This is a genomic window from Pseudoleptotrichia sp., assembly GCF_057270515.1.
Map to the genome: position 1 here is coordinate 57,672 of NZ_DBHIXS010000003.1, position 57,671 is coordinate 115,342.

The 57,671-nt window shown below is 32.4% G+C and carries 46 protein-coding genes and 2 riboswitches (2 of these 48 cut by a window edge); of the genes, 10 read left to right on the forward strand and 36 right to left on the reverse strand.

The genetic code is table 11. The features are described from left to right. The 5 genes from ACO5J6_RS03410 to ACO5J6_RS03430 all read right to left on the reverse strand — a co-directional run. Window positions 1-523, reverse strand: the 5' end (the start) of a protein-coding gene (locus ACO5J6_RS03410) for an amidohydrolase (protein WP_485642089.1). Its footprint begins 644 nt before the window's first position; only the first 523 of its 1,167 coding nucleotides appear in the window; the start codon lies at window positions 521-523; the stop codon falls past the left edge of the window. A gap of 15 nt (window positions 524-538) precedes the next feature. After that, a complete protein-coding gene (locus ACO5J6_RS03415; RefSeq protein ID WP_485642090.1) occupies window positions 539-1,834 on the reverse strand; it encodes an MFS transporter in 1,296 nt (431 codons plus the stop codon). A 25-nt stretch (window positions 1,835-1,859) separates the two neighbouring features. Then, window positions 1,860-2,804: a thioredoxin-disulfide reductase gene (trxB, locus tag ACO5J6_RS03420; protein ID WP_485642091.1), complete on the reverse strand. Its 945-nt coding sequence runs from the start codon at window positions 2,802-2,804 to the stop codon at window positions 1,860-1,862. A gap of 30 nt (window positions 2,805-2,834) precedes the next feature. Then, on the reverse strand, window positions 2,835-3,206 hold the full coding sequence (locus tag ACO5J6_RS03425; RefSeq protein WP_485642092.1) for a GrdX family protein: 372 nt from the start codon (window positions 3,204-3,206) through the stop codon (window positions 2,835-2,837). Between the two features lie 214 nt (window positions 3,207-3,420). Next, window positions 3,421-3,528: riboswitch (glycine riboswitch) on the reverse strand. Between the two features lie 311 nt (window positions 3,529-3,839). Continuing rightward, the gene (locus tag ACO5J6_RS03430; protein ID WP_485642093.1) at window positions 3,840-4,973 is read right to left on the reverse strand and encodes an acyl-CoA dehydrogenase family protein; all 1,134 of its coding nucleotides are present in this window, start codon (window positions 4,971-4,973) and stop codon (window positions 3,840-3,842) included. Between the two features lie 653 nt (window positions 4,974-5,626). Here ACO5J6_RS03430 and ACO5J6_RS03435 point away from each other — a divergent pair. From ACO5J6_RS03435 to ACO5J6_RS03470, 8 genes are all read left to right on the forward strand, one after another. Further along, complete coding sequence (locus ACO5J6_RS03435) at window positions 5,627-6,298, forward strand: YeeE/YedE thiosulfate transporter family protein (protein WP_485642094.1); 672 nt, start codon at window positions 5,627-5,629, stop codon at window positions 6,296-6,298. 54 nt (window positions 6,299-6,352) lie between these two features. Further along, window positions 6,353-6,580, forward strand: coding sequence for a sulfurtransferase TusA family protein (locus ACO5J6_RS03440; protein WP_485642095.1), 228 nt, complete (start codon window positions 6,353-6,355; stop codon window positions 6,578-6,580). A gap of 116 nt (window positions 6,581-6,696) precedes the next feature. Next, window positions 6,697-7,248 (forward strand): YeeE/YedE thiosulfate transporter family protein, encoded by a 552-nt coding sequence (locus tag ACO5J6_RS03445; RefSeq protein WP_485642096.1) that lies wholly within the window; start codon window positions 6,697-6,699, stop codon window positions 7,246-7,248. Window positions 7,249-7,269: 21 nt separating this feature from the next. Next, entirely contained in the window at window positions 7,270-8,661 is a 1,392-nt protein-coding gene (locus tag ACO5J6_RS03450) for a rhodanese-like domain-containing protein (protein ID WP_485642097.1), read from the forward strand. Between the two features lie 98 nt (window positions 8,662-8,759). Next, entirely contained in the window at window positions 8,760-9,029 is a 270-nt protein-coding gene (locus ACO5J6_RS03455; RefSeq protein ID WP_485642098.1) for a hypothetical protein, read from the forward strand. A gap of 4 nt (window positions 9,030-9,033) precedes the next feature. Continuing rightward, window positions 9,034-9,771: an NAD(P)/FAD-dependent oxidoreductase gene (locus ACO5J6_RS03460; RefSeq protein ID WP_485642099.1), complete on the forward strand. Its 738-nt coding sequence runs from the start codon at window positions 9,034-9,036 to the stop codon at window positions 9,769-9,771. A 165-nt stretch (window positions 9,772-9,936) separates the two neighbouring features. Beyond that, window positions 9,937-10,584 (forward strand): hypothetical protein, encoded by a 648-nt coding sequence (locus ACO5J6_RS03465; protein ID WP_485642100.1) that lies wholly within the window; start codon window positions 9,937-9,939, stop codon window positions 10,582-10,584. Window positions 10,585-11,026: 442 nt separating this feature from the next. After that, on the forward strand, window positions 11,027-11,242 hold the full coding sequence (locus ACO5J6_RS03470) for a sulfurtransferase TusA family protein (protein WP_485642101.1): 216 nt from the start codon (window positions 11,027-11,029) through the stop codon (window positions 11,240-11,242). Window positions 11,243-11,260: 18 nt separating this feature from the next. On the opposite strand, the gene ACO5J6_RS03475 is transcribed toward ACO5J6_RS03470, so the two are convergent. The 15 genes from ACO5J6_RS03475 to polA all read right to left on the reverse strand — a co-directional run bounded on the left by ACO5J6_RS03475 (window position 11,261) and on the right by polA (window position 30,782). Further along, window positions 11,261-12,148 (reverse strand): LysR family transcriptional regulator, encoded by an 888-nt coding sequence (locus ACO5J6_RS03475; RefSeq protein WP_485642102.1) that lies wholly within the window; start codon window positions 12,146-12,148, stop codon window positions 11,261-11,263. A gap of 120 nt (window positions 12,149-12,268) precedes the next feature. After that, a complete protein-coding gene (gene glmM, locus ACO5J6_RS03480; protein ID WP_485642103.1) occupies window positions 12,269-13,630 on the reverse strand; it encodes a phosphoglucosamine mutase in 1,362 nt (453 codons plus the stop codon). Between the two features lie 22 nt (window positions 13,631-13,652). After that, a complete protein-coding gene (locus tag ACO5J6_RS03485; protein ID WP_485642104.1) occupies window positions 13,653-15,248 on the reverse strand; it encodes a sensor histidine kinase in 1,596 nt (531 codons plus the stop codon). A gap of 11 nt (window positions 15,249-15,259) precedes the next feature. Beyond that, entirely contained in the window at window positions 15,260-15,934 is a 675-nt protein-coding gene (locus ACO5J6_RS03490) for a response regulator transcription factor (protein ID WP_021766961.1), read from the reverse strand. A 186-nt stretch (window positions 15,935-16,120) separates the two neighbouring features. Further along, window positions 16,121-17,395 (reverse strand): peptidase U32 family protein, encoded by a 1,275-nt coding sequence (locus ACO5J6_RS03495; RefSeq protein WP_485642105.1) that lies wholly within the window; start codon window positions 17,393-17,395, stop codon window positions 16,121-16,123. 70 nt (window positions 17,396-17,465) lie between these two features. Beyond that, on the reverse strand, window positions 17,466-18,920 hold the full coding sequence (gene dnaB / locus ACO5J6_RS03500) for a replicative DNA helicase (RefSeq protein ID WP_485642106.1): 1,455 nt from the start codon (window positions 18,918-18,920) through the stop codon (window positions 17,466-17,468). Window positions 18,921-18,925: 5 nt separating this feature from the next. Next, complete coding sequence (gene rplI, locus ACO5J6_RS03505; RefSeq protein ID WP_485642107.1) at window positions 18,926-19,381, reverse strand: 50S ribosomal protein L9; 456 nt, start codon at window positions 19,379-19,381, stop codon at window positions 18,926-18,928. 235 nt (window positions 19,382-19,616) lie between these two features. Beyond that, window positions 19,617-21,329: a DNA polymerase III subunit gamma/tau gene (gene dnaX / locus ACO5J6_RS03510; protein ID WP_485642256.1), complete on the reverse strand. Its 1,713-nt coding sequence runs from the start codon at window positions 21,327-21,329 to the stop codon at window positions 19,617-19,619. A 274-nt stretch (window positions 21,330-21,603) separates the two neighbouring features. Continuing rightward, a complete protein-coding gene (gene rph, locus ACO5J6_RS03515; protein WP_485642108.1) occupies window positions 21,604-22,296 on the reverse strand; it encodes a ribonuclease PH in 693 nt (230 codons plus the stop codon). A gap of 5 nt (window positions 22,297-22,301) precedes the next feature. Beyond that, window positions 22,302-23,564, reverse strand: coding sequence for a serine hydroxymethyltransferase (gene glyA / locus ACO5J6_RS03520; protein WP_485642109.1), 1,263 nt, complete (start codon window positions 23,562-23,564; stop codon window positions 22,302-22,304). 375 nt (window positions 23,565-23,939) lie between these two features. After that, entirely contained in the window at window positions 23,940-24,701 is a 762-nt protein-coding gene (locus tag ACO5J6_RS03525; RefSeq protein ID WP_485642257.1) for a molybdopterin-binding protein, read from the reverse strand. Window positions 24,702-24,820: 119 nt separating this feature from the next. Continuing rightward, a complete protein-coding gene (gene treC, locus ACO5J6_RS03530; protein ID WP_485642110.1) occupies window positions 24,821-26,515 on the reverse strand; it encodes an alpha,alpha-phosphotrehalase in 1,695 nt (564 codons plus the stop codon). 168 nt (window positions 26,516-26,683) lie between these two features. Continuing rightward, a complete protein-coding gene (locus ACO5J6_RS03535; RefSeq protein ID WP_485642111.1) occupies window positions 26,684-27,016 on the reverse strand; it encodes an AzlD domain-containing protein in 333 nt (110 codons plus the stop codon). Beyond that, window positions 27,009-27,755: an AzlC family ABC transporter permease gene (locus ACO5J6_RS03540; protein WP_485642112.1), complete on the reverse strand. Its 747-nt coding sequence runs from the start codon at window positions 27,753-27,755 to the stop codon at window positions 27,009-27,011. The genes ACO5J6_RS03535 and ACO5J6_RS03540 overlap by 8 nt, the downstream gene beginning before the upstream one ends. Before the next feature lie 318 nt (window positions 27,756-28,073). Continuing rightward, window positions 28,074-30,782 carry a DNA polymerase I gene (gene polA, locus ACO5J6_RS03545; RefSeq protein ID WP_485642113.1) on the reverse strand — a complete coding sequence of 903 codons (2,709 nt, stop codon included), beginning with the start codon at window positions 30,780-30,782 and terminating at the stop codon, window positions 28,074-28,076. Between the two features lie 308 nt (window positions 30,783-31,090). Between polA and ACO5J6_RS03550 the strand changes: the two genes are divergently transcribed. Both ACO5J6_RS03550 and ACO5J6_RS03555 read left to right on the forward strand, forming a co-directional pair. Beyond that, window positions 31,091-32,182, forward strand: coding sequence for a PfkB family carbohydrate kinase (locus ACO5J6_RS03550; protein ID WP_485642114.1), 1,092 nt, complete (start codon window positions 31,091-31,093; stop codon window positions 32,180-32,182). After that, entirely contained in the window at window positions 32,183-33,103 is a 921-nt protein-coding gene (locus ACO5J6_RS03555; protein WP_485642115.1) for a pseudouridine-5'-phosphate glycosidase, read from the forward strand. Window positions 33,104-33,244: 141 nt separating this feature from the next. Here ACO5J6_RS03555 and ACO5J6_RS03560 read toward each other — a convergent pair whose 3' ends face one another. From ACO5J6_RS03560 to secF, 16 genes are all read right to left on the reverse strand, one after another. Beyond that, window positions 33,245-40,393 (reverse strand): autotransporter-associated N-terminal domain-containing protein, encoded by a 7,149-nt coding sequence (locus ACO5J6_RS03560; RefSeq protein WP_485642116.1) that lies wholly within the window; start codon window positions 40,391-40,393, stop codon window positions 33,245-33,247. A gap of 311 nt (window positions 40,394-40,704) precedes the next feature. Further along, window positions 40,705-42,315: a peptide ABC transporter substrate-binding protein gene (locus ACO5J6_RS03565; RefSeq protein WP_485642117.1), complete on the reverse strand. Its 1,611-nt coding sequence runs from the start codon at window positions 42,313-42,315 to the stop codon at window positions 40,705-40,707. 22 nt (window positions 42,316-42,337) lie between these two features. Continuing rightward, entirely contained in the window at window positions 42,338-43,489 is a 1,152-nt protein-coding gene (metK, locus tag ACO5J6_RS03570) for a methionine adenosyltransferase (protein ID WP_485642118.1), read from the reverse strand. An 82-nt stretch (window positions 43,490-43,571) separates the two neighbouring features. Next, window positions 43,572-43,678: riboswitch (SAM riboswitch) on the reverse strand. A gap of 231 nt (window positions 43,679-43,909) precedes the next feature. Continuing rightward, window positions 43,910-44,497, reverse strand: a complete 588-nt coding sequence (recR, locus tag ACO5J6_RS03575) for a recombination mediator RecR (protein ID WP_485642119.1) — start codon at window positions 44,495-44,497, stop codon at window positions 43,910-43,912. A gap of 121 nt (window positions 44,498-44,618) precedes the next feature. Further along, window positions 44,619-46,043 (reverse strand): pyruvate kinase PykF, encoded by a 1,425-nt coding sequence (gene pykF / locus ACO5J6_RS03580; protein ID WP_485642120.1) that lies wholly within the window; start codon window positions 46,041-46,043, stop codon window positions 44,619-44,621. A 41-nt stretch (window positions 46,044-46,084) separates the two neighbouring features. Beyond that, window positions 46,085-47,047 (reverse strand): 6-phosphofructokinase, encoded by a 963-nt coding sequence (pfkA, locus tag ACO5J6_RS03585; protein WP_485642121.1) that lies wholly within the window; start codon window positions 47,045-47,047, stop codon window positions 46,085-46,087. Window positions 47,048-47,200: 153 nt separating this feature from the next. Continuing rightward, complete coding sequence (locus ACO5J6_RS03590; RefSeq protein ID WP_485642122.1) at window positions 47,201-48,172, reverse strand: acetyl-CoA carboxylase carboxyltransferase subunit alpha; 972 nt, start codon at window positions 48,170-48,172, stop codon at window positions 47,201-47,203. Between the two features lie 33 nt (window positions 48,173-48,205). Then, entirely contained in the window at window positions 48,206-49,057 is an 852-nt protein-coding gene (gene accD / locus ACO5J6_RS03595) for an acetyl-CoA carboxylase, carboxyltransferase subunit beta (RefSeq protein WP_485642123.1), read from the reverse strand. A 639-nt stretch (window positions 49,058-49,696) separates the two neighbouring features. Continuing rightward, a complete protein-coding gene (locus tag ACO5J6_RS03600; protein ID WP_485642124.1) occupies window positions 49,697-50,794 on the reverse strand; it encodes an RluA family pseudouridine synthase in 1,098 nt (365 codons plus the stop codon). A 22-nt stretch (window positions 50,795-50,816) separates the two neighbouring features. Then, window positions 50,817-51,923 (reverse strand): rod shape-determining protein RodA, encoded by a 1,107-nt coding sequence (gene rodA, locus ACO5J6_RS03605; protein WP_485642125.1) that lies wholly within the window; start codon window positions 51,921-51,923, stop codon window positions 50,817-50,819. A gap of 2 nt (window positions 51,924-51,925) precedes the next feature. Further along, a complete protein-coding gene (locus ACO5J6_RS03610; RefSeq protein ID WP_485642126.1) occupies window positions 51,926-53,167 on the reverse strand; it encodes a M16 family metallopeptidase in 1,242 nt (413 codons plus the stop codon). A 116-nt stretch (window positions 53,168-53,283) separates the two neighbouring features. After that, window positions 53,284-54,360: an LptF/LptG family permease gene (locus ACO5J6_RS03615; RefSeq protein ID WP_485642127.1), complete on the reverse strand. Its 1,077-nt coding sequence runs from the start codon at window positions 54,358-54,360 to the stop codon at window positions 53,284-53,286. Between the two features lie 4 nt (window positions 54,361-54,364). Further along, complete coding sequence (locus ACO5J6_RS03620; protein ID WP_485642128.1) at window positions 54,365-55,462, reverse strand: LptF/LptG family permease; 1,098 nt, start codon at window positions 55,460-55,462, stop codon at window positions 54,365-54,367. Next, window positions 55,446-56,042, reverse strand: coding sequence for a CvpA family protein (locus ACO5J6_RS03625; RefSeq protein ID WP_485642129.1), 597 nt, complete (start codon window positions 56,040-56,042; stop codon window positions 55,446-55,448). Before ACO5J6_RS03625 ends, ACO5J6_RS03620 begins: the two co-directional genes overlap by 17 nt. 18 nt (window positions 56,043-56,060) lie before the next feature. Then, window positions 56,061-57,152 (reverse strand): alanine racemase, encoded by a 1,092-nt coding sequence (gene alr, locus ACO5J6_RS03630; protein ID WP_485642130.1) that lies wholly within the window; start codon window positions 57,150-57,152, stop codon window positions 56,061-56,063. A gap of 50 nt (window positions 57,153-57,202) precedes the next feature. Next, window positions 57,203-57,671 carry the final stretch of a protein translocase subunit SecF gene (secF, locus tag ACO5J6_RS03635; protein ID WP_485642131.1) on the reverse strand. Its footprint extends 488 nt past the window's final position, so the window shows 469 of its 957 coding nt (coding positions 489-957); its start codon lies beyond the right edge, outside the window; the stop codon is at window positions 57,203-57,205.

Here is a 57,671-nt window from a genome sequence, read left to right on the forward strand (position 1 = left end):
TGTATCCACTTTCAATATTTACAGTTCCTGTGGGAATAGGCATTCCATGCATTCCAAAACACGCATCTACACCTTCCATTCCTCCGGCTGCGATTATCTTTTTGGCACCTGCAAAAATCTCTTCACCTTCCTGAAAGAAAAATCTTATTTCTCCTTTTATTTCATCTCTCATTTCTGCGAGGACATTAGCTGCTCCCAGCAACATTGATGTATGAGCGTCATGTCCGCAGGCATGCATAACTCCATGATTTTTTGAGATAAATTCAACATCGGACTGTTCAATAATAGGCAACGCGTCAAAATCTGCCCTTAAAGCTATTGTCTTACCGGGTTTCCCACCTTTTAAAGTGGCGATAATGCTTGTCCCATCCTCTATTTCTTTAATTTCAAAATTAAGTTTTTTCAGCTCTTCAAGAATTAATTTTTTTGTATTAAATTCTTGACAGCTAAGTTCAGGATTTTCATGCAGCTTACGTCTTGTCCTGATTATATAATCTTCATATTTTTTTACTTTGTCCAGCATTCAGATATACCTCCATTATTTCCTGTCTTCATATACATTAGTAGCATGTGTCTCGGTTACAAAGAAAGAGAAAACTGTACTCACTGCTACCAAAAGTATAAGTACCAGATAAGCTTTCTTATATCCTATTTCAGGCATATTCTTATTTGCATCAAGTATATTTCCCATAATTACAGGAATTATAGCCGCTCCTAAAAAACCTACACAGTTTACTACTCCTGTAGCCATTCCTGAAAGTCTTCTGTCATTTACTTCATTTCCTACAGTCCAGCACAGAGTAAACGCCGTCATCATAAATCCGAATACAAAAAGATAGACAGAAAGCAAGGTTAAAGGTAATCTTACATATATAAATATTACCCACATTATGAGAGTTACAACAGATGAAATTATTAATATGGATTTTCTTGCCTTAAACTTATCGGACAGATAACCTATTACAAGTCCGCTCACCGCTGAACCTACTACAGCTGATATAATATAATTTGCAGCTTCCACTTTTTTAATGGAATAAACCGTCATAAGAAAAGGAGTACCGAATGTTCCTAAAATCACTGTATATCCCGTATATAAACCTATATATACTATTGATATAATCCATGTTCTCGGATTTGAAAGTATGGAACCGAGAGCCTGAAATATATTTAGATTTACAGTTACACGAGGTCTGTTTTCAATTTCGTCCATTCCAGGAAGTCCCATATCAGTAGGGTCATCCTTTACGAAAATAAAAGTCAGAACTGCAAACATCACCATTATTATTCCCATATATACGAAAGTATTACGCCAACCAAAATTATTCACTGCTATTACTAAAGGTGTCTGTGCAATTATTGCTCCAAGATTGGCAGCAAGTCCCGAAAATCCTATCATAAGTGCAAAATTTCTCGAATAAAACCAACGCGACTGTATCTTTACCAGACAGACAAATACTACTGATACACCTATTCCTACAAAAAATCTTGAGATATAGGCTATATTCAGAGAAGGTGCAAGTCCAAAAAATATGGAACCGACCGCAGCAATTAAAGAAAATATAAATACTGTTTTTTTAGGTCCTATTTTATCGGCAAGTATTCCTGAAGGTATTTGCATAATGAAATATGCATAAAAATACATTGAACCAATAACGGCGAATTGTACTGCACCTATTCCAAAGGCTTTTTGCAAATCATCTTTGACAACTGCCGCACTCATTCTATGAAAAGTAACAAATACATAGGTTGCAGCAAGTATAAGCCATATCAGCCATCTGTATCTTTCCACCTTTTTTATCTGACTGTTTTTCATTTCTTCATTTTCTGTGTTCATCAAATCTCCTATTATAAAGTTAGTTTTATTCAAATTCTTTGCTTATATATTTTTCAGCGGCTATTGCTGATACAGCACCGTCTGCCGCAGCAGTAATTACTTGACGTACTTCTTTATTTCTGCAATCTCCCGCTACGAATACTCCCGGTACATTTGTTTCAGTATTTTCTCCTGCTACTATATAGCCGTATTTATCTATCTCAACTTTTCCTTTGAACAGTTCAGTTTGCGGCTGATAACCTATAAATACGAATAATCCCATTGTTCCGTCTTCTTCATCAGCTTCAACTTCATATACTTCATCAGTGTCAAGGTTTTTGAATACTATGGACTCAAGTATTCCGTCTCCTTTTACTTCCTGAACTACAGTTCTTGTTCTGATATCTAGATTAGGAACATTTTTAGCTTTTTCTAACGTGATATTTTCACATTGGAAATTATCCAACATATGAACTATGTGGACTTGTCTTGCAAATTTTGAAAGGAAAATCGCTTCTTCTACAGCACTGTTTCCTCCACCTACTACGTAAACTTCAAGTCCTTTAAAGAAATCTGCATCACATGTCGCACAATAGGATATTCCTTTTCCTGAAAGTTCTTTAATCCCTGGAGCATCTAATTTTCTTGGAGTTGCTCCTGTTGCTATAACTACAGCTTTTGCTGTATATTCAGCATCTTTACATTTTATAACTTTTTCTTTACCTGAAAAATCTACTTCCAGTACTTCCTCTTTTCTCACTTCCGTACCGAAACTTTTTGCCTGTTCCAACATTCTTTGTGTAAGATTTGGACCTGTAGGATTTTCAATAGAACCCGGATAATTTTCTATTAAATGGGTAATCGCTGCCTGCCCTCCATTCTGGCCTTTTTCAAGAACCAATGTTTTAAGCTTGCCTCTTGATGCATATAGTGCCGAAGACAGTCCTGCCGGTCCTGACCCTATAATTACCAAATCAAAATGCTCTGCCATAATATTATCCTCCTTATTTGTTTGATATACTTATTTAATAATTCTTTCTATAGCATTCGTAATCAAATCGTAATCAATCACTCCGAAATCTTCCCTGACTCTTTCTGTCCATAAGGGCGTTTCCTTATTTTTCCTGAATTTTTCAAAAGTTTCTATCGCCTCGGATATCATTGTAACCGAATTGACATCAAGATTATCCTTAAAATCTACAACTATTGACCTGTATATAGTTTCATTGGGTTTCACGCTCCCGTAAAGGGGATGTGTCAACATCTCATAATTCATATGTATAAGATCCCTTGCAGTTTCAAGAATTTTCAGATAATCAACATCTCTATAATCAACTTCTATTCCCTTTTTTTCATAATTTAGGAATTTCGGATTGTTTGTTATTAGTTTCACTTTCTGCTCCCCCTTATAATTTTTATTTATAATTTTTTCATATTTTTAGCATCTTTCAATGTTAATGTATGGATTTTTGATATTATTTGATACTATTTGATATTAATTTTTAAATATCAATAGTGAAATTAATAATGAAAATTACTATCTAAAGTTAAAAATAAAACAGGAAATATGCTAAGCATCTTCCCTGTCATAAATAATTTCAGAGTTTTGTCTAAATAAGCTCCTTTTACCTGAGAATTTCACCAGTAATTGCAAATTACTGATTTGTACCTTCGGTGCTCTGACATTGATTAAGAGGCTCTCACTTATTCTTCATCCAAACGTTTTATTTAATTATTTAACATTCATTACTATTGATTACCTAATATTTCTCTTAAAATAATTATACCCTATTTTTTGAAAAAAGCAAATAAAGAAAATAATTTTTTTCAGATATAAAAACACTCCGAATGACTATAGCTTAAAGTAAAACAAGAGAAATAAGGGTTTCTATAATTTTAAAGAGTGCTTTTATATTTTAAATTTATCATATTTATATATTAAGTTAATACTTTTAAATTAGTACATTCTATCAAACTTTTTGTTTTATTAATTTTCTACTTAACTTTTTCTATTTTACTTAATATATTACATTAAGCTCTGTCCTGTAATTATTTTAGCAATCCAGTTACGTAAAACATCTACGCTCGGGAACATAACAGGGGCTGCATAAGCATCACGTAAAAGTCTTGCAAGAGGTCCTTTATTGTTATAAGCCTGACCTCCGCCTATTCTCATCGCGAGAGTTGCAGAATCCACACAGTTTAATGATGAAACTACTCTTGCGGACATAATTTTTTCAAAGCCGTCCTTTTCTTCATTTTCTATAGCTTTTGTAGCAGCATCTACCATACTTTCAGCAGCAAAAGAATTGCTGTAGAGTTGACCTATATGCAACTGCACAGTTTCTATATTTGCCAGTGATTTATTTCCCGGATATTTTCTGTTCAGAGCATGTTCTTTAGCAGCTTCGTAAATAGTTTTACCTAATCCTGCATAAACTGCTGCAAGTCCTGCCATAAAGAATATAACATCTATATTTACAGGATAAACTTGTTTTGTTTTTTCCCTGTCGATATAAATAGCGTATTTATTTTCAAGTTTCATTTTATCCATAAACATAGGGCATGAATTGTTTCCTCTCATCCCAAGACCGTTCCAATCGCTTTCTTTGAAAGAAAGCCCTTCAGCACCATAAGGTATCAGCCAGTTTACAGGTCCTCTTTTTTCATCCGCAGGAACCGAAATCAGATAATATGAAGCGTACGTAGCTGAAGTAATCATACTTTTTGCCCCTGATATGACACTGTAATCATCGTGATTTTCAACTTCCAGTTCTGAATTAAATACATGTACACCTGTACCGAATTCACTTCTTGCCAATGTCATAAATTTATTGTTTTCAATTATATCTTTTACAATTTGTTGCTTTATTTCTTCACGTCCAAAAGTTAATGTGAATTTTAATGCTACATTGTGCATTGTATAACATAATCCTGCTGTTGCGCATGCTTCAGCAAACGCTTGAGTTACTTTGGCATGAGCATATATACCCTGACCTTCTCCTCCTAATTCCTCAGGTATAACAATTTTAAAAAATCCTTCTTTAGAGATTTTTTTAAAAATTTCCTCAGGAAATTTTCCTGTCTTGTCAATTTCTTCTGCAAAAGGTGCTATATGTTTATCAGCAAATTCTTTCGCCCATTTGTAATAATCTCTCACATTTTCCTCCTTGTATTAAAATAAATTTAATTAAACAATATATATTACTATTACTTAATTATCAACAAATTATCAAATTAATAAATGCTATTTTTTATTTAAATATACATTACTATTACTTAATTATCAACCTTAAAATCTTAAAATATAAAGAATTAGTTATATTAATCAGTTATATTACTATTTATAATAATATATTATATTGCTATAATATTATTATTCCTTAAATTATTGATTATTATTGATTTTATTAATTTTATTGGTTTTATTGATTTTATTGATTTTATTGGTTTTATTGATTTTCATAAAATTATTAAATATATTTTACAGACATTAGTTATTTAAATAACACTAAATAACACTCATATATAAATATCATTTATTATTATAAATTTATACCAATATTTATTGCTTTATACTATTTTTTCTATAAAAAGTCAAATCTGTCATAAACTTATTTTTACCTTATATAATTCACTCCTGACTTGATTTATTATATATTATTTCTATATACAACTTTTTTTGTTATTCAAATTTTGAATATTATATTCTTTTTTACTGTCTTCCATATTCTATATTTAGAGTTATACTTTTATTAAATGAAAATATATACTATAATTTTTGAATTTTTTGAAAGGAGATTTTACCTGATTATGAGTAAAATAAATATCAGACATACTGAAAAAAGAATTGTAAAATCACAGATTCCTGCTGCACTGATTTTAACAGTTTTATCAATAGCTTTCGGCTTTTATCTTAATAATCCTAAATTAGTTACTTTTTGGATTTTTGGAATAGTTTTCGGAATGATTTTACAACGTTCAAGATTTTGTTTTACTGCTGCTTTCCGTGATCCTATCCTTACAGGAAGTACCTCTCTTACAAGAGCAGTATTTTTGGCTATTTCTATAGGCACAATAGGATTTACCGCTTTGAGTTTCGGATCAGTACTTTCAGGAGGAAAACCTGTTGGAATGGATTCTGTTGAACCGCTGTCCATACTGACTATTCTTGGCGGTATTCTTTTCGGAGTAGGCATGGTCATAGCAGGAGGTTGTGCTTCAGGAACTTTGATGAGATTTGGAGAAGGTTATCAGTTACAATGGGTTTCTTTTATATTCTTTATATTAGGCTCTGTTGCAGGAGCATGGATAATGGGATTTCTGGAACCCATATTCAATGATAAGAAATATGCAATATATCTACCTGATTATTTAGGCTGGACAGGAGCTTTAATATTTCACTTTACTATAATCCTTATTATTTATATTGTTGCAATTAAATGGCAAAAGAAAAAATTCGGTTCAGGCAAATTAAGAAAGTAATTTTGAAAAAATAATTTTATAAAAAATTTTAGATTAAATTATTGGAGGTAAAAAATGAAAGAATATAAATTAGACTGTTTAGGAGAGGCTTGCCCTGTCCCTTTAATAAAAGCTCAAAAAAAATTTGAAGATTTGGAAAAAGGTGATGTCCTTATAATAAATGTAGACCATTCGTGTACTATAAAAAATATTCCTGAATGGGCTCAGGAAATCGGCTGGAACTGTGAAGTTGAAGAAATCAATGAAGGAGAATGGAATATCATAATAGAAAAAGGCAACTAAAGTTATAGTTAAATTTCTAAAAATTATAATTAAAATTCTAAAAACACTATAATAAATTCAATTAAAGATAATGTAGTAAAATATTATAAACTAAAAACTATAAAAAAGGATGAAAAATGGAATTTTTTAATAGATTAAGTCAAAATGAAACATACAAAAAAATAATGAAAACACCTCTTTCATATGAAACGGGTGCTATACTTCTCGGCATTACGGCAACTGTTTATTTAGCAATTTTTAAAAGTGCATGGAGTGTTTCAGGTCCTTTTACAGTCTGGGGAGCTAAAATACTTTGGCTAATTGGAATTGACACTACTAAATGGAGTTATTTTATCGCTCACCCGGGATTAAAAAGGGCTATAGTCCTGCCTATTTTTAAAAGTGGAGGATCTGTATGTAACACAGGTATTATTATAGGAGCAGCATTAGCAACTTTATTTGCTTCAGAATTTAAAATAAAAAAAATAAAAGGAAAAAGACAGCTTTTAGGAGCAGTTATCGGAGGATTTTTAATGGGACTGGGAGCGAGATTTGCTTCCGGTTGCAATATTTCGGCTTTATTTTCCGCACTGTCAGCTTTATCTCTTACAGGCTGGTTTTTTGGACTATCTGTATTCATAGGTTCTTTTATAGGAGGAAAAATACTTTTAAAATATATTATAAAATAAAGACAAGGAGATTACCAAACAATGAAAGTTAAAACAATCTTATTTTCAACAATAATCATTACTATTTTAGGATTAATTGTATCCTGTGGCAAAAATTCAATCAGCGAGATAAAAATTGAAGAATTAACAAAAAACCTTGATAATCCTGACTATGTTATTATAGACGGGCGTGAGGACAGTCTGTACAACGGATTTAAAGATGTCCATGCAGAACGTGGAGGGCATATTAAAGGAGCAATTCAATTTAGCTGTAACTGGTTAGATCACATTGAAGATAATAAATTTGAAAGCTTTGCGGCAGGAAAAGGGATTACTAAAAATAAAACTCTTGTATTTTATGATACAGACGCTGACAATTTGAACTGTGTAAGTGCCGAATTTGCTTCAAGAGGGTATAAAGTTAAAATATTTAACAATTTTATAAATTATGCCAATAATAAAGATAATCCTATGGAATCTTTTCCAAACTATCAGTACAGTATTTCTCCTAAATGGCTAAATTCTGTTCTGAAAGGAGAAAAACCTGAAACTTATAATAATGATAAATTTATATTATTCGAGGTTTCATGGGGACCTTTGGAAAAAAGTAAATCTTATGTTCAGCATATTACAGGTGCCCATCATTTTGATACAGACTGGATAGAAAATGGACCTGTATGGAACCTAAGCGACCCTAAAATCATAGAACAGAACTTATTAAAAAACGGTATTACAAAAGATAAAACTGTAATTCTCTACTCCGATAATCAGCTTGCAGCTTATCGTGTCTTTTGGGCATTGAAATGGGCAGGAGTAGAAGATGTAAGAGTTCTTAATGGTAATCTTACGACATGGGTAGATGCCGGATTTCCTACAGAAACTAAAGTTAATACTCCAAAACCTGAAACAGATTTTGGGACAGTAATTCCTACAAATCCTAAAATCAATATTTCAACTCCCGAACAGGCAATTACTATGGAAAAAGAAGGATTAAAACTTATAAGTAACCGTTCGTGGGACGAATATACAGGAAAAATAAGTGGCTATGATTACATTCCGGGGAAAGGGGAGCCGCAGGGAGCTGTCTGGGGATTTGCGGGTACAGATTCTTCCAATATGGCAGATTATTATGACCCTGACAATACTTTGCGTAATCCTATAGAAATATTTGAACTATGGAAAGGACAGAATATCAAAAAAGGCGATAAATTGGCATTTTACTGCGGTACAGGCTGGCGTGCGGGTGTACCATGGTTTATGACACAACTTGCAGGCTGGGAAAACACTTACATTTATGACGGAGGCTGGAATGCTTGGCAAATGGATTCAAAATATCCTGTTCAGAAAGGTGCTCCTAATAATATGCAAAAACCTGACGCAAAAAACGACTTTGGTAAAGCTGAGAAAAAAACCGGAGGATCATGTAAAGCATAATTGAATAATTCAAAAAACACTTGAAAAAATTTAAGAAAATAAAAATATAGCCAGAAAATATTTTTACAAAGCATTGTTAAGCAAAAGGAGATCATAGAATGAATTTTTTTAATAAACTTAGTCAAAATGAAATTTATAAAAAAATAATGAAAACTCCTCTTTCATACAGTGCAGGTGCTATGTTAATGAGAGTTGCAACAACTGCACATTTAGCAGTTTTTGGAAAAGTTTGGGGAATTACCGGAACATTTTCCGTATGGGGAGCCAAATTATTCCGTATAATCGGCATAGATACTACAAAATGGGCATATTTTATTACTCACAAACCATTGGGAGAATCCATTGTTACACCTATTCTAAAAGAGTAGAACTATGGATAAACAGAGAGAATATTATGATGTTGTTATTATTGGAGGAGGCAGTGCAGGATTGACTGCAGGAATATATTGTGCCCGTGCCGAATTGAAAACACTGATTATAGAAAAAGGACTGATAGGAGGACTTGCAACTTCTACCAGTGAAATAGAAAATTATCCCGGATTTCCTGACAGTATTTCAGGACCCGACTTAATGAATTTATTTCATAAACAGGCAAAAAAATTTGGAGTTCATTTTAAAAATACTGATGTAAAATCAGTAAATCTTACAGATGATATAAAAACCGTGAAAACTTTCAGAAATATCTATGAAGCTGAAGCCGTAATAATCGCAACAGGTGGAAAACCAAGATTGACAGGTGCTGTTAACGAAGAAAAATTTTTATACGGTAAAGGTATTTCTTTCTGTGCGACTTGCGATGCCGCAGCTAATAAGGATAAAACCGTTATGATTGTAGGAAATGGAGATTCAGCTATTGAAGAAGGTATTTTTCTCACAAAATTCGCAAAAAAAATAATTGTTTCAGTTACTCGGGATACAGGAAATATGAGATGTCATCCTGTTGCAAGAAAAGCAGCTCTCAAAAATGAAAAAATGGAAACCAATATAAAAGGCGTCTATTGTGCAGGAGACGTCAGGGATAAACCTTTGAGGCAAGTATCAACTGCCGTAGGAGACGATGCAGTTGCAGGATATTGTGCTGAAAAATATATCAGTGAAAACAAAAATTAAAAAATGTTTCGGATAAAAATATAAAGTCAAAAGTTTCCGAATATAGAGAGCTTTTGGCTTTTTTGTTATTAATCGAAATTATTAAATTTTTGATTTTTTTTTATAAATATTGTATAATGCAACATTACAACAACAAAATGTTCGATAATCCGGAGGAATAATTGAATGAAAAAAAATATAAAAAAAATCATTTTAATAACCCTTGCCGTTATTCCGGGAATTATTCTTAGTTTCTGTCTGGCAGTAATAATACTTCTCTATCTTATGTTAGAGTCTTCCTCACAATATACTATGAATGTATTTGAGATAAATAACGACAAATATACCTTAAAAATAATAGAGGAAAACTATCTAAGAGGAATAGGAGTAGGGTCAGACCTTTTTTCCTATGAAAATGAAGATGTAAAAGAAAAAAAATATATAGGTTGCGGAACACTCATTTTAGTGGGATATGATGATAAAAAAGAATACCTTTACGGAAAAACTGAATTTGATGAAAAAAAACTTATCGGCATATATCGAGATAATGATAAGTTGGTAGAAGGAGATGCTTTGTATGAAAATTATAAAACCAAAGAAGAAAGTGATTACGGCTTTAATCTTCTGAAAAAACAATGTACAGGCTATTTTGTTCTAAATCTGAAAACAGGAGAATATCAAGGTAATTTATATGAAGAGCAGCAAAAGAAAATTCTTTTGGATAAAGAAATTAAAAATCCGATGTTATCACCACAGAAGTTTTTAAAAATAAATGGTAAAGAAATTAAAAATTATGAAATGCATGATACTTGGATGAGAGGAAAACTGTTATAAATTAATATATTTTCTTAATAAATTCGAAATTAAAAATATTTTCCAATTCAAAAATTTAACAAAATGGAAAAATTAGAAGTATTTATAACTGAAAGGATTAATAAAATGAAAAAAAAGCTGGATTTTAAAAAAATTCTCTTAATAATATTTTTTTATATTTTGGGTATCATCTCTTTGACCATATTTTTTATGATAATGATTATATTATATATCCTTGCATATATTTTAATAAAACCAGTAATTTCATAATCTTAGTAATTAACTAAATAAAATCAGATAAAAAATACATTTCAAAATAAAAATTAGACTATTTGAAATTATTATTGTATAATAAATTATGTATGAAATTATACAATAAATAATATAATAATCAAATAGTCTTTTTATATATTATTATTCTTTTATATAATCAAATTAGATAAAAAAGGAGTGTTCATAATTTATGATTAAAGTAGACTGCCTCGGATATAACTGTCCGATTCCCGTGATAATGTTAAAGGAAAAGCATTCATACATTATGGAAGGAAAAAAAATTCTTCTCGTAACTGACCACAGTTTAGCATTACAAAATATCGAATATTACTGTAATATAAATAATTTCAAATATAAAACCGAAGAAGTCCTGAAAGGAATATGGGAAATCTCAATCAGCAAATAATCCAATAAATAAAAGCAATTAATAAATAAATTTTGATATATGTTTTTCTATATATGAAATTATTCTGTTCAATCCGTCAACCTGAGAAGCCCTTTTCACTAGACTAATATTTTGAACAATAGATAGATTATCAATATTTACAATTTTGATTTCCTTATTATAAAGTTCTTTTTTTATTGTACAGTAAGGTAAAAATGCAAGTCCATACCCATTGACTACACATGATTTTATTGCATCAATACTTTCAAGATTATATGTAAATTTATAATTTTCATAACCGCTTATATATTTTGCAACTGTTCTTGTAATTTCATTTTCTGTAGATACATTTATCAAATCATATCTGTTTAAATCTTTCACAGTTATAAAATCAGGATATTTTTTAGCTATATTGGACGCTACCAATAAAATTTCCTCTTTAAATATTTTTTTACTTACAAGCCCGCTATCTTCTTTTACAGCTTCTGAAAGAAATCCTATATCACATCTTTCTTTTCTAAGTTCCTCCTCTATTGTAAAACTGTCGCTTCTGCTATATAATTCAACGGATATATTGGGATAATGCTGTTTTAAATGATGTATCACACAAGGTAGTGAATAATTGCACATAGTTGGTACCGCAGATATTTTAATTTTTTTTACATTATTCTTTTTATCTTCTATTTCTTTTTTCATTTCCTGTAAAAGTTTTTCAGTCATCGAGAAATATTTATAAACTATTTTTCCTTCTTCGGTGAGGTCTATTCCCTTATTACTCCTGATAAACAAATCCACTTCCAACTCTTTTTCCATTTTTTTCAACTGCTGAGATAAAGCAGGCTGGGAAATATAAAGTTTATCAGCTGCTTTTGAGATACTTCCTGTTTCCGACACTGTCAAAAATATTTCGTAAATTTCATTTAACATTTATTTCCTCCCGCTTTATCTTTTTTAGACTTTCTTAATTTTATATTTTTTTATTTTTCTTTTTTTTCAGTTACATCTATTTAGCCTCTCATCTTTCTTATTTTATCTTATTATTAATTCTTATAATAATTCTTCTTTGACTTTATTTACAAGTTCTTTCACATATTTATCCACTATTTCCTGACTTTCAGCCTCTACCATTACTCTTATAAGAGGTTCTGTTCCTGACGCTCTCACAAGTATTCTCCCTTTTCCGTTAATTTCCTGTTCTTTTTCTTTTATAAAATCCGTCAGTGCTTTATTATTTTCCCAACCTGCTTTTTTTTCTTTGGATACTGTTACATTCTGCATATCCTGAGGCCACAGTTTTATATTTTTTGCCAGCTCATTTAAAGTTTTTCCACTTTCAAGCATAGCCGAAACAAGCTGAATCGAAGACAGAACTCCGTCCCCTGTAGTATTATAGTCAAGCATTATAATATGCCCTGACTGCTCTCCTCCTAAATTCAATCCAAATTCCCTCATTTTTTCGAGAACATATCTATCTCCTACATTCGCTCTTATAAGTCCTATTCCTTTTTCTTCGAGATGTTTTTCAAATCCCATATTGCTTAAAACCGTAGTAACTAATTTATTGTCGTTGAGTAATCCCTTATTTTTAAAGTTTCGGGCAATTATTCCTATTATGAGATCTCCGTCTATTATCTGTCCCGTGTGGTCTACAGCTATCAGTCTGTCAGCATCTCCGTCATAAGCCAGTCCCAAATCGGCATTATATACTTTCACAACTTCCTGAAGTAATTCAGGGTGTGTAGAACCGCAGTTCACATTTGTATTCTTACCGTTAGGTATATTATTTATAACTATTATGTCTGCACCCAATCTCTGGAAAATCTTTGACGCAACCCTGTAAGCTGCACCATTCGCAGTATCAATTACTATTTTAGTACCTTTAAAACTTCTTTTAACAGTAGATTCCAGAAAATCAAGATATATCCTCATATCATCTTCGACAAATTTGAATCTTCCTAAATCATCTCCTGAAACCTGATGTTTTAGAAGCTCTTCACGGTTTTCCATTAAGTTTTCCAATTCTTCTTCAATATTATCAGGCAGTTTGTATCCACTCTGACTGAAAATTTTAATTCCGTTATCTTTCACCGGATTATGAGAAGCTGAAATCATTATTCCCGCATCAGCATTGAGTTTTCTTGTCAGATATGATACACCGGGAGTAGGCAGTACTCCTACAAAGTCTATATGCACACCCATTGAAGTCAGTCCTGCAGATAATGCTGACCTTATCATATATCCCGATATTCTCGTATCCGTTCCTAAAATAATTTTAGGCTTGGTTGTTCCTTTTTTATTTTTTTTCAGATAATAACCCAAAGCCAGTCCCAAATCAGTTACAAGGTCAATAGTCAAATCCTTGTTTGCTTCTCCACGCATACCGTCCGTTCCGAAATATTTTCTCGCCATTTTTCCTCCTAATAATTTCTTACTATTTTTTATTATTTCCTCTTTTTAGTATTGACTTACCATTTTTTGATTTTTCCACTATTTTTTCTTCTTCCGCTAATGGCAGGATAATAGTAATTTCAGTTCCTTTTCCTAATTCAGAGTGCACTTCTATTTTACCGTTATGTATTTCCACTATCCTTTTAACGATAGCAAGACCCAGTCCCGTACCTCCTGTAGCCTTAGTTCTTGAAACATCAACTCTATAAAATCTCTCAAATATTCTTTTAGAATCTTCGGGAGTCATTCCTATTCCTTCATCTTTTACAGTTATTCTCCCAAAACCGTCTTTTTTTTCTGAAATTATATATATATCAGTATTCGGTTCCGAATATTTTGTCGCATTTTCTATTAAAGCTCTCACTGCCTGTTGTAATAAAGTAGCGTCAGCCTTAATCTTATAGTCATCGGATTTTTCCAAATTGAATGTATGATCTTTCACTGAAACCACTGTGTCGGAATATATTTGCTGTATCAGCTCATCTGCATCGATTTCCTGAAAATTGGTGTTTATTTTTGTAACTTCCCCTTTAGCAAGGAAAAGTAATTTTTGAACAAGACTTTTCATATTTTCAGCTTCATTTATTATAGAATCTATAGATTCCTCAAAAATAGCTTCATCCGTGAGCTTTCTTTTCTTTATTATTTCCGCATAACCTTTTATTATTGCCAAAGGAGTTCGCAGTTCATGAGATGCGTCGGATACAAATTTCGACTGATTGTCAAAAGAAAATTCAAGTCTGTCCAGCATTTCATTTATAATTAATGTCAAATTCTGAAGCTCATCTTCAGTCTTAGGAACATCTATTCTTTTACTTAAATCATCAGTATTAATAGTTTTAGCTGTTCTTATTATACTGTTTACAGGTCTTAAAATTCTTTTACTCAATAATCTTGAAATAAGCATTGTGATAACAACTCCTATTAATGAAAATAGCACTATAAGCCACTGAAGACGATTATATATTTTTGTTTCCTGAGTTATATTTTTCAGAACATAAATATCTACCGTATAATCCCTTGTTCTTGCTTTTATCTTTCTGCTGACTTTGAATACGTGGTAAATATCGGTGCTTTTCTGATTTTCGGAAGTGTTCCTGTCTTCCAGCTTGATGTCTTTCCCTTTTATGTCATTTTCCTTAATGTTATTTTTTTCAACAATGTCTATAATTTCTTTTCCTTTGGTTATCATATTTTCCCTGTCAATTCCGGTATCAATGATATCCACAGGAGTAATACTGTTTAAAAGTATCTGTTTTGAGCCTTCCGAATTTATCTGCATAAGATACATATATTCATTATCTCCGGGATTAAAAGGCCGTCTTATATACACTATCCTTTCGCCCTGTAACTGACCTGAAGGTGCCTCCCACTGAAACTGTTCGGATCTTGAATAAATAGCCCATTTATCAAGATATTCATTTAATTCTTCCTCTTTTGCAATGGCAGATGTCTCAAGAGACTTGGCATTCTGACTTTTTAAAATATAGATCAGTATAAAATTGGAAAACAGTAACAATGCTAAAAATAGAAGAACGTAACTTATTGATATACGGTCTTCTAATTTTACTCTTTTCATAATTCAGCTCCTTATTTAAAAATAAATCCAATTCCTCTCACTGTCTGAATAAATTTTCTTTCATAAGGTTTATCGACTTTATCCCTTAAATATTTGATATAAAGGTCTAAAATATTGTCATTTCCTATATAATCAAATCCCCAGACTTCTTCCAGTATTTTATCTCTCGATAAAACAATTCCTTTATTCAGCACAAGAAAATCCAATAATTCAAATTCTCTTTTGGAGAGAGATATCAAAGTTTCTCCTCTGAATACTTCATAAGTAGAATAATTGATTTTTAAATCTTCAAATTCAAAAACACCTTTATGGTCTACCGTTTTCTTGGTTCTTCTTAAAAGAGCTTTTATTCTTGCAAGAAGTTCCTCATTTGAAAATGGCTTAGTCATATAATCATCTGCACCGTAGTCAAATCCTACTATTTTATCACTTATCTCATCTTTAGCCGTGAGCATGATAATAGGTACCTGCGAACCTTCTCTTATTCTTTTGCAGACTTCCATTCCACTCATTTTAGGAAGCATAACGTCAAGCAGTATCAAATCATATGAACCGTATTTTGCCATATTAAGACCTTCTTTTCCGTCATATGCAAAAAATACGTCAAATCCTTCAAATTTTAATTCTATTTCCAGTAGTCTGGAAATCTTAGGATCATCTTCAATTACTAATATTTTTTCTCTCATTAATATCACCACTTCATTTTTTTATTTTGTTATATTATACACTAATTTATGAAAAAATAGTAGAGTATAATACTCTACCATTTAAAATCGTGTATTTACCTCTTCAATAAAGAGTATATGTTATCTTGCTTTGATTTATTTTTAGATTAACTTTGAAAAAACTTAAGCGTTTTATTAAAATAAAGTTTAAAGGGTATTTTCCCCTGTCTCCATATCAGTATCAGACTGACCTTCAGGTAATCTCACTCTTATAAGGTCCATTGGTTCCATTTCGACATCAGTTTCGATTATCGCAACCGTATTTGGGTGAGCAACTTCTATGATTTCATTATTTTTAGTATTTAAAAAGTTTTTAATTTTAAATTTCACAGGATCCTGATGAGGTCTCACAAGCTCCAGTTCACTGCTTGCATAAACACGGTTTCTTATTTCCCAGACATATTTATTATTATCAAGTTTTTCTGCTACTTTGGCCACTAATTGATAAGTTTGGCTGTAAGATGACCCTGTGTGATAATTCTGGTCTTCTTCAGTAGTAACTCCGAGATAAAAACCTTTGGAATAAAGTCTATGACTTATTGTCTGCAATTCTTCAAGCCATTTAGGATCATATTTATAGTTTCCCGAATAATAGGAATCCAGAGCCTGTCTATACTGCTTTACTACTGTTGAATTATAATAGATACTTTTCATTCTTCCTTCGATTTTTAAAGAGTCTACTCCTGTTTCAAGAACTTTATCTATAAATTCTATCGTACATAGATCTTTCGCATTAAATATAAAAGTGCTTCCATGTTCTTCTACAATATCATGAGCCCCTTTTTCCTCATGTCCCTCCGCAATCACTTTATAACTCCATCTGCAATCCTGAGCACATATTCCCCTGTTTGCATCACGGGAAGTAAAATAATTACTTAAAAGACATCTCCCCGAAATAGCCATACACATCGCTCCGTGTATAAATACTTCGACTTCCACATCAGGAACTTTTTCCTTGATTGTCCTTATTTCGTTTAAAGACATTTCTCTCGCAAGGATTACTCTTTTTGCTCCCATATCTCTCCATGTCTTTACACTCATCCAGTTCGTATTATTAGCCTGCGTACTTACGTGTATAGGCAAGTTGGGTGCATGCTCCCTTACGAGCTGAAACACTCCCAAATCTGCGACTATAACCGCATCCGCCCCATATTCGTCAAGTAACCTTATAAATCTTGGCATATATTCTATTTCCGAATTATGTGCAAATATATTCAGTGTTACGAATATTCTTTTTCCTAAACTGTGAACATAATCTATCGCTTTCTTTAATTCACTGTTTTTAAAGTTTGAGGACATTCCCCTCAAATTGAAAGCACTGCCTCCTACAAAACAGGCATCTGCTCCGAAATGAAAAGCTGTTTTAAGTTTTTCCATGTTTCCTGCCGGTGCAAGTAACTCAACTTTTCTTTTTTGCTGCATTTTCCCTCCTTGAATTTATATTAATTTAATTATTTATACAATTTTTTGTATACAGATTTAAAATACATTTTTACTCAGGATACAGATTTACCTGAGCATCGCTTATTATATTGACAAATTGCTGATAACTCGGCCTGAAACCTAATTTTATCGTTCCTGTAGGCCCACTTCTATGTTTTCCTATAATTACTTCGACTTCCTCAATTTCAGGCATTGCCGATATAGGATTGGCTGACGGCTGATCAGTATAATTTTGCGGCATATTCGGATCATTAAAATTTGAGCCTCCCTGTGCTATTTTTGAAGCATAGTAGGCTTCCCTGTATAAAAACATTACCATATCGGCATCCTGTTCTATCGCTCCCGACTCTCTCAAATCCGATAATATCGGTCTTTTGTCAGTTCTGGATTCGACACTTCTTGATAACTGGGATAATGTAACAACAGGTATGTTCAGCTCTTTGGCAATTATTTTAAGCGACCTTGAAATTTCCGAAATTTCCTGTTCCCTGCTTTTTTTTGACCCCTCCGAAGGAGTTATGAGCTGGAGATAGTCAATAAGCAGAAAATCAAGTTTTCCTTCCGCTTTCAATCTCCTTGCCACCGCTTTTATTTCCAGTATATTTACACTCGAAGAATCCGAAATATACAGAGGCAACTCCGATAATCTTCCCATACTGTTTCCCAAAAGAGTGTAATCAGCATCTGCAAGAGTCCCGTCTTTTATGGATTTTAACTTTATCTTGGAATCTATGGAAAGAAGTCTTTCAAAAAGCTGCTCATTTCCCATTTCCAAACTGAATATAAGTACGTGTTTTCCTTTTCTCGCCACATTCAATGCAAGATTTAATGCAAATGCCGTTTTTCCCATGGCAGGTCTAGCTGCGAGTATTATCAAATCTGACCCGTGAAATCCACTTGTCAACGTATCATAATCAGTAAAACCTGAACTTAATCCTCTCAGACCGCCTTTATATTTAGACATTTCATCAAGACTTGATATTTTAAGCCCTGCCAGTTCTTTTAACGAAACTACGTCTTTTCTTTGTTTGGATTCGGCTATTTTAAATATCATACTTTCAGCTTTATCAAGCATTTTTTCAACTTCATCATAACCGCGATAAGCCATTCTCGTAATTTTTTCCCCTGTTTCTATAAGCTGTCTCTGAACAGAACGCTCTTTAATAATCTGGGCATAATTGACAGCATTAGCAGCAGTCGGCACAACATCCGTCAAATCGTAAAGTATGTCTTCTCCGCCTATTTCATCAAGTAAATTCTGATATTCAAGAGAATTTTTGATTACAAGTACATCTACAATCTTTCCTGTATTGTAGATATTCAGCATTTCACTAAATATTATTCTGTAATTATTTTTATAAAAATCCGACGGAGTTATTATTTCTACAATATCTCCTATGACATCCGGTTTTATAAAAATTGAACCTAACAAAGCTTCTTCGGCTTCAATACTGTAAGGTATTTTCAAATCATTTTCATTTTTATTTTCATCGAATAATGCCATGATTATTATTCCTGTCCTTCCAATTTCACTTTAATTACGGCTTTCACTTCAGGATGTAATTTTATTTCTATATTGTGTTCTCCCAATTCTTTCATTCTGGCATCTGTGGAAACTTTCTTTTTATCCACTTCAAGGTTTAACTGTTCTTTTATAGCATCGGCTATTTCTTTTCCTCCTACTGAACCGAATACTTTTCCGTTGTTTCCTGCTTTTACTTTTAATACTATTTCTTTTGAAACCAGTAGTTCTTTTAATTCATTTGCTTTTTTGACGTCATTATCGTGGTCTTTTTTTATTTTTTCATTTTTACTTTTCAGTTTATTTATATTTTCAGGAGTTGCAGGTATCCCTTTTTTCTGAGCAAACAAAAAATTATTTGCATATCCGTCCTTTACTTCTACAATCTCGTCTTTTTTCCCCACACCTTTTATATTTTCTGTTAAGATTACTTTTACTTTCATTTTTCCTCCTGTTTTTATTATATTTACTATCTACTATTATTTATATATCATTCTTATTTATAATATCTACATATCTGTAAAATAAATTCCAGTATATATTTCACAGCAAAATTCATTCTTAGTTTATAATATCTACATATCTGTAAAATCTATGTACTTATTAAAATCTATAATCTATATATCTATAAAATTTATTATGAACACACATAATTACTATTTGTTTTTTATTTACCCTTTATTTACTGTCGATTATTGTTCCTTCAAAAAAGTCAATCACCTTATTTACAAACTCATCGTCGGAACCGCTCTTTTCTTCTCCCAGCACAGTGCTGATAGAAACAGCCGAATTACATAACTTATTTATAATTCTCTCTATTTTCAGCTTATTTTCATTTTCCATTATTCTATCACTGTGAAACTTATGCCCTTCGGGAAATCTTATAATTAGAATTCCATTTTCCAATTTTTCAGGATAAGTATCCGCCATTAAAGCTTCTATCATAACACTTTCTTTTTTTATAGCCTTTTTTATTTCATCCCACTTACTTTCAAATAATGGAATATCATAATTTTCCTGACTTTCACTATTTTCACTTGTATTGCTTATATCGTCATTTAAATCTCTGTTATTTTCCATTACTTTTTCGCTTGTATTTTTATTGCTTTCAATGTGCTGCTCTTCAAAAGTCGCTTCTTTTGCAGTTTCCGACTTTCTATCTGTTTCTGATTTATCATTCATCTCTAAAACAATACTATTTTCCGAAACGTTTTTTTCAACGTTTTTTTCTTTTATCTTAGTTGAAATATTTTCTTCTGAAGCAGTTTTCTTTTTTGTCTGACTTGAAACACTTTTTTCTGTATTATTTTTCTCTTTTGTTCGTGGAGCCGTTTCCGTTTTCCATTCAGACACGGTATCCTGTTTTATTTTATCCCTATAAAGCTCATGAACAAGGACATATCCAAGTAGTCTTTTATCCTCTTCATATTTAAACTCATTCAATATAAAGAAAATGGAGCTTATAGTATTAAGGATAAAATTAACGGATATTTCCTTATTTTTTTTAAACTGTTCTTTTAGATAGTAAGCAAAATCCTTTAAAAAAGTTTCAATTACAAGACCTTCTTCCCATATTTTATCTATAAATTCCAGCAACTGCTCTTTATTTCCTCCCAGAATTAATTCAAAAAATTCGTTCAGTACAATATCGGGTACTACTCCCAGTGCTTTCTGGGTTTTGAAAATATCAATGTCTTCTCCGTTGAAATTTGAGATGACTTGTTCAAATATCGAAAAACTGTCCCTTGCACTCCCTTCAGATTTTCTGTATATCAAATTTAGACTTTCCTTATCTATTGTTATATTTTCTTTTTCGGCGACTTCTTTTAAAAGAGTAGTTATATCTTTCGCTTCAATAGGCTGAAAATCATATCTCTGGCAACGGGAAATCACTGTATCGGGTATTTTGTCTATTTCAGTAGTCGCCAGTATAAATATTACATGGGACGGAGGTTCTTCCAGCGTCTTTAACAAAGCATTAAATGCCTCTTTAGTAAGCATATGCACTTCGTCTATTATATATACTTTTTTTCTTCCTTTTACGGGCTGATAATTTATTTTTTCTTTCAGTTCCCTTATTTCATCAATACCCCTGTTTGAAGCGGCATCAATTTCTATCATATCCATTGAAATTCCCTGAGCAATTTCCTTACAATTATCACATATCCCGCAAGGATTATCAGTAATACCGTTATTGAGACAGTTCACCCCTTTGGCAATCAGTCTGGCAATAGTCGTTTTTCCTACTCCTCTTGGTCCTGTAAATAAGTAAGCATGGGAAAGCTTATTTTCCCTCAGAGAATTTTTTATAGCTCTCGTTACAAATTCCTGACCTGCAATTTCATCAAAATTCTGCGGTCTATATTTTCTGTACAGTGTTATATTCAATATTCTCACCCTCTTATAAAACAAAGGAAATTTTCTTCTTCCATAAATTCTATAATAAAATTAGTATAAAAATTATAAATTTTATAATTCTTTTCCATAATTCCTTTAAAATAAATCATTTTAGATAAATTTAAATCCATTGATTATGTATGCATTTTTATTTTTTGAATGTTATTCATAACATTATAACATTTTTTCTAAAAAAATAGAACCGATTAAGGCTCTATTTTTTTGTTGCATATTTAGACTAAACCGGCAGTCGGTCAGGATTTATATACTATAATTTAAATAACTTTTCAAATCCTTTTCTGGAAATCTCAATAAATTTCAGAAGCTCGTCCTGTGTAAATGTGGCTTCTTCACCTGTTCCCTGTAATTCTATGAACTCACCTTTATCATTCATTATTATATTCATATCCACATCCGCACGAAAATCTTCCTCGTATTCCAAATCAAGCAAAATTTCATCTTTTATCTTTCCTACACTTATAGCTGCCACTCTTGAATTAATAGGTATTTCAGTCAGTTTTCCCGCATCTATCAGCTTTTCAATGGCAAGCTCCAAAGCAAGATATCCTCCTGTGATAGAAGCTGTCCTTGTTCCGCCGTCAGCCTGTATTACATCACAGTCTATAATCACGGTTCTTTCACCTAATTTTTCCAGATTTACCGCCGCTCTTAATGCTCTTCCTATTAATCTCTGGATTTCCATTGTCCTGCCTGATAATTTTCCTTTACTCGACTCTCTCTGCACACGATTATTTGTAGCTCTCGGAAGCATGCTATATTCAGCAGTTACCCAGCCCGTGCCTGTTCCCCTCAGAAAAGGGGGAACTTTTTCCTCAACAGTGGCATTGCAAATCACTTTCGTATTTCCAAACTCTATTAAAACCGAGCCTTCAGGATGCATAATATAGTTTTTTGTTACTTTTACTTCCCTCATTTCATCATTTTTTCTATTTTCTCTCACTTACACTACTCTCCTTTTATTTTTTCAGTTTCTTTATATAAAGGAAATTTTTCTGTCAATTTTAAAACCTCATTTTTTACTTCTTTTATTCTTTCGCTGTCATTTATATTTTCAAGAACTTTCAGTATCATTTGACCAATTTTTACAGCTTCTTCTTCTTTCATTCCTCTTGCTGTAATTGCAGGCGTCCCTAATCTTATTCCGCTTGTTATGAACGGTTTTTCAGGGTCATTAGGAATGGCATTTTTATTACAGGTAATACCTGCTTCTTCGAGTTTTTCTTCAGCCAGTTTTCCTGTAACACCTTTCGGCCTCAAATCTACGAGCATTAAATGATTGTCAGTACCTCCGCTGACTATTCTCAATCCCCCTTTTACAAGTTCTTCGGATAATGCCCGGGCATTTTTTGCTACCTGCTTCTGATATATTTTAAATTCAGGACTTAATGCTTCCTTAAATGCTACAGCTTTTGCAGCAATTATATGCATTAAGGGTCCTCCCTGTATTCCAGGAAATACAACCCTATCCACTTTTTGGGCAATTTCTTCATTATTTGTAAGAATTATCCCGCCACGAGGTCCTTTTAATGTCTTATGAGTAGTAGAAGTTACGACATCAGCATATTCCATTGGATTTGGATGCTCCCCTGCCGCTACAAGTCCCGCAATATGAGCCATATCAACCATTAGATAAGCTCCTGACTCATCGGCAATTTCTCTGAATTTTTTAAAGTCGATTATCCTTGAATATGCACTTGCTCCTGCAACTATCATTTTAGGTTTATTTTCCAATGCAAGTTTTCTTATAGCATCATAATCCAGCATTTCAGTTTCAGGATCTAATCCATACTCTATTCCATGATAAATTTTACCTGAAAAATTGATTTTATATCCATGTGTGAGATGTCCTCCTGAGCTTAGTCCCATTCCCAAGATTTTGTCTCCCGGCTCCAGTAAAGCTATATATACTCCCATATTTGCCTGAGAACCTGAATGTGGCTGCACATTAGCATATTTTGCCCCAAATAATTTTTTCAATCTTTCTATTGCTAATTTTTCAACAGTGTCTGCATTTCTACATCCTCCGTAGTATCTTTTTTCAGGATAACCCTCTGCATACTTATTTGTAAAAACTGAACCTGCCGCTTCCATAACAGCTTTTGAAACGAAGTTTTCAGAAGCTATCAGTTCTATTCCTTCTTCCTGTCTTTTTTCTTCCTCGATTATTGCACTGTAAATTTCTTTATCAAATCTTTCTATATAACTCATTTATGACCTCCCATATTTATTATTTATTTTTATTATACTAAAAAATATACTGATAAGTCCAGTCTAAATTATTATTTTTTTATCTTTATAATTAATTACGTGTTAATTTTTTATAAAATATGTTATAATAATGTCAGACTTTTGCTCTTTTGAGTAGAAAGGAGGCTTAAATGCTGCGGTTATATATGACCGAGCTTCTTATAAACATTGCAGCAGATTTGATTGTATATTTTATAATCAAATTCATTGAAAAACATAATAAGAAGTGAAGTATTAGAAAACCCCCTGTACCAGCAGGGGGTTTTGATCTTAAATGTCACGGTTTTTTACAAATTTATTATATCACAGTCAACAAAAAATTTCAATATTTTTTTATCAATCAAGAATAATGGCTTGAGGATAAATTTCCTTTATTTCCCGAGCAATTTTATCTATTTTTTGATTAATCTTTTCTTTTTCATCTCTTGAACCTTTCATCGCAATTCTTACATGAACACACTTTTCCTTAGCATAAGGAGCCACTGTCGGATTTGACATTTCAAAATATTTTTTCAATTTATCATCTATTTTTCCTTCAGGTACACCTTTGATTTCCAATGTTTTCATTAGCAATACGCTGTCCGAATACTTACTTAATAAAGGTAAAACCTGATTATCCGTCATCCATTCCATTTCACTTGGGGGTCCCGGTAAAACTATTATTTTTTTATCATCCTTTTCATAAAAAAATCCCGGTGCCAATCCTACTCCATTTTCCAATAATTCAGAATTTTCAAGTATAGAGGCTTCTTTCAATCCTCCCGAAGAAATTTCATATCCTCTGTTTTTATATCTTTCCATTATTTCATTATAATATTTCTGAACAACTTCCAGTTTTTCATTAAAATATTCGGACACGACCTCTTTAGTAATGTCATCTATTGTAGGTCCCAACCCTCCTGTCGTGATAACAAGGTCTGCTCTTTTAAAAGCAACTTCAAGACATTCCTTGACCCTCTTGAAATTATCACCTACTACAGTCTGATAATACAAATCTACACCTATATCTGTCAGTTTTTTTGATATATATTGAGCATTTGTATTAACAATATCTCCTACAAGAAGTTCCGTACCTATACATAAAATTTCCGCTTTTATTTTAACCGCCTTCTTTCATTTTTTAATTATAATGACTTTATTATACAGGACTTTCTTAAATTCCATATTTCTGAAATTATATAAACATTATCATATATTTTCTTTATTCTTAATAATATTTATTCTGATATTTTCTTAAAAATCACTGCTTCATAAGGTTTCAAAAATATTTTTTCTTCAGATATTTCAGGTCCTGTTTTATAATTTGACAGCAATACCTCCGCATTATTCAAATTAAGTTCTTTTACATCAAATTCTACAGGATTTTCATAAAAATTACTTATTATTACTAATTCTCCATTATCTCCAACTCTTCTATAAGCATACACTTTTTCATTCTCAAGGTCTATATCTTCATATTTTCCTGTTATCATTAATTCTTCATTTTTTCTTAAATTTATCAGTTTCTTATAATGATAAAATATAGAGTTTTCATCATTCAATGCAGCTTCAGCATTAATTTTTCTATAATTATCAGGAATTCCAATCCATGGAGTTCCTGTTGTAAATCCCGCATTTTTACTGTTATCCCATTGCATAGGAGTTCTTGAGTTGTCCCTTGACTTCTGCATTAGTATATCAAGTATTTCTTTATTTGAAAGTCCTTCTTTTTCTTTTATCTTGTATATATTGTGGGATTCCACATCACGATATTTATTAATATCATCAAAATAAGGATTTGTCATTCCAAATTCTTCTCCCTGATAGATATATGGAGTTCCTTGAAGTCCATGTAATACAGTTGCCAGCATTTTTCCCGACTCATTATGATATTTTCCGTCATTTCCAAATCTTGATAATGCTCTCGGCTGATCGTGATTATTCCAGAATGTAGCATTCCAGCCATTTCCGTTATACATACCTTTCTGCCATTCAGAAAAGATTTTTTTAAGCTCTATAAAGTTAAAAGGAGCTTTTACCCACTTTTCTCCGTTAGGATAGTCCACTTTCAAATGATGAAAAGAGAATACCATTGATAGCTCTTTTTCTGACGGATTGGAATATCTGACACAATTATCAAGACTTGTAGACGACATCTCACCCACTGTTATAAGTTCATCACTTCCAAAAGCTTCCCTATTCATTTCTTTTAGATATTCGTGTATTTTCGGACCGTCAGTATAAAATCTTCTTCCGTCAGGAACAAATCTTTTATCACTTCCGTCATCATTTAAAAATCTTTGATCCTTGGAAATAAGATTTATAACGTCCAGCCTAAAACCGTCCACTCCTTTATTAAGCCAAAATCTTATCATCTCGTAGACTTTTTTTCTGACATTTTCATTTTCCCAGTTCAAGTCAGCCTGTGTAACATCAAACAGATGAAGATAATATTGTTTCCTTTTTTCACTATATTTCCACGCATTCCCTCCAAATTTTGACTGCCAATTTGTAGGTTCTTTTCCGTTTACGGCGTCTTTCCATATATAGAAATCCCTATATTCAGGATCCTCCTGTTCAGACTTTTTAAACCATTCATTTTCAGTGGAAGAATGATTTACCACTATATCCATTACTATTTTCAGCCCTCTTTTATGAGCTTCTTCCAGCAGCTTTTCAAAATCTTGCATTGTGCCGTAATTTTCATCTATGTTGTAGTAATCACTTATATCATATCCATTATCAGCCTGAGGAGATTTGTACATCGGAGTCAGCCATAAGACTTCCACTCCCAGTTTTTTTAAATAATCCAGTTTTTCTATAATTCCGTTAATGTCTCCCTGTCCGTTTCCCGTTGTATCGTTAAAACTTTTTGGATAAATTTGATATACTGTTGATTTATGCCACCACTGTTCCTTAAAATTTTTTTTCATACATTTTTCCGCCTTTCGATTTTATATAAAATTATTTAATTGAGTAATCATCATAGTCCTGATATTCATAAGAATTAGTGCAGGTTATAGTCTAAATCTTTTCAATTTTTCTATTTCTCTACCTATTTTTTTCATTATAAATACGCTATTCGTCCTATATTCAGTCTATTATATTTTAAATAACAGCTTTACGACATCGAATGCAAGAATGACTGTCATAGATACAAGTATTACTCCGCCTAATCCCATTTTTTTCAGAGAAAAGTACACAATTACGCCTATTCCTGCGAAAACTTTGATTAAATCAAATATTTCTGTTCCTGTAGATATAAATATGTCGGGAAAAATCAGGAGAACTAAAACAGTATAAGGCAACGCTTCAAAAAATTTATTTATAAAAGGATTATTTTCAGGTAATTTTACGAATAACGGCAATAATTTAAAAGAAAGAGTTATCAACGCCGTTATTAAAAGCAGTCCTATTATCAGTATTTCACTCATTTTCCACTATCTCCTTTTTATATTCTCTATTTCCCGTTTCTCTGCAATGTCTGAAAGCATACAGTGAGCTTGCTGAAATCATAATTATTATCAAGCTCCAGCCTTTACTTATATCTTTCAAAACAGGAGCATATATAAACAGTAATTTTAGTCCTATCGCAGTAACCACTACTTCAGTATACTTAAAATTATTCTTTAAAGAGCTTACCAAAAGACTTAAAAAAGTGGCATAAAGCATAAAATTTAGACTTGCGGTAAAAATTTCAGGTATCAGATTTCCAAAAAGGGAGCCTGCCAACGTTCCCACACCAAAAAGTATATAAGGCATAGTATTTACTCCGATAGCATACCACACATTTGTAGCTTTTCTTATTGTCAGATAAGCGACTGCTTCATCTGTAAGACCTATCCCCATTAATATTTTTTCAAATAAAGTCGTTTTATTTGAAATTTGTCTGAACATTATTATATTTAGCAAAGTATATCTCAAATTTATTACAAAAATCGAAATTATTATTTCCATAGGAGTGGATTTCAGCTCATAGACCATTTTCAGAAAAGCCGTCTGAGCACTTCCCGCATAAAGCCCGAAAGACATTACAAATGCTGTAAACAGTTTCATTCCGAAATTTTTTGAAATCAGTCCTATTGTTATTCCGAAAGGAGTATAGGCAATCCCTATTCCCATTCCGTCTTTTAGTCCCCTTAAGTAATTTTCCAATTTTCCATTATGTGCCATTTTCTATTTTATAACTCCTTATCTTATTTATCTTAATTATATTATTTATAAATACTTATTATTCTTAATTTTTATTATTCTTATTATTTTTATTATTCTTATTATTTTTATTATTTTTCTTTTGTTATTTTTCATTTTCTTATATTTTCATTATTTTTATATCTCTATTAGCAAACATTATTTTTATTATTTCCCTTTATATTATCCGTAATTTATAAAATCCATAATTAATAAAAGAATGAATACTGTAAATAACAGAAATATAAGAATGGTAATGAAATAATGATAATGAAATTACATCAAATTTTTTCATCATATTTATTTTAATAATCCCCAGTTCTTAGCGACAGAACCGTTTGCACTGAGTCTGATATCTTCAAATTTTATAGTTTTTTCCATTATTTCCTTTATTTTATCCATGTATTTTTCTATTGAGCCGTCTTTTACCTCAAATATAAGCTCATCGTGAACTTGCAGCAGCATTCTTATATCATCATTATTTTTAAATTCATCATACAGTTTTATCATCACTTTTTTTATAATATTGGCAGCAGTTCCCTGAACAACTGTATTTACAGCCATTCTATTTGCCTGTGCCTGTAAATTTTTATTACTCGAATTTATATTATTTATATATCTTCTCGTTCCATAAAAAGTTTCTACAAAACCGTTTAACTTCGCATTTTCCAAAATATTTTCAAGAAACTTTTTTACTTTGGGATACTGCTCAAAATAAGTCTTTATATATTGCGAAGCATCTCCCATAGGTATTTTCAGCTCTTTTGACAGTCCGAAAGGAGTTTTCCCGTATAAAATACTGAAATTTATTACCTTAGCTATACTTCTTTCTTCCCTCGTTACAGGTTCCTCATCGGTTTTAAAGAATATTTTTCTTGCGGTCAAATCATGCAAATCCTTATCTTTCTTATATGCAAGTATCAAATTTTCATCTTTTGAAAGTTCTGCAAGAACTCTTAATTCAATCTGTGAATAATCAAAAGAAATAAGGCTCCAGTTATTTTCAGAAATAAATCCTTTTCTTATTTTTATTCCTTCATCAGTCCTTACGGGAATATTCTGAATATTGGGATTTGTCGAAGAAAGCCTGCCAGTAGATGTTCCGTTTTGATTAAATGTAGTGTGAATTCTGTCATTTTCATCGGCTAATTTAGGTAATGGCTCTACATAAGTAGAAAGCAACTTAGTAAATCCCCTATATTCAAGGAGTTTTTCAGCTATTTCTATCCCTCTCAGTGCCAATTCCTCCAACACTTCCACATCGGTAGAATACCCTGTCTTAGTTTTCTTCACAGGCTCTATTCCCATTTTATCAAACAATATTTCTGCCAATTGTTTAGGAGAGCCTATATTAAATGCTTCTCCTGATAAAGAATATATATCTTTTTCAAGATTTTCAATATTTATTTGCAACTCCTTTTTATAATTTTCAAAATATTGCTTATCAATTTTTATTCCGTATTTCTCCATACTTGCTAAAACAGGTACAAGCTTATTTTCAAGATTTTCAAAAACGTCAAATAAATCCTCGTCTTTTAATCTCTTTTCAAGTCTTTTCTTCAACTGTTTTATATAGAAAGCTCTTTCTCCCAGAAATTTTATCTTCTCATCTTCGCTTATTTCTTCAGGTTTACGTTTTTTAAACTGTTCATCAAATTTTTCAAGATTTTCTCCAAATTCTGAAAATATTATATTTTCCAAATCCTGAGAGCTTTCAGTACCTAATACATACCAAGCCAGCATTACATCAAAATAACTTTTATATTCAGCACCATTTTTCAGGTATTCTTTAATATTATACCCTATCAGCGACTTTTCCTTTATTTTTCCGTATACTTCCTTTTTCAGCTCGTCATTATTTTCATTGTTTAACAAAACTATATTCTTTTTATTATCACATATTGAAATACCGAACACATTTTCAAAAATAGAAATTTCCTCTTCCATTTCATTTAAAATTTTTTCCGCATCTGCTCGGAGTATTTTTTCTCCTAATATTTTCGTTTCTGTCCCATTATTTTCAGAAAAAATCTTATTATCGGACGGATGATTTGTTACTCCTGCAAAAAGAGAAATTTGACCGTTATTATCAATATTCTCAATATTTGTAACTGCTCCCCCCTTTTTCATTTCATTTTCAACTATAGAAGCAAATTTTCTGAATTCCATTGTTTTATAAATGGAAAGCAGTTTTTCCAAATCTTTTTTTTCTATTTTCAGCTTACTCTTGTCATATTCCATTTCAATATCCCTATATACTGTTGCCAATTTTCTGCTAAGAAAGGCATTCTCCTTATCTTCTATAAGTTTTTCCTTCCTTTTCCCCTTTATCTCGTCAATATTCTCATACAATCCTTCTAAATCTCCATACTTACGGATAAGTTCCACTCCCGTCTTAGGTCCTATCCCTGAAACGCCCGGTATCCCGTCGGAACTGTCTCCCATAAGTCCGAACAAATCAGGAATTTTATCAGGAGTAACTCCTAAATATTCGACTACATCATCATCATTTCTTATATATCTGAACAAAGATTTTTTATCTCCTTTTCCTAAAAGAGCTATATTTATTTTCCCGTTTACGAGCTGTGCCAAATCTTTATCTCCTGTTACTATGTATACTTCTATTTCCTCTTCCGTATCTTCAGAAAATTTTGTAGCCAAAGTCGCCATAACATCATCGGCTTCATAACCGTCCACTTTGTATTTCGGTATTCTATAGCCATCCAATACCGACATTATCGCATCCTGCTGGGTTATAAGGTCATCAGGCATACTTTCCCTATGAGCCTTGTATGTTTTGAGTTCTTCCGACCTTTTCAGTTCACTTCTTTTTATATCAAGACAGGCGACAAGAAAATCAGGATTAAATTCCTTAATCACTCCTTCAAGGGTATTTACAAATCCATACGTTGCTCCTGTAGCCATTCCTTTTGAATTTCTCATTCCCATAAGTGCAAAATGTGTCCTGTACATAATAGCACTTGTATCTAATATAACTGCTTTTTTCATATATTTCCTCTCATTAATTCTCAAATTATTCTCAAAATTTCAACCTGTTTTTTATTATATCATATTTCAGAGATTAACTGCTAAATTTATTTTTTTATTTAAAAATTTTAAAAAATTTCAATTAAAGTCTTGACAAGCAGTATTAATGAGGTATAATTTATAGAAAATAGACTAAAACTTTACATTTATCATATTGACTTTTAAAAAAATATGTAGTATTATTTTATTATCGTAAACAAAGTTAAAATCGATTTATTTTTGTTTAGAAAAATCGATTTCATATTAAATAAAGAAAGGAAAGTAGAGAAATGACAGAACGTGAAAAGCAGATTATCAATCTGATTAAAGAAAATCCTCTCATTACTCAGGAAGAAATTGCAGCAACATTGAATTGTGCAAGAACATCCATTGCTGTTCATATAAGTAACCTTATGAAAAAGGGGGTAATACTGGGAAAAAAATACATCATAAATGAAGATCCTTATATCCTGACAATCGGAGGAACAAATGTAGACATTCAGGGGAAATCATACGGAACTGTTGTCCGTTATGACTCAAATCCGGGAGCAATTACGATTTCTTTTGGCGGAGTAGCTAAAAATATAGCTGAAAATGTAAGTAACTTAGGAATTAGCTCAAAACTTATAACTGCGCTCGGAGATGACATATACGGAAGAGATATCAAAGAATACTTGAAAAAACAGAGCCTTGATATTACTGACATATTATTCCTTAAAAATCAGAATACATCCATGTATGTTTCCATTCTAAATGACGATAAGGAAATGGAAATGGCTGTTTCATCTATGGATATATGTAAAAATATTACTCCTGAATTTTTGGATTCAATAAGAAAAAAAGTAACAAATGCAAAACTTATTGTACTTGATACAAATTTAGAAGAAGAAACATTGAGATATCTTGCTTTTCTGAGAAGAAAACCAAATCTTATTCTTGACACTGTTTCTACTAAAAAAGCTGCAAAAGTAAAAGATTTCATAGGAAGATTCCACACTATAAAACCTAACAAAATCGAAGCGGAAATACTTTCAAATATGACAATTTACAGTAATGACGACTTATTAAGAGCCGGAGAATATTTCCTTCACAAAGGTGTAAAAAAAGTATTTATTTCATTGGGATCTAAAGGTGTATTCTATATGAATGAAGAAAAACACGGAACTATAAAAATACCAAGAATCAATACTGTAAGTTCTACAGGAGCAGGAGATGCCTTTGTAGCGGGGATTGCTTACGGTGAATACTATGATTATGATATAGAAAAAGCTTCAAAATTCGGTTTAGGAGCTGCTTTGCTTACTTCATTGAATGAAAAAACAGTTAGTGAGCATGTAAATGTAAAAAATGTTGAAAATATTATAGAGGAGATGGAAATATAAATGCTGGAAAAATATCTTGAAATCAGTGAAGAAGTAAAAAATGCACTAAAAAATAATAAACCTGTAATAGCCCTTGAATCTACGATTATATCTCACGGAATGCCTTATCCTCAGAATGCTGAAACTGCACTGAAAGTTGAAAGTATAGTCAGAGAAAATGGAGGTATTCCTGCAACTATAGCCATTATAGGTGGAAAATTAAAAGTAGGGTTATCTCCTCAGGAAATTGAATTATTAGGAAAAGAAGGAGAAAAAGTCATTAAAGTTAGCAGAAGAGATATCCCTTATATTATTGCGAACAGATTAAATGGAGCTACTACTGTGGCTTCAACAATGATTATTGCAAATATGGCAGGAATTAAAATTTTTGCCACAGGAGGAATTGGAGGAGTTCATAGAGGTGCTGAACATACTATGGATATTTCTGCTGATTTGCAGGAGCTTGCCAATACTAACGTAGCTGTCATCTGTGCGGGGGCAAAATCCATACTTGATTTGGGACTGACACTGGAATATCTTGAAACTAACGGAGTTCCCGTTTTAGGATATAAAACTAAAGAGCTTCCTGCCTTTTATACAAGAAACAGCGGTTTTAATTTAGATTACGCTATCGATACTCCAAAAGAGTTTGCTGAAATACTTCATGCAAAATGGGAGTTAGGGCTAAAAGGTGGTGCTGTTATAGCAAATCCTATTCCTGAAGAATACTCAATGGATAATAAAATTATTTCAAAAGTTATTGAAGAAGCTGTAGAAGAAGCCGAAAAATTAGGAATAAAAGGAAAGGCATCGACACCATTCCTACTTGATAAAATTCAAAAACTGACAAGTGGTTCAAGCTTGAAAGCAAATATTGAACTTGTGTTCAATAATACAAAACTTGCTACAGAAATTGCCAAAGAATTATGTAATTTAAAATAAAAAAAGAGCTGTCTTATAAGATAGCTCTTTTTTTATTTTATACTATTTTTTATACTGTATATTTTTGAATATAGTATTTTTTAATCTTTCAAATTTGTATCAGTTAATTTACAAAATATGTATAAAAATATTATATTAATATTAGTAGATAGCTCTAAATCCTATTCCTCCTCTTACATTTTTACCTTTTGTATCATATCCTCCGTTTAATGTTACTCCAAATCTCTGGTTTTCTATTCCAATATTCAGGTCAGCCTTAAAGTTTCCTTTTCTATCGTCTTTTTCTCCTCTTATATTAAACCAGTCTGCTTCTGTATACGCTACTCTTCCTTTATTTCCTACATTACCTACTTTTCCTAATTCATTTTCATAACCTATTCCTAATGTTGTTACAAAAGTAGTTTTTACCGCCATTGGCTGTTTATACTCAAATTCTATTCCTAATTCAGGTCTGATTGAATAATAATCATTTCCTTTTACTTCCAATCTCACTTCTCCTGATTTTTCTTTTATCGTATTAAACCTTCCGTATTCAAATTTTAAACTTCCATATGGTCTGATACTTGTTCTTTCACTCGTTCTAAATTCTTTACTCAGTTCATTTTTAATCGCTGCTCCGAATACCGTATAGTCTGATTTAGCATTGAAGATTTCATCTACTACAAGATATTTTCTATGCATACTGTTTCTTGATATGTAACCTTCTCCAGATATTGTCCATTTCAGACTTCCATTATTATCGAATGCTTTAGATTTAAATATTCCTAATTTCAACATTGTCTGATTTTCTTTTGAGCCACCTATATCTTTAAATTTAAATCTATTATGTACTGCTCCTCCGTACCAACCTGTACTGTTTCCAAGTTTCAACGTTTCATCTTCATGTAAATAGGCAAATCCGTAAGCATTACTTTTATAGTCTATTATCCCTGCCGTATCTGTTTTATATTCATCTTTCATTCCAAATATTTTTATCTTATTGGACTGTTTGGACTTAGTATCCCACTCTTTTCCAAGATGATTTATTTCCTTTTCAAGTAATCTCGACGTTCCGTAAGTTCTTTGCTGTATATTTGCATACTGATGTCCCATCATTTCATCAAAAGCCTGAGTTAGCAACGCCTGTTCATTTTTACCGATACTGTTTAATTTGTTGAACAGCTGTTTTTCTCTTGTTCCTACTGCTTCAACGCCATATCTCTGTTCCAGTCCGTCTGCAAAATTCCATGCATTTTCAGTTTTAGCTACAAAATCAGTATACGGGATTTTTGCCATTATTGCTTCTTCAGGATAACCGCTATATCCTGCTATAGGTTTTACAGTCCATGTAAGCGATCCTGATATTGCATTTAGTGTCTGTGCCGCTGTCCCTGTCATCTGCATATACGGAGTTACATATGGTCCTAATATATTTCTTCCTATTTTTATAGCTTTACTTGTGGACACTTCTGCTGCTTCTGCTCCTATTATAAGGTCATTTTCAATACTTGGATTAAATCCGTCTACCCAATTTATAGGATTTGTTCTTCCCAATGTATCGACATAAATCCCTACATTTGAAAATGCATAATTTCCTGTCAGAGGATTAGGTCCCGGTGTCAAATCATGGATAGGTACAACTTTTCCGTTAATGGTTACTACTCCTGTAGGAGATATTTCTGTTCCACCGGCAGACGCTCCGATATTATTATTAATATCTTGGTCTTCCCTACGTGATACCGCTCCATTAGATGCATTTACGGCATTTTCTATATCAGCTGTACTTAAAGGATTTCCATTTTCATCAGTTGCATTTTTATATCTTACACCTGCCGAACCTGTTCCCGATATATTAATAGTTCCGTAATTTTTTATAATACCGTTTCGTACATATATTCCATAAGAGCTTCTTGCGTCAATATCAATCAATCCGTGATTTTCCAATGTTGCTCCATTTAATACCGCTATCCCTATAAGATCACTTTTATTTCTATCTCCGCTGTAGTTTCCTGATTTTATAACTCCTGTAGCTCCTACATACCCTGTTGCATGATTACTCAGGTACATTCCGTATGCTCCTCTAAGTTCTCCTGAAGACGCTAAATTTATTATTCCGTAATTTTCTGCCCTTGAACCTGCTCCTTCGGCAAACATACCTATTCCATAATTTCCTGTAACATTTATCGTATGACCCGCATTATTTATGACCTTTCCACCATTTTTTGCAGCCATTCCTATTGAGTAATAATCTCTTGTAATATCCGACATTCCTACTATTATATTTCCTTCGTTATAAACAGTACCCGAAGTTTGAGCGTAAGCTCCTACGCTTCCTATTCCGCTTCCAAAATTTACCTGTCCTTTATTAGTTATATTTGCTCCGTTTACAGCATAAAATCCTGTACTTTTTTCGGCTCCCGATTTCAGATTTACGGATGTTTCACTTATTACTGTGCCTAACGGTCCCGCTTTATATAAATATACGCTTCCTGTTCCAAGGTTGACTTTGGATCCTGCATTTCCTGTATAATTATTGGTTCCATTACCCAATATTGCAAATCCGAACGAGCTGTCTCCTATATTTATATCAGAAGAATTATTTATGATTGAAGCATTATTATCTCCAAATACACCTACTGAAGAATTTCCCGTATTTATTGTTCCGTTTACATTTACAATTCCTGACTTCTTATATATACCCAATCCTTCATTTCCTACTGTTATCGGTGCAGAAGATGTTACCGTTCCATTTTCGGAATATATTCCTAAAGATTTTTCTCCAACGTTTAATATTCCTCCTAAATGATTTACTGTTCCTGCATTCGGAGCATATATCGCTATACTTGGGTCATTTTTATCTGTAGAACTTCCTACTGTTATATTTCCGTTATTAGTTATTGTCACCGGAGAGTTTCCGTATACATGTATCCCTATAGATTTATCTCCCGACATTGTTATTGCTTTGTTTGAAGTTACTGACTCATTTGTATATATTCCTTTTCCCGTAGCTCCGTTTACAGTTTCTATACTTCCTCCGTTATTGGCATTTACAACTGTTCCATCTGCATATATACCTACTCCATTATTTCCTATTTTGATTATGGAGCCGTTATCAGTTATATTTCCCGTTTTTACTGAACGGTTTTTAATCTGTGAATATACTCCTATTCCACCTGTTCCTGACGACACATCTATGGAAGATCCGTTTTCCAGTATAATCGAATTAGGTCCCAATGCTCCTGCAATATTCTGGCTTTCATCATCTAAAGCCAGTATTCCTATAGATGAACCATTTCCTACAGATTTTATATTTCCTCTATTCACTATATCTATTCCCCTGTTACCATTTGTAGGAGCAGCTCCTCTCGGAGTATCAGTTACACCCAGATAGTTTATTCCTGCTATTCCTACTCCACCATTTCCTATTTCAATAGTTCCGCTTGTATCATTCAAAGCTAATGCTCCATTTGACCCTATAATTGCTGTAGAATTATCTCCTATTGTTTTCAAAATACTGTTATTATATATTTCTGAAAATTCTCCGACAATTCCTGCCATTCCTGTTCCTGTCAAATTGATTGTTCCGTTATTCGTCAGTCTAACTTCGTTTCTCGAATTTCCTGAATTTGACTGGGCTATCGCAACTTTAGATTTTTTTACTTTTTCATCAGTCGTATCCGCTGTTGTCAATGCTCCTGAACCTCTTATCGTTTTTCCATTCATCAAAGTTATACTTGAAGAAGCAAATTCGGAATTTAAATATCTGTCATTTTTATCATCCAAATTTGAATCCATATCCATTTGAAGATTTACTTTCGTAGACTTTGTAGTTATATAATTTCCTGAAGTTCCTCTTATAACAATTCCGGGTTCTATTTCATAATCTCCACTTACATTTCCGGCAGCATTAGGAACATTTGTCAATAATAATGGAGTTGTGCCGTCTCCTTCGATAACACTTAATGTAGCTCCATCCTGCAATGTCAGATATATTTTACCTGTGCTTCCCGGTTTTACTGTTCTATTCAATAAATTTTCATTTTTAAAGTAAAATGCATATCCTCCTCTTTTGATAGTCGCCGTATTATTTCCTACCAGCTCCAGTTGAGAATAGTTATTATTAAACTTTATTCCGTAAAATAACAGTGTATTTTCATCTACTTCCATATTTGTCATATTGTTCAGTTTTATATCCGAACCTCCGTTGGCAAAAAGTCCTACACTTCCTTTACCTGACACTTTTAAAGTTCCGTTATTGAGTGTTGTAGTTGCAAGATTTGAATATCCTGTTATATTTCCTGAATGGTCATAAATAGGAATTCCCGCAGCATAAACTCCTACATTTTTTTGTCCCGAAACAGTAATTCCTCCTCCATTCATCGTATAGCTTCTTCCGTTGTTATATACCCCTATGGAGTTATCCCCTGTCATTTTTATATTACTGTTATTACTTACTCCTGAACTTTCTTTTATTGTTCCGCCTCTTTCTCCCTGACCTTCTACAACTAATCCTATGGAATTTTTAGTATTTACAGTAAGATTGGCATTATTTTCAAATTCTCCTCCTTTATACGCCATGAGTCCAAGCATATTATATCCTGTATTTGCAGTTATTCCTACTGTTATAGGAGTTGAATTTTTTACTTTTACAGGCTTATTCACATCAAGGTTATCCTCAGCAGGAGCTCCTGCTACTACACTGTTGATACTTCCATTGGCAAGCATGACTATGTTATACATATCATTATTATTAGCGTCCTTATTTCTGTTTTCCATAGCTGTCACAGTAAAATTACTTTTAGCAAGGTCTATTCCGAATTTATCAGTTCTGAATAACACTCCACCTTTAGCATTTTTTGTAAAATCTATTGACTGAACATGGCTATCCGTTATTACAAAATCATTTTTAGCTCTTGTCAGACCTGTAGTCATAAAATTTTTATCAAATTCAGTTCCCTGCATATAATCAGACTTTCTTAATAATCCTACATTTTCAGTTCCGCTAAGCAGTATATTCAGATTATATATATTTCCTATCGGATCTGTATTGGGTCTTGCCGTCAAATATGATTTTGCTCCGTCAGCCGGCTGAGAGCTTAATTCTCCTGCCTGATATTTACGTACCCTTTCAGAACCTGTTATTAATTTTGATACGGATACTCCTACATTGTGGCTTCCGTTTACTGTTATCCCTTTTGAATTTGGATCATTCAGACTACCGTCTATCACAGTTTCATCATAATATATTTGCGAATCTCTGGCTGTCTTGAAAATATTAGGTATTCTCAGCCCATAACTTCCTTGTATTCCTGAGTACACAGGATCTACCGATGTATCAGGGTCATCACTGTTTACTTCGATATTCCCTACTCTTGCATAAATATTCAGAGAGCCTTTATTATTGTAAGCAGGTAATTTCCCTTTAGGATTGGGAGTAGCTCCCGATATATTATCCGACTGATACGCAGTTCCCTGTATATCTGCTCTGAAAGTATATTCAGCAAAATCCATACCGATACTGTCTATTGCATTTACTTTTATAGTTCCTCTGTTTTCAAGAGTTGATTCCCAAGGTGCCTGTCTTCTGTATTTCCATTTAGCACTCGAAACTCCTATCGAATCAGTGTCTCCGTCTCCCAAATACCATGCTCTTTCTATTCCCGCATTGGCATTTGGATCATTAGGACTCAAAGTATGCCCGTAATCTCCATAATCTTCTATCATGGCAGTCATACCTATTACATTACTTGCGAGCCCGCCTGTTTTTGCACTTGTCTTTTCCAAAGTCATAGTTCCCTTGTTTATAGCTCTCGCAGCTATAGATCCGTATGCCTGATGTTCTATCCCTATTGTCATATGAGGAGCCGCTCCTGCATTTTTAGGATTAGGCGTCAGCATTTTATCTTTATAACCGTCTCTTCCCGACACTTTTAAATCCGCTTCCAAATTAAATTCTACTGTCCTGTTTACGCTTCCATAAGCATGATTTACACTTATTACTCTTATTGTATTTGTTCTTACAAGACCGTTTGAAGTATTTGTCCACGGTTCCTGAGTATGATTTTCAAATTTTAAAGTTTTTCCTGCTCCTCCTAACGTAAATCCGTCGGTCAGCACATTTAAAAATACTTGTTGAGAAGAAGCTCCATATTCCCTGTAATTCGGGTCTGTTCTCGGTCTCCAGTTAGTATTTATAGGAAATTTACGATCCGTTCTCGTAATCGAATCATCTAAAAATCCTAATCCCGGACTAACAGTGCTTTGAGAATATTCACTTGCAACAGGAGCCCCTGACGTATGAACATAACTGTATACTGACGAAGTAGTTCCATGTACTCCTCCGTCAGCAGGTCTGTTTGCTCTGCTTCTGTTGTCACTATGTCCATCCCATTTATACTGTCCTGTTCCTGAATACCCTGTATCCTGTATTTTTATATCGATTTCATTATCTATCAAATCCACATTACTGTTGGATACGATATAGTTCTGATTTGTATTCAGACCTATTTCCTGACCTTGTGCAAATCCTGTAGATACTTCATTCAAGGCAGGCGGTTCAAATACATTCGGCTCCAATTTATTTACCTTTATTTCTTCAAAACTTACTGTTTTTACTTCAGGTATTGTAAAATTCACATTTGGCTGTATTACAGTAGGATTTATATTTAAATTGGGCAATGCGGGTGTGTTTATACTTATAACGGGTTCAATTATAAAAGGAACTCCCGCATCAGGTACAGGTAATGTCCCCACTAATCCATAATTAAGCCCGTCTCTATGATTACTCAAAGAAGAAGTAGGATCTGAACTTATTCCGATATTTTCTATTACTCTCTTATATGTCTTTCCATATGGAGAAACGTTTGCTGACCACCAGTTACCTCTTTTATATACTCCCTCATAAGGATATTTCTCTTTTTTATCCCCTTTTCCTTTAAACGTTCCTCTCCAACTGTTGTAAAAATAATTCATCCCGTACTGCCAGCTACTCCACGGAGATTTCACTACATGATCTCCCTGCTCCATCAACTGGATTAACTCCAGATTTGCATTTTTCAATAATTTATTATTTTCCTTTTTTGCCCTTTTAAAAGTTGTATGCATATCATTTATTGAAGTGTTTAATTCTTTCTTTGTTTGATTTATTGCATTTTCCGTACTTTTTACTTCAGGCGATGTCAGACTGTCCGAAAATGATAATAGTCCAACTAACAGAAAACTCAACAGCAATCCCTTTGTATATTTAATATCTTTGCATCTTTTTGCCAAAGCTCTTAAGCTTTTCTCCATTTCTTTTAAATTGTTGCTCATTCTTATTCCTTTCTATTTTCTTTGATTTTTTTTAATTTATTCTTTTATTTTCATTCTTTATTTCCTATTTTTCAGTTAGAAATTTTTATGATTTACGGTTATTATAACAAATATTTTTAAAAAAAACAATCAAAAAAATTCTATAAAAAAGAGCTTTTCTCATTTTTAAATCTTAAATTGAACGCATAATCAATATTAGATACTTTAAAAGTTTAAATAACGTTTTTTAAAAAAGGCTATTTTAAAAATAGGAAATTACACAACGAAATAATATTTATTGCATAATTTCCTGATTTTAAAATAACCCTTTATTATTTATAATCTGCATAATTAAAAGTAGCAATTCCTGTAATAGGTCTCCTTATTATTCCTATTATTTCAGGATTTCTGTAGTGATTTTCCACAGAAAAATATATCGGTGCAATAATTGCCTCATCAATTAATATACGTTCAGCTTCATTTATTTTCCTGTCTCTTTCCCTACTGCTTCCCATTGATGAAATTTCATTCACGATCAGATTATATTTCTTTTTTGACCATACATCTTGATTTTTACCGTCCTCTTTTTTCCATCTTTCCAAATACGACAAGGCGTCATTATATTTAGGAGACCATGTATTGAGAACTATATCATAATTTCCTGCCCTTGTCCTGCTCAATCTTTCCTTAAAAGAAACTGTCGTTACTTCCGTTTCAATATTTAACTTTTTTCTTAATTCTTCCTGTAAAAACTGTATTTCAAGTATTTCAGGGTCGGAATTTCCTGACAGAAATCGAAGTTTCAGCTTTTTTATTCCTAATTCTTTCAATGCTTCTTCATATAATCTTTTCGCTTTTTCAATATCATTATCCTTGAAATAAGCATTATCAGGATAGTTTTCCCTGTATTTCCCCTTATACCCTGTAATTATACTGCTTATAAGCGACTTCGCGGGAATAGAGCCGTCCTTTTTTATTTCTCTGACATATTTTTCTCTGTCAACAGCAAGGGAAATAGCCTGTCTTAATTTCCTATTTTTCAGATATTTATTATCCAAGTTAAAATCCAGATACCATATTCTGCCATTGATAAATGTATCGAGTGTTTTTTCTTTTCTATATTGCTGCAAATTATAGTTTTCAACTCTGGACATATCTATTTCTTTATTTTTTATCAAATTATCTACAGCTTTAAAATCTGAAGAAACAATGTATTTTATTTTAGGAATTTTTATATTTTTACTGTTCCAATAATTTTCATTTTTTTCAAGAATAATTTCATCTTCTTTGAGTTCAGTTATTTTATATGGACCGTTAAACAGAAAATCGTCAAGTTTTACAGCAAACTTATCTCCCTTTTCCTTATAGAATTTTTCTTTCAAAGGAACCGCTATTGGCAAAGTCAATATATATTTAAAATAAGGCACAGGTTTTTCAAGTTCTATTTCAAGAGTTTTGTCATCTAAAGCCTTTACTCCCAATTCTTTTTCGGATACTTTACCTTCATAATATTTTTCCGCATTTTTTATCGAAAAAAGCATTTCAGAAAACTGAGCTGCTACTTTCGGGTCAAGAACTCTCTTAAATGCAAATAAAAAATCATTTGCCGTTATTCTGCTGCCGTCGCTCCATTTTGCACTTTCTCTGATTTTAAAAGTCAGTTTATCCGCTGATTCGGTAAAACTTTCGGCAACTCCTCCTGTATATTCGCCTTTTTTATCGAGTACAAGTAACCCCTCATAAATAGATGAATCTACTTGTGCCGCTATCATCTCGCTGAACAAATGGGGGTCAAGAGTATTATAATTACTTCCTAAATTAAATATTACAGCTGTTTCTTTAATTTTTTGTCCCTTATTTTTTTCTGAAAGAATTTCAGAAAAAAATATTACTATTCCTATAATTAGCAATATCAGCAAATTTTTCTTCATATTTTTTGCCATTTTACAATTCAATCCTTTTTTATTACAAATATTTTTTTATTTCTTCGACTTTATCCAGTCTTTCCCAAGGTAAATCAATATCGGTTCTGCCGATATGACCAAATGCGGCTAAATCCTGATATCTGAACTTTGGATTTCTCAATCCTAATTCTTTCTGAATTCCTTTAGGTGTAAGGTCAAATATTTTTCCCACAATTTCTTCTATTTTATTTTCATTGACTGTTGAAGTACCAAACGTATCAACTCTTATAGACACAGGTTCTACCACTCCTATGGCATAAGACAGCTGTACCTCACATTTCTCCGCAATACCTGCCCCTACTATATTCTTAGCTATCCATCTCGCCGCATAAGCAGCCGACCTGTCGACTTTTGACGGGTCTTTTCCCGAAAATGCTCCTCCTCCGTGTCTGAAATATCCGCCATAAGTGTCTATTATAATTTTTCTCCCTGTCAATCCTGAATCTCCGTGAGGTCCCCCGATTACAAATCTTCCTGTCGGATTTATATGAAATTTTTCTACTTTTCCAAAATCCATATCGTATCTATCAAGAACAGGTTTTATAACAAATTCTTTCAGTTCTTTTTCAATCTGTTCCCTTGTTACATTTTCATCATGTTGTACGGAAAGAACTACTGTATCTACATTCAATACTTTTTTCCCTGTTTCATCGTAAGCCAGTGTAACTTGAGCTTTCGCATCGGGTCTTGCCCATTTTAGAGTTTTATCTCTCGTAAGTTTTGTAAGGAGTATTATAATTTCCCTTGCCAGTGTCATTGCCAGCGGCATAAGTTCTTTCGTTTCATTTACCGCTCCTCCGAACATTATTCCCTGGTCTCCTGCTCCTCCGGTATCCACACCCATTGAAATATCAGGAGATTGAGAATGAATTGTATTCATAACGCCGCAATCGGAATCAAAACCCATTCCCGGCTTGTATCCTATCTCTTTGATTTTATTTCTTACGATATCCTGTATGTCAATATATGTAGTAGTTGTTATTTCTCCTCCTACTATTACCAGTCCTGTTGTAGCAAACGTTTCGCAAGCTACTCTTGCGTTAGGATCGTCTTTCAGGCATGCGTCCAGCACCGCATCGGATATTTGGTCACATATTTTGTCCGGATGTCCGGGAGACACAAACTCTGATGTAAAATAAACTTTTTTAAGCATTTCGCTTCCTCCTTAAAATTTTTTCAATTTATTTCAAGAATTTTTTCTAAAAAAAAACTCTTCGCCAAGAAGAGAATAATAATTCTTATCTTCGCATTATTATATGCCGGGAATTGGCACCTTATATTTTCATATAGGTTGCCGGGTACTAATAACGAGCCGCGTCTCTCATACCTCTCTTGATAAGTTGCATATTAAATTGTAAGTTTATTATAATACATTTTCTTTATTATGTCAAAATTTTTTATTCGTATATAAGAAATCTTTTTATCTTCGTTGTTTCTTAAAAAGATAACTCAAAAATAAGTTGTTGTCCGATTTTTTATATTCTGCATTCTTTTTATATTCTGTATTTTATTTCAGCTTTTTAAAAATTCTAATCTTTTAAATTCCCAAGATTATATAACTGCTGTCCAATAACTATTCTATTTCAGTTCTTCCTTCAAGGGATTTTCCTAATGTCGCCATATCCGTATATTCTATATTTCCTCCCATAGGTATACCGCTTGCTATTTTTGAAACTTTGATTCCTTTTTCTTTTAATATTTTTGTTAAATACAGATTTGTTGTCTCCCCCTCCAAATCAGGATTTAAAGCTAATATTATCTCCTGAACTGTACCGTCAAGTCTTTTTAAAAGTCTGTCTATATTCAAGTCATCAATGGTAACACCGTTTAAAGGGTCTATTTTCCCACCCAGTACATGATAAAGTCCGTTATATATTGCCGATTTTTCAAAAGCGGTTATATCTCTCACTCCTTCAACGACACATATTATATCTTTATTTCTTTTTTCATTTGAACATATTTCACAGACATCATTTTCAGACAAATTACCGCAAATAGAGCAGTGTTTTATATTCTCGTAAGAATCTTTTATTGTATAAAGCATATTTTCTATTTCCGAATTATCCTTTTCAAGAATATCAAAAGCTATTCTTGCGGCACTTTTTCTGCCTATTCCGGGTAATTTTGCAAAGACATTTATCAAATCATCCAATTTTTTCATTTTTCACCTTATTTTTCAATAAAAAAAATTTAATTAATAATAATTATCTCAAAAGCGGAATTATTGTCTTAAAACAATATAAAATCCATACTTTTGAGATAATTATCAATATTTTTTATTTTTAATTTTCTCCAATTCTTTCAACTTTAAATGTATTTGTAGTTCCTGTTTCAGATATTCCTGTAACTAATACTACTAATTCCCCTCTTTGTACTTCTTCGTGTTTTGCAGCCACTTCTTTTGCTCTTTCAAAGAAATCATCAGTTTTATCAAGATTTTTCTCAACATATGCTCTGACACCTCTTACTAATGAAAGCTGTCTTGCTGTCTGTTCACTATCAGTCAAAGCTATTATAGGTACAGTAGGTCCATATTTTCTAAGCATTCTCGCAGCTCTTCCTGATTTCGTCCAACAGATTATGAGTTTTGCATCCAATATTTGAGTAGATTCCACTGCTCCTATAGAAATTGCTTCGGTTACAGTAACAGTTCCTGTTTTAGGTACTATAGGATTTTTGAATTTTTTAAATTCATCCGTTCTTTTGGAAATACTTGCCATCATTTGTACAGCTTCTACAGGATACTTACCTTTTGCAGATTCTCCTGACAACATAACTGCATCAGTTCCGTCAAGTATGGCATTTGCCACGTCTCCTGCTTCAGCTCTTGTAGGTCTTGGATTTCTTATCATAGAATCCAACATTTGAGTAGCCGTAATTACAGGTTTTCCTGCTGCATTACATTTTCTAATCATCATTTTTTGAACAAACGGCACTTCTTCGGCAGGGATTTCCACTCCCAAATCCCCTCTGGCAACCATTATTCCGTCACTTAATTCAAGGATTTCATCAAAGTTATCCACACCTTCCTGATTTTCTATTTTAGGAATTATTTTTATATTTGCTCCTCCGTTTTCATCCAGCACTTTTCTAACTTCGGCAACGTCGGAAGCTTTTCTTATAAATGAAGCCGCAACAAAGTCCACTCCCTGTTCACAACCAAATTTCAAGTCAGCTATATCTTTTTCAGCTAATGCAGGCAATCCTACAGAAACTCCGGGCAGGTTCACTCCTTTAGTTTCTCCCAATTCTCCTGTATTTCTTATAGTACATACTATTTCATTTCCTTTTATTGAATCAACTTCAAGACCTACAAGCCCGTCATCCAGCAGAACAACATTTCCCGATTTTAAATCATTTACTATGCCCGGATAGGAAACAGATATTTTATCTTTATTTCCTACATAAGAATAATCTGTTGTAATTGTTATTTTATTTCCTGCTTCAAGTAATATGTCTTTTCCGCCTTCCAATTTACCTGTTCTGATTTCAGGTCCTTTAGTATCAAGCAATATTCCTATATTTTTACCTGTCTTTTCCATTACTTCTCTAATTCTTTTAATTCTTGTTCCATGTTCCTCAAAATCTCCGTGTGAGAAATTCAATCTCATTACATTCATTCCACTTTCAACTAATTTTGTAAGCATTTCCACACTTTCAGTTTTTGGTCCTATTGTACACACGACTTTTGTCATTTTTATTTTCATTTTTTATCCTCCTTTAAAAATCTCTTATAATTTAAAATATATTATAATGAAAGCATATTAGCTATTGCATAATCTGCAAAAGAACTTTTTGTATAATTTTCCCAAGCATAAGCTAAAGGGTGAGTAGTTACTTTTTCACTTTGAAGTCCTACCATAAGTCCGCCTTTTCCTTCAACGAGCAATTCCACTGCTTTAACACCCAGTCTTGTAGCAAGTATCCTGTCAAATGCTGTAGGTGCTCCACCTCTCTGAACATGCCCCAATATTGTTACTCTTATATTTGTATTTACCTTTTTGGAAAGCTCTTTTTCTATTTCCACTACGTTTCCTACACCTTCGGCTACGATTATTATATCGTACAGTTTTCCTTCTTCTCTTCTGAACTTAATAACTTCCGCCAAATCATCGATAGACGACTCTACTTCAGGAATGAGAACACCGCTGGCACCTCCTGCTATCGCAGAATATAAAGCGAGGTCTCCGCAATTTCTTCCCATAACTTCTATAAGATAAGTTCTTTCATGGGAAATTGCCGTATCTTTTATTTTTGATATGGCATCAAGTATAATATTTAGAGCCGTATCATATCCTATTGTATAGTCAGTTCCCGCAACATCATTATCTATCGTTCCCGGTATTCCTATTGTCTTTATTCCGTGTTCTTCATACAAATAATGTGCCCCGTGAAAAGACCCGTCTCCACCAATTACGACCAGTCCTTCTATTCCTCTTCTTTTCAAATTTTCTGCTGCCTTTGCCCTGATAGCAGGGTCTTTAAATTCAGGAAGTCTTGCAGAAAGAAGTATAGTTCCTCCCTGATCTGCGATTCCGCTTACATTCAATGGAGACATCTGGAATATCTGATCTTCATACAGCCCCTTGTAGCCTCTCTTTATTCCGAAAACGTCAATCCCTTTAGTCATAGCCGATTTAGCCACGGCTCTGACAGCAGTATTCATCCCTTGGGAGTCTCCTCCACTTGTTAAAACTGCGATTTTTTTCATATTTTATCTCCTTATCTCCTTTTCATTACAAATTATTAACGCTTAAATAGTATCATTTTTTTCCATTTTTTTCAATGAATATTTTTTACAACAAAAAAAACTCTTGATTTTTTAAAAAATTTAAGAGTTTTTTATTAATATTTTATTTTTTAACTATTCCTCATTTTGCTCATTTTCTTCAAATTCAAAATATTCCCCCATATTTCTAAATTTTTGATATCTTCTCTCAAGCAACTCTTCTATTGTAAGTTTGTCTATTTTCTTAAATTCTTTCAGAACAGCCGCTTTCAAATTTTGGGCAGTTTTTCTGAAATCTCTGTGAGCTCCTCCCAGAGGTTCTTCTATTATTTCATCTATCACTTTCAGACCTTTTAGATTTATAGCATCCATTTTCAAGCTTTTTGCCGCTTCCGCAGCTTTCGTCGCATCGTTAAAGAGTATGGAAGCACAGCCTTCGGGAGATATAACCGAATACACACTATTTTCAAGCATTAGAACTGAATCTGCGACACCTATCCCCAATGCTCCTCCACTTCCTCCTTCTCCTATAACTACAGAAACTATAGGTACTCTAAGACTGAACATTTCCGACAGATTTTTCGCGATAGCTTCTCCCTGCCCTTTTTCTTCAGCTTCAATTCCGGGATATGCTCCCGAAGTATCTATCATAGTAAGTATAGGAAGTTCAAATCTTTCAGCCATTCTCATCAATCTCAATGCTTTTCTGTATCCTTCAGGACTTGCCATTCCAAAGTTTCTAAACATATTGGATTCCAAATCCCGCCCTTTCTGATGTCCTATTATCATTATATTATATCCGTCTACTGATGCTAAACCTCCGATTATTGCATGGTCATCTTTGGAAAGTCTGTCCCCATGCAGCTCCACAAAATCCTGAGTCAGTTCTTTTATATAGTCCAGAGTATAAGGTCTTTTAGGATTTCTTGAAATTTGGATTCTCGCCCACGAATCCATTTCTTTTTCTGAAAATTCCAAATATTTTTCTTCAAGATTTTTTTCCAGCTCTTTTATCTGTTTGGAAAAATCAATTTTCTGCTCTTCGGAAAAGCGTTTTAATTCTTCTATTTTATCTTCCAGTTCTTTTATTTCTTCTTTGACACTCATTTTTCCTCCAAAATTGTAAAATACATAAAAATATTATATAAGTTTTTCAAGTATACGATAAATTGTCATTTTCAAATCTTTTCTTTCACTTATGACATCTACCATACCGTGTTCAAGTAAAAATTCTGCCCTTTGAAATCCTTTAGGCAGTTTCTGATTTACTGTCTGTTCTATAACTCTCGGTCCTGCAAAAGCTATGAGGGCATTAGGTTCGGTTACTATAATATCTCCCAGCATTGCAAAAGAAGCCGTTACTCCTCCCGTTGTAGGATCCACAGGCACCGAAATAAAAGGCATTCCCGCTTCATTCAGCCTTTTAACGGCACCCGACGTTTTAGCCATTTGCATAAGAGAAACTATACCTTCCTGCATTCTGGCACCTCCCGAGCTGGAAACGATGACAACGGGTATTTTTCTTTCTACCCCTCTTTCCAATGCTCTTGTAACTTTTTCTCCGACAACGGAACCCATACTTCCGCCCATAAAATTAAACTCCATTGCAGCCATGCTCACTTCTATTCCGTTTATTTTTCCTATACCGCTTATTATTCCGTCGAGCATTCGGCTTTTTTCTCTTGAGCTTTCAAGTTTTTCTTCATAATTAGGAAATTTCAGGAAATCTTTTGAATTTAAAGTTATATCTTCTTCTACAAATGTTCCCTCATCTATAAGAAGTTCTATTCTTTCAAAAGCCGTCAGTCTGAAATAATTTCCGCATTTAGGACAGATATTCAGATTATTTTTTAAATCCTCATTATAAATTATTTCATTACATCTGTTACATTTTTTCCACTTATTATCATCTACAACATCTACTGTCAATTTTGACTTTGAAGTAACAGTTGCATATTTATTTTTTGATTTTTTACTTGAAAACAATCCCATTTTTCTCACCTTTCTGAAAATTACTGTATCTATATATTTATTTATATGCTACATTTTCATATTTTTATATCTTACATTTTTATATCCTGCATTGATTTTATGTGAATTTCTTAGTATTTTTATTATATTGTTTTTTGTATCTATTATTTATTTATTCATTATTTCTCGTTTATTTCTCGTTGATTTTATTATCGTTATTTTATCTCATTGTTTTAAAACGCCTTACAAGTTAATTTTAAGATTACTATTGTTTTACTATTATATTACTATTATTCAGTTTCATCAACTACGAATTCTAATATTATCTGATTACTATTATTTTATTACCATATTACTATTATTCTATTATCATTATTTTACTGGTCTGATAAATTACAGACACTTATATTATTAACATTAATCTGAATTAATAAATAACTTGTGTTATCTTTAAATTTTACCTTATGAAACTTAGTTTTAGCTTTGGAATATCAAATTTACTCTAAATATACTCTAATTATAAAAACAAAAACAAATAAATTTTTAAATAAATCTAATAATCAAAAACATATTATTCTATATTATTAAATATATACGGAATATTATCCCCTGACTGTTTTCCTGAGTGGAAACATATTATTATATATTATTAAATATATACTATTTAAAATAATCATTTTTATTTTCCAACTTGAAATTATATTTATCAAAGGATAAAGAATAGCAGCATAAATAAAGCTTACTTTCTTTCCTGCTTTTACCGTACTTTCTATCCCCTATTATAGAATGCCCTATATTCGAGAGCTGTACTCTGATCTGATGTTTTCTTCCTGTTATCAGTTCAATGTCCAATAAGGAAATTCCATTTTTCCGTAAATTTATATCTAAATCTGATAAAAAATTTTTATCTTTTTTCAGATTACTGAATATATCCGATTTTTGGCTGTCAATGTTTATTGTATTGAGATTTTTATTGACATTTTCCGAATTAGTATTTTTTAAACCAATATTTTCTGCACCTGTACTTTTTGGTTTTTCATTTTTTAAAGCATCGTCTTTTAAAGAATTGGTTTCTTTTATTTCCAAAGAGATACTCTCTATTTTTTTAAATTTTGTAATACTTTTTTTAGCTTCCCTATCATTTTTGTTTTCTGTCTGAATTACACCGTTTTCAGTAACTTTGAGAAAACTTTCTATTGTGAATTCTTCTTTTTCAGGTACTCCTTCTATTATTGCTATATATTTTTTTTGGACTTCATTGTTTCTTATTTTTTCCGAAATATATCTTAAAAATTTCATTGTTTTACAGCCTATAACAAGACCTGATGTTTCATAATCCAATCTATTTGCAAAATTTATATTATTATTTCCGTATATTTCTTTAAAAATCTCTGAAAGACCGAATTTATGACCGGTTCCTTTATGCATAGGTATATTTCCGGGCTTATTTATAATGAAAAAGTCATCATTTTCAAAAATTATTATTTTTTTATATTTATTTTTATCAAACAAAAATGTTTTTTTAGTTTTTCTAATTTCTTTTTCAGTTTTTTCAACGTTTAAATTTTTGACGGTTATAATGTCATTTGAACAAAGTCTGTAATTTTCTTTTGACTTTTTACCATTTATTTTTATATCGCCTTTACGCAATGCCTGAAATATTTTACTAAGAGGCTCATTTTTACAAATTTTCCTTAAATATCTGTCCAATCTCATTCCTTCGGTTTCACTGCTCACAGTATATTCAAAAATTTCCATTTTTTCTCCGTAACTTAAAAATCTAATCTTCAATATTTATTTTAATACTTTCGACTAATCCTATCATAATAAAAGAAGATAAAAACGAACTTCCTCCATAACTTAAAAATAAAAGAGGTTTCCCCGTTACAGGAACAAGACCTATTGTCATACCTATATTTACTATGACATGCATAAAAAATATTCCCGATATGCCATATAATATCAGCCTCGCAAATCTGTCCTGTGTCAGCTTGCTTATCCTCATTATGTTCAGTATAAGCAGAAAATAGAGCAGTATAACCAGTGTTGAACCTATAAATCCCGTTTCTTCCGAAACTACCGAAAATATGAAATCGGTCTGCGGTTCAGGCAGAAATTCAAGTCTGCTCTGACTTCCCTGTAAAACTCCTTTTCCATATAGTCCTCCCGCTCCTACAGAAATTTTAGACTGGGTAACATGCCAACCGCTTCCTCTGCTGTCCTTTTCAGGGTCTAAGAAAGTCTCGACTCTCGTTCTCTGATAATCACTCAGGACAAATCTGTAAATGGGATATATGGACAGAAGAACTATTATTCCTATTATCCATATCGGCTTCATATCCGCCCCATAGAGAAATATCATAAATACAAATGAACATACTGTTATAAGTGTCGTTCCCAAATCCGGCTGGAGCAGGATCAGCAATATTAATGGAAGAGCAGGTAAAAAGGAACCTATTATATCTTTCAGGTTATTTATCCCTTTACTGTATCTGTAAACTATCCAAAAAGCAATTATAACTATTATTCCTATTTTTACAAATTCTGACGGCTGTAACTGAAAAGGTCCCAATTTTATCCATCTTTGAGCTCCTAACGTCTTTTTCCCCGCAAATCTTACCAAAAGCAGAAGTACCGCACTCAATACATAAATATGCTTTATATATTTTTTCAAATCTTTATAATCAAAAAGTGATATTCCAAACCAAAGAAGTGTACCGATACTTATCCATATAAGATTTTGTATTACAAATTTATTTGACCTTGTGGCACTGTATACAAAAATTGTACTGATTGTTACAAGAGAGTACACGACCAATAATATCATCTTATCCATTTTTATAATATTGCCTTTTATTATTTCTGTCAATCTCTGATTTCGAAACATAATTATTTATCTCCCTTTAGATTTCCCGAATTTAAATTTCCTAAAATTGTAATATTTTTATCTGAATACTGATTTTTCAAAAATTCATTTATTTTTTTCAGCTTTATATCCTGAACTTCTTTTTTCAATTTATCAATATTTATTATTTCACCTTTTCTCGTAAAATAATTCCCGATAATACTCATTCTCGACCTTGGGTTTTCCATGGAAAAGGCAATTTTACTTAAATATTTGTTTTTAGCTTTCTGTAATTCAGTTTCCGTAATTCCCTCTTTTCTCATTTTTTCAAATTCATTTAGAGTAATATCGACGGCTTCCTTGTAACTTTCTTTATTTGTTCCTATATAAGTCGTTACAACTCCGCCCTCTTTATAATACTGGTTATAAGTATAAACCGAATAGGCAAGCCCTTTTTTCTCCCTTATTTCCTGAAAAAGTCTAGAACTCATCGAGCCGCCCATGACGTTAGCAAGGATATCGGTATATATTTTATCACTACTGTCATAAGGCTGTCCCTCATAAGAAATACATATATTTACCTGATTTATATCTTTTTCATAATTATTTTCGCCGCTTTTAAACTTAAATCCTATATTTTTTCTTCTGTCCACTTTTTTATCATTCAATTTTGAGAAATATTCATCAATTTTTTCAATTATTTCATCTTTTTGAAAATTACCTGAAACAACAATGACAATATTATCTTTTGTATATCTTTCATTATAATATTTTTTTATCATTTCCGAAGTAAAACTTCTTACACTACTTTCAGTTCCTATGATTGCTTTCCCGTACTGTCCCTCAATACAATCTGCATAATTCAGCTCAAATACTAAATCATCGGGACTGTCTTTGTACATTTTTATTTCTTCAATTATCACATCTTTTTCTTTTTTCAGCTCATCATCAGGAATTAACGAATTTGTTACAATATCAAATAAAATATCGACAGATTTTCCTAAAAATTCTGTAAGAGCATTTATATAAAACACTGTTTCTTCTTTGGTTGTATGGGCATTTATGCTCGCTCCCAAATAATCCACTTCTTCGGAAATCTGAAAATAATTTCTTTTGGAAGTACCTTTAAAAATCATATGTTCCAGCACATGAGAAATACCCTCTTCCTCATCGCTTTCATCTCTTGACCCCGTTTTTACAAATACTCCTACAGAACAGGTAGAAATATTGTCAAGTTTATCAAATATTACTTTTATTCCCTGATCTGTGATTATTTCCTGTGTCATTTATTCCTCCATTCAACTTTTATCTTAGTTATTATCATTTATTATGATTATTCCTTATTGTTCAAATCCCCAAATTCAATTTTTATCGCAGTTACCGACAATCAAAAGTCTAACACCTAATATTCCGCATCAATAAACAGTTTTATTCCAACTCCCAAATAAATCAGCAAAGGCAAAAAACACGCTATATATACAGGCATTGTTCCTGCCGAAGCGATAGATTTCAATATTGTGCTGAATCCGTAATATGAATATCCTATTATTACCGACAGCCCTATATTTACAGCTGCTCCTCCTCTTACATAACGGCTCCCCAATGACAGTCCTATAAAACACATTACAAATGAAGCGAGCGAAAAAGATATTCTGTAATAAAAATCTATGAGTAAATCTATAGAATCCGCACCTACCCTTGAAAAATAAACTATTTTTTCTCTTAATTCAGGCATTGTGAGATTTTTTGCTTTTACAGGGTCAGCTAGAATATCATCTATGGGAACTTTAAATTTAAAATTGGCTGAGTCTATATTATTGGAAACATTTGTTGCTATATTATGCTCCTTTAGATTTTCAAAAGTCCAATTGTCCGTCCCTTTTTGCATAACGGCACCCGTCGCTGTATAAACTGTCTTTATATTTTTAAATCCGTCTGTCATTTCTATTATTTCGATTTCTCTCATAATACCGTCTTTTTTATTTACATAGCCGCTATAAAGCACTTTGTTTTTATCAATTTTTACAAGTACAAAATTCTTTTCAGCTTTTACAGGTTCTCCCTGCTCCAGCTTTACGAGTTTCATATTACTTTTCTTACTGTTTGATTTTCCCAATATGTCTATATTTATAAATAAAACCGATATACTTATAATAAATGAAAAAATCAAGGGAAATTTAGCAATTCTCAAAAAACTTATTCCGCTTGTTTTCATTGCGGTTATTTCGAGCTGTTTCGCCATTTTACTTATAGCTAAAAGACTACCGAGCAATATTCCCAATGGTGCGGTATTCGTTATTATTTCGGGTACTCCGTAAGATAAATATTTGAAAGCTTCTCCCAAAGTAAATTTACCGTCCATTATCCAGCCTGTCAGATTTATGCTTTCAGCCAGTATAAATATCAGGAAAAACATCATCATTCCCAGAAAAAAACTTTTTATATAATTCAGAATTATATATTTATCCAATTTATTCATTAAATTAATGTCTCCTATATTTTTTTATTGAGAAATAAACACACAGTAAAAATAAGATAAAGTTAGGTATCCACATGGCAACAGTTACAGGAACATTATTTTTTAGTATCATAATTTTCGCATAATTGACTATGGCAATGTATCCAAAAATTACTATAAGACTTATTCCGAAACTTATACCTTTTCCGCTTCTTCTGTTCCCCACAGAAAGCAAAACTCCTAACCAGCATAGAAACACACTCGCCAAAGGTCCTATAACTCTCTGATACGACTCGATAATAGCTTTTAGTGCCGGCTCTCTCATTTCGGGATTATTTATATTATTTTTGTAAAATTCTTTTAATTCCTTTAAATTCATCTCGCTACGTTTTTTCTGCTTTTCTCCTTCATCAGAAGTAACAAACGTAGAAACGGGAACACGCTGTTCTTTATATTCCGCTGCTACCTGACTGTTTCCTTCCTTATCAAAGGAATATCCTTTTACATCGTTTAAAACTATTACCCCTGGGTCAAATGTGGCGTTTTTGGCGAGAAATATTACAGGATAAGGATTACTCCCCTGTTTATTCAATAACAAAAACTGATTTGCAGTGGCTTTTTTATTATCCACTTCATCTATATAAAAGCCAAATCCTTTTTCAGGGTTAGTCAGAAATATCTTTTCTTCAGTCAGTGAACTCGGTCTCATAGTCAAAAGAACTTTTGTCTGTTTATTTATATTTTCCAAAGCTCTCGGATTTACATATATTTCAAGACCCAAACCTATAAAAGTCAATATCACTCCGAATATAAAAGCGGGTTTTATAATTCTGAAAAGACTTATTCCCGAACCTTCCATAGCTATTATTTCATTTGTCTCGGAAAGTCCGCCGTAGACAAGCATTACCCCTAAAAAAGCTCCCATTGGTATAGTTTGTACCAATATCCCGGGTATCACGTAAAAGAAATAGTCAACTACTGACAGAAAAGGCAAATCGCTTGAAAACAGTTTTTCCATTACTTCCATAAGTACATTCAGCATCAGGATAAATGTAAATATACTTATACCGAATACTGACGGTAATATTAAAGAGTTATAAATATATTTATCTATTATTTTCATTATTTTTTATTCCTTCATCCAGATTATTATTTTCCTTAAGCTCATTTAATATACTTTTTTCCAATTTTTCTTCTCTTCTTTTTTTCCTATATTTATTCACGTCATTTTTTATAAAATCAGGAAATACTTCGGAATAAACGCAGAGATATTCCGTTATTCCCTTTACAGCCATACTCTCATTTCTTATATCTTTCAATCTCCTGCTGTGAGTAGAGCCTATAAGTATTATTATGTATATTATAAAAATTATAAATGTCGTTTTTATTAATCCAAGAATTCCTCCCACAAAGTCATCCATTTTTATCAGTTTTATACTTTTCAGGAAACTGCTGCTTAATCTCAGTAAAATTGTAAATGAAATATATAATATTGCAAATGCTATAACATATATTTTCAACTGGTCCCTTGAGTCTTTTTCCACGAGCTTGAATAAAACTTTTACAGCTCCATAAGTATATTTCATAAAATAAAGAATGAGAAGGTACCTGAAAGTAGCAAAAAACTCAAGCGTAAACCCTCTTTTTCTTCCTAATATAAAAGAAAAAACCAGTAATATTACAAATCCTATATCCAATATCATTTTTTTCTCCCGTATATTTTATTCATTTTCATTGATATATATTCTGGGAACCCTCTGACTTATTCCACATAAAATTTCATAAGATATTGTATTGCAGACATCTGCGACTTCGACTACACTTATATTTTCTCCGAAAAATTCGACTACATCCCCTTTTTCAGCTTCTTTTGCGATTTCTTTAGGAAGAAGAATTATAAGCTGGTCCATACATATCCGCCCTATTATGCTGCATTTATGTCCTTTATAATATACATAACCTCTGTTCGACAAATCCCTTCTTACACCGTCAGCATAGCCTATCGACACGGTAGCCAGTGTATCTCCCTTTTTAGCTAAATAAGTATTGCCGTAACTTATATAACTGTCCTCATAAAGTGTCTTTATATAGCTTATCTTTGCATACAGCGACATTACGGGTTTAAAACGGTAAGGATTCGTTTCCTCGGGAGTAACTCCTCCGTACAATATTATCCCCACTCTTATGAAGTCATATTTACTTTTCTGAAACTTTAAACTGCCGAAGCTGTTAAGAAGATGTCTATACTTTACAGACGGCAATTCTTTCACAAGTTTTTCCGTAATTTTTTCAAATTTTTCTATCTGTAAATTTGTATAATCTTCATCAGAATCAGAAGATGAAAAATGGGAAAAAACGCCTATTGGCTTCACATATTTACAGTTTTTGAGAACATCAGTCAGCTTATCCGTATCATTAGGCTGAAATCCTACTCTTCCCATTCCCGTGTCCAATTTAATAAATACATCCGTATCAAATCCGCTCTTTTCCAGATAATCAATTTCCTGAAAATCTGTAACCATAAAATAAATATTTTTTTCCGAAACAGATTTTGCATATTGATTTTCAATAGGCCCTAAAATAAGGATATTTACATTATCGTTCATTTCTCTTATTTTGAGCGCTTCTTCAGCTGTCGCCACTGCAAAATTCCTAATTCCTTTTTTAATAAGCATTTCACATATTTTATTCATTCCATGTCCATAGGCGTCCGCTTTTATAACTGCCATTATATGTTCTTTGGAAGCTATTTTTTCAATTTCTTTAATATTTTCATACAGATTTTTTATATTTATTTCTGCCCAGCAACGCATTTCCTTTTCACCTTCTGTTTAAATTCATATTAAATTTATTCCGATTAGATTTATACTAACACTTTTTCATCTTCGTCATATCCATTAACTGTTCTCTGTCTTTTTCTGTTTTTATCGTGATTGTCCGTATTTTTTCTTTTCTTTCTGTATTTTCTCATCAGATAAACTAACGGACTTGCTACGAATATTGAAGAATAAGTTCCGAATATCATTCCTATAAACAATGCAGTATTAAATGTTTTCAATGAATCTCCTCCAAATAAGAGCAGCACTGTTATTGACAGTAATGTAGTCAATGACGTAAATAATGACCGCATATAGACCTGATTTACACTTTCTTCTATGATTTCTGCAAAGCTTTTCACTTTACCGTCTTTAGCGTCATTTTCCCTGATCCTGTCAAATACAACGATTGTATCATTCATTGAATACCCGAGTATAGTCAGTATTGCGGCTATAAACGGTGTATTTATCTCATATTTCAGAAACGCAATAAGTCCCATGGCTATTATTACATCA

Excerpts from the sequence above, each read along its gene's own strand:
- glmM (WP_485642103.1), bottom strand. The coding sequence starts at position 13,630 with ATGGCGAGAAAATATTTCGGAACGGACGGTATGCGTGGAGAAGCAAAC.
- alr (WP_485642130.1), bottom strand. The coding sequence starts at position 57,152 with ATGCGTTGCTGGGCAGAAATAAATATAAAAAATCTGTATGAAAATATT.
- ACO5J6_RS03540 (WP_485642112.1), bottom strand. The coding sequence starts at position 27,755 with ATGGCACATAATGGAAAATTGGAAAATTACTTAAGGGGACTAAAAGAC.
- ACO5J6_RS03590 (WP_485642122.1), bottom strand. The coding sequence starts at position 48,172 with ATGAGTGTCAAAGAAGAAATAAAAGAACTGGAAGATAAAATAGAAGAA.
- dnaB (WP_485642106.1), bottom strand. The coding sequence starts at position 18,920 with ATGGCATTATTCGATGAAAATAAAAATGAAAATGATTTGAAAATACCT.
- ACO5J6_RS03560 (WP_485642116.1), bottom strand. The coding sequence starts at position 40,393 with ATGAGCAACAATTTAAAAGAAATGGAGAAAAGCTTAAGAGCTTTGGCA.
- ACO5J6_RS03565 (WP_485642117.1), bottom strand. The coding sequence starts at position 42,315 with ATGGCAAAAAATATGAAGAAAAATTTGCTGATATTGCTAATTATAGGA.
- ACO5J6_RS03610 (WP_485642126.1), bottom strand. The coding sequence starts at position 53,167 with ATGACACAGGAAATAATCACAGATCAGGGAATAAAAGTAATATTTGAT.
- recR (WP_485642119.1), bottom strand. The coding sequence starts at position 44,497 with ATGAAAAAATTGGATGATTTGATAAATGTCTTTGCAAAATTACCCGGA.
- glyA (WP_485642109.1), bottom strand. The coding sequence starts at position 23,564 with ATGAGTTATATAGAAAGATTTGATAAAGAAATTTACAGTGCAATAATC.
- ACO5J6_RS03535 (WP_485642111.1), bottom strand. The coding sequence starts at position 27,016 with ATGAGTGAAATACTGATAATAGGACTGCTTTTAATAACGGCGTTGATA.
- ACO5J6_RS03445 (WP_485642096.1), top strand. The coding sequence starts at position 6,697 with ATGGAATTTTTTAATAGATTAAGTCAAAATGAAACATACAAAAAAATA.
- metK (WP_485642118.1), bottom strand. The coding sequence starts at position 43,489 with ATGCTTAAAAAAGTTTATTTTACATCAGAGTTTGTGTCTCCCGGACAT.
- pykF (WP_485642120.1), bottom strand. The coding sequence starts at position 46,043 with ATGAAAATAAAAATGACAAAAGTCGTGTGTACAATAGGACCAAAAACT.
- ACO5J6_RS03490 (WP_021766961.1), bottom strand. The coding sequence starts at position 15,934 with ATGAGAGAAAAAATATTAGTAATTGAAGATGATCCTAAGATTTCCAGA.
- ACO5J6_RS03415 (WP_485642090.1), bottom strand. The coding sequence starts at position 1,834 with ATGAACACAGAAAATGAAGAAATGAAAAACAGTCAGATAAAAAAGGTG.
- ACO5J6_RS03550 (WP_485642114.1), top strand. The coding sequence starts at position 31,091 with ATGACAGAACGTGAAAAGCAGATTATCAATCTGATTAAAGAAAATCCT.
- ACO5J6_RS03470 (WP_485642101.1), top strand. The coding sequence starts at position 11,027 with ATGATTAAAGTAGACTGCCTCGGATATAACTGTCCGATTCCCGTGATA.
- ACO5J6_RS03600 (WP_485642124.1), bottom strand. The coding sequence starts at position 50,794 with ATGGAAATTTTTGAATATACTGTGAGCAGTGAAACCGAAGGAATGAGA.
- ACO5J6_RS03450 (WP_485642097.1), top strand. The coding sequence starts at position 7,270 with ATGAAAGTTAAAACAATCTTATTTTCAACAATAATCATTACTATTTTA.
- ACO5J6_RS03465 (WP_485642100.1), top strand. The coding sequence starts at position 9,937 with ATGAAAAAAAATATAAAAAAAATCATTTTAATAACCCTTGCCGTTATT.
- accD (WP_485642123.1), bottom strand. The coding sequence starts at position 49,057 with ATGGGATTGTTTTCAAGTAAAAAATCAAAAAATAAATATGCAACTGTT.
- pfkA (WP_485642121.1), bottom strand. The coding sequence starts at position 47,047 with ATGAAAAAAATCGCAGTTTTAACAAGTGGAGGAGACTCCCAAGGGATG.
- rplI (WP_485642107.1), bottom strand. The coding sequence starts at position 19,381 with ATGAAAGTAAAAGTAATCTTAACAGAAAATATAAAAGGTGTGGGGAAA.
- ACO5J6_RS03495 (WP_485642105.1), bottom strand. The coding sequence starts at position 17,395 with ATGCAGCAAAAAAGAAAAGTTGAGTTACTTGCACCGGCAGGAAACATG.
- ACO5J6_RS03440 (WP_485642095.1), top strand. The coding sequence starts at position 6,353 with ATGAAAGAATATAAATTAGACTGTTTAGGAGAGGCTTGCCCTGTCCCT.
- trxB (WP_485642091.1), bottom strand. The coding sequence starts at position 2,804 with ATGGCAGAGCATTTTGATTTGGTAATTATAGGGTCAGGACCGGCAGGA.
- ACO5J6_RS03460 (WP_485642099.1), top strand. The coding sequence starts at position 9,034 with ATGGATAAACAGAGAGAATATTATGATGTTGTTATTATTGGAGGAGGC.
- treC (WP_485642110.1), bottom strand. The coding sequence starts at position 26,515 with ATGAAAAAAAATTTTAAGGAACAGTGGTGGCATAAATCAACAGTATAT.
- polA (WP_485642113.1), bottom strand. The coding sequence starts at position 30,782 with ATGAAAAAAGCAGTTATATTAGATACAAGTGCTATTATGTACAGGACA.
- ACO5J6_RS03615 (WP_485642127.1), bottom strand. The coding sequence starts at position 54,360 with ATGAATAAATTGGATAAATATATAATTCTGAATTATATAAAAAGTTTT.
- ACO5J6_RS03475 (WP_485642102.1), bottom strand. The coding sequence starts at position 12,148 with ATGTTAAATGAAATTTACGAAATATTTTTGACAGTGTCGGAAACAGGA.
- ACO5J6_RS03620 (WP_485642128.1), bottom strand. The coding sequence starts at position 55,462 with ATGAAAATAATAGATAAATATATTTATAACTCTTTAATATTACCGTCA.
- ACO5J6_RS03625 (WP_485642129.1), bottom strand. The coding sequence starts at position 56,042 with ATGATATTGGATATAGGATTTGTAATATTACTGGTTTTTTCTTTTATA.
- ACO5J6_RS03435 (WP_485642094.1), top strand. The coding sequence starts at position 5,627 with ATGAGTAAAATAAATATCAGACATACTGAAAAAAGAATTGTAAAATCA.
- ACO5J6_RS03485 (WP_485642104.1), bottom strand. The coding sequence starts at position 15,248 with ATGAAAAGAGTAAAATTAGAAGACCGTATATCAATAAGTTACGTTCTT.
- ACO5J6_RS03455 (WP_485642098.1), top strand. The coding sequence starts at position 8,760 with ATGAATTTTTTTAATAAACTTAGTCAAAATGAAATTTATAAAAAAATA.
- ACO5J6_RS03555 (WP_485642115.1), top strand. The coding sequence starts at position 32,183 with ATGCTGGAAAAATATCTTGAAATCAGTGAAGAAGTAAAAAATGCACTA.
- rodA (WP_485642125.1), bottom strand. The coding sequence starts at position 51,923 with ATGTTTCGAAATCAGAGATTGACAGAAATAATAAAAGGCAATATTATA.